At 61.3% G+C, this 56882-nt stretch carries 50 protein-coding genes, 4 tRNA genes and 1 pseudogene (1 of these 55 running past the window's edge); 30 read left to right on the forward strand and 25 right to left on the reverse strand.

Going from position 1 to position 56882, the window contains the following annotated elements:
- A pseudogene (locus DNK59_RS32005) lies at nt 1-282 on the forward strand (hypothetical protein); the annotation flags it as partial.
- Here DNK59_RS32005 and msrQ read toward each other — a convergent pair.
- From msrQ to mrcB, 9 genes are all read right to left on the reverse strand, one after another.
- Entirely contained in the window at nt 283-903 is a 621-nt protein-coding gene (msrQ, locus tag DNK59_RS29530; protein WP_110725600.1) for a protein-methionine-sulfoxide reductase heme-binding subunit MsrQ, read from the reverse strand. It abuts the pseudogene before it with no gap.
- Nucleotides 903-1916: a protein-methionine-sulfoxide reductase catalytic subunit MsrP gene (gene msrP / locus DNK59_RS29535; RefSeq protein ID WP_110725601.1), complete on the reverse strand. Its 1014-nt coding sequence runs from the start codon at nt 1914-1916 to the stop codon at nt 903-905. Before msrP ends, msrQ begins: the two co-directional genes overlap by 1 nt.
- 63 nt (nt 1917-1979) lie before the next feature.
- A complete protein-coding gene (pssA, locus tag DNK59_RS29540) occupies nt 1980-2837 on the reverse strand; it encodes a CDP-diacylglycerol--serine O-phosphatidyltransferase (RefSeq protein WP_092310075.1) in 858 nt (285 codons plus the stop codon).
- Between the two features lie 146 nt (nt 2838-2983).
- Complete coding sequence (gene ilvC, locus DNK59_RS29545; RefSeq protein ID WP_007959661.1) at nt 2984-4000, reverse strand: ketol-acid reductoisomerase; 1017 nt, start codon at nt 3998-4000, stop codon at nt 2984-2986.
- A gap of 45 nt (nt 4001-4045) precedes the next feature.
- A complete protein-coding gene (gene ilvN, locus DNK59_RS29550; RefSeq protein ID WP_016964842.1) occupies nt 4046-4537 on the reverse strand; it encodes an acetolactate synthase small subunit in 492 nt (163 codons plus the stop codon).
- A 2-nt stretch (nt 4538-4539) separates the two neighbouring features.
- Nucleotides 4540-6264 carry an acetolactate synthase 3 large subunit gene (locus DNK59_RS29555; protein ID WP_042940970.1) on the reverse strand — a complete coding sequence of 575 codons (1725 nt, stop codon included), beginning with the start codon at nt 6262-6264 and terminating at the stop codon, nt 4540-4542.
- A 582-nt stretch (nt 6265-6846) separates the two neighbouring features.
- Nucleotides 6847-7182 carry a YqcC family protein gene (locus DNK59_RS29560; protein WP_092310072.1) on the reverse strand — a complete coding sequence of 112 codons (336 nt, stop codon included), beginning with the start codon at nt 7180-7182 and terminating at the stop codon, nt 6847-6849.
- Nucleotides 7182-7928 (reverse strand): M48 family metallopeptidase, encoded by a 747-nt coding sequence (locus DNK59_RS29565; RefSeq protein WP_092310069.1) that lies wholly within the window; start codon nt 7926-7928, stop codon nt 7182-7184. Before DNK59_RS29565 ends, DNK59_RS29560 begins: the two co-directional genes overlap by 1 nt.
- A 16-nt stretch (nt 7929-7944) precedes the next feature.
- Nucleotides 7945-10269, reverse strand: coding sequence for a penicillin-binding protein 1B (gene mrcB, locus DNK59_RS29570; protein WP_110725602.1), 2325 nt, complete (start codon nt 10267-10269; stop codon nt 7945-7947).
- A gap of 115 nt (nt 10270-10384) precedes the next feature.
- Between mrcB and DNK59_RS29575 the strand changes: the two genes are divergently transcribed.
- The 4 genes from DNK59_RS29575 to DNK59_RS29590 all read left to right on the forward strand — a co-directional run bounded on the left by DNK59_RS29575 (nt 10385) and on the right by DNK59_RS29590 (nt 13702).
- A complete protein-coding gene (locus DNK59_RS29575) occupies nt 10385-11941 on the forward strand; it encodes a bifunctional aminoglycoside phosphotransferase/ATP-binding protein (protein WP_110725603.1) in 1557 nt (518 codons plus the stop codon).
- 92 nt (nt 11942-12033) lie between these two features.
- Nucleotides 12034-12378, forward strand: coding sequence for a pentapeptide repeat-containing protein (locus DNK59_RS29580; protein ID WP_092310060.1), 345 nt, complete (start codon nt 12034-12036; stop codon nt 12376-12378).
- Nucleotides 12379-12609: 231 nt separating this feature from the next.
- Complete coding sequence (locus DNK59_RS29585; protein ID WP_016964849.1) at nt 12610-12882, forward strand: TfoX/Sxy family protein; 273 nt, start codon at nt 12610-12612, stop codon at nt 12880-12882.
- Between the two features lie 13 nt (nt 12883-12895).
- Nucleotides 12896-13702, forward strand: a complete 807-nt coding sequence (locus DNK59_RS29590; RefSeq protein ID WP_110725604.1) for a Crp/Fnr family transcriptional regulator — start codon at nt 12896-12898, stop codon at nt 13700-13702.
- 229 nt (nt 13703-13931) lie between these two features.
- Here the strand turns inward: DNK59_RS29590 and DNK59_RS29595 are convergent, their stop codons facing one another.
- Genes DNK59_RS29595 through DNK59_RS29610 form a run of 4 tightly spaced genes read right to left on the reverse strand, consistent with a single transcriptional unit; the run spans nt 13932 to nt 17496 of the window.
- Nucleotides 13932-14798: a ChaN family lipoprotein gene (locus DNK59_RS29595; RefSeq protein WP_110725605.1), complete on the reverse strand. Its 867-nt coding sequence runs from the start codon at nt 14796-14798 to the stop codon at nt 13932-13934.
- A gap of 21 nt (nt 14799-14819) precedes the next feature.
- Nucleotides 14820-15587 (reverse strand): heme ABC transporter ATP-binding protein, encoded by a 768-nt coding sequence (locus tag DNK59_RS29600; protein WP_110725606.1) that lies wholly within the window; start codon nt 15585-15587, stop codon nt 14820-14822.
- A complete protein-coding gene (locus tag DNK59_RS29605) occupies nt 15587-16624 on the reverse strand; it encodes an iron ABC transporter permease (protein WP_110725607.1) in 1038 nt (345 codons plus the stop codon). Before DNK59_RS29605 ends, DNK59_RS29600 begins: the two co-directional genes overlap by 1 nt.
- Entirely contained in the window at nt 16621-17496 is an 876-nt protein-coding gene (locus tag DNK59_RS29610; RefSeq protein ID WP_092310045.1) for a hemin ABC transporter substrate-binding protein, read from the reverse strand. Before DNK59_RS29610 ends, DNK59_RS29605 begins: the two co-directional genes overlap by 4 nt.
- Before the next feature lie 219 nt (nt 17497-17715).
- On the opposite strand from DNK59_RS29610, the gene DNK59_RS29615 reads away from it, so the two are divergent.
- On the forward strand, nt 17716-18033 hold the full coding sequence (locus DNK59_RS29615) for a Rieske (2Fe-2S) protein (protein WP_110725608.1): 318 nt from the start codon (nt 17716-17718) through the stop codon (nt 18031-18033).
- On the opposite strand, the gene sfsA is transcribed toward DNK59_RS29615, so the two are convergent.
- Together sfsA and DNK59_RS29625 are read right to left on the reverse strand one after the other, a co-directional pair.
- Nucleotides 18030-18743, reverse strand: coding sequence for a DNA/RNA nuclease SfsA (sfsA, locus tag DNK59_RS29620; RefSeq protein WP_092310039.1), 714 nt, complete (start codon nt 18741-18743; stop codon nt 18030-18032). The genes DNK59_RS29615 and sfsA overlap by 4 nt on opposite strands.
- Nucleotides 18743-19915 (reverse strand): pyridoxal phosphate-dependent aminotransferase, encoded by a 1173-nt coding sequence (locus tag DNK59_RS29625; RefSeq protein ID WP_110725609.1) that lies wholly within the window; start codon nt 19913-19915, stop codon nt 18743-18745. The genes sfsA and DNK59_RS29625 overlap by 1 nt, the downstream gene beginning before the upstream one ends.
- A 342-nt stretch (nt 19916-20257) precedes the next feature.
- On the opposite strand from DNK59_RS29625, the gene dksA reads away from it, so the two are divergent.
- From dksA to DNK59_RS29695, 14 genes are all read left to right on the forward strand, one after another.
- Nucleotides 20258-20698, forward strand: a complete 441-nt coding sequence (dksA, locus tag DNK59_RS29630) for an RNA polymerase-binding protein DksA (RefSeq protein WP_011063504.1) — start codon at nt 20258-20260, stop codon at nt 20696-20698.
- Between the two features lie 110 nt (nt 20699-20808).
- A complete protein-coding gene (gluQRS, locus tag DNK59_RS29635) occupies nt 20809-21705 on the forward strand; it encodes a tRNA glutamyl-Q(34) synthetase GluQRS (protein ID WP_110725610.1) in 897 nt (298 codons plus the stop codon).
- Nucleotides 21706-21782: 77 nt separating this feature from the next.
- Nucleotides 21783-21959 (forward strand): hypothetical protein, encoded by a 177-nt coding sequence (locus DNK59_RS29640; protein ID WP_003176118.1) that lies wholly within the window; start codon nt 21783-21785, stop codon nt 21957-21959.
- Nucleotides 21943-24897 carry a sensor histidine kinase gene (locus tag DNK59_RS29645; protein WP_161799193.1) on the forward strand — a complete coding sequence of 985 codons (2955 nt, stop codon included), beginning with the start codon at nt 21943-21945 and terminating at the stop codon, nt 24895-24897. Before DNK59_RS29640 ends, DNK59_RS29645 begins: the two co-directional genes overlap by 17 nt.
- A 22-nt stretch (nt 24898-24919) precedes the next feature.
- Complete coding sequence (locus DNK59_RS29650; RefSeq protein ID WP_092310030.1) at nt 24920-26347, forward strand: sigma-54 dependent transcriptional regulator; 1428 nt, start codon at nt 24920-24922, stop codon at nt 26345-26347.
- Between the two features lie 744 nt (nt 26348-27091).
- Entirely contained in the window at nt 27092-28489 is a 1398-nt protein-coding gene (locus tag DNK59_RS29655) for a polynucleotide adenylyltransferase PcnB (RefSeq protein ID WP_092310027.1), read from the forward strand.
- A 3-nt stretch (nt 28490-28492) separates the two neighbouring features.
- Nucleotides 28493-28972, forward strand: a complete 480-nt coding sequence (gene folK / locus DNK59_RS29660; RefSeq protein WP_110725611.1) for a 2-amino-4-hydroxy-6-hydroxymethyldihydropteridine diphosphokinase — start codon at nt 28493-28495, stop codon at nt 28970-28972.
- Nucleotides 28973-29367: 395 nt separating this feature from the next.
- Entirely contained in the window at nt 29368-30168 is an 801-nt protein-coding gene (gene panB, locus DNK59_RS29665) for a 3-methyl-2-oxobutanoate hydroxymethyltransferase (RefSeq protein WP_060841129.1), read from the forward strand.
- On the forward strand, nt 30165-31025 hold the full coding sequence (gene panC, locus DNK59_RS29670) for a pantoate--beta-alanine ligase (protein ID WP_110725612.1): 861 nt from the start codon (nt 30165-30167) through the stop codon (nt 31023-31025). Before panB ends, panC begins: the two co-directional genes overlap by 4 nt.
- A 470-nt stretch (nt 31026-31495) precedes the next feature.
- Nucleotides 31496-33160: a glucose-6-phosphate isomerase gene (gene pgi / locus DNK59_RS29675; RefSeq protein WP_092310018.1), complete on the forward strand. Its 1665-nt coding sequence runs from the start codon at nt 31496-31498 to the stop codon at nt 33158-33160.
- A 127-nt stretch (nt 33161-33287) separates the two neighbouring features.
- Entirely contained in the window at nt 33288-35225 is a 1938-nt protein-coding gene (gene acs, locus DNK59_RS29680; protein ID WP_110725613.1) for an acetate--CoA ligase, read from the forward strand.
- A gap of 51 nt (nt 35226-35276) precedes the next feature.
- Nucleotides 35277-36143: an oxygenase MpaB family protein gene (locus tag DNK59_RS29685; RefSeq protein ID WP_092310012.1), complete on the forward strand. Its 867-nt coding sequence runs from the start codon at nt 35277-35279 to the stop codon at nt 36141-36143.
- 200 nt (nt 36144-36343) lie between these two features.
- Nucleotides 36344-37360: a class I SAM-dependent rRNA methyltransferase gene (locus tag DNK59_RS29690; protein ID WP_110725614.1), complete on the forward strand. Its 1017-nt coding sequence runs from the start codon at nt 36344-36346 to the stop codon at nt 37358-37360.
- Between the two features lie 105 nt (nt 37361-37465).
- Nucleotides 37466-40384: a DUF748 domain-containing protein gene (locus DNK59_RS29695; RefSeq protein WP_110725615.1), complete on the forward strand. Its 2919-nt coding sequence runs from the start codon at nt 37466-37468 to the stop codon at nt 40382-40384.
- A gap of 184 nt (nt 40385-40568) precedes the next feature.
- On the opposite strand, the gene DNK59_RS29700 is transcribed toward DNK59_RS29695, so the two are convergent.
- Entirely contained in the window at nt 40569-40925 is a 357-nt protein-coding gene (locus tag DNK59_RS29700) for a BON domain-containing protein (RefSeq protein WP_092310002.1), read from the reverse strand.
- Between the two features lie 241 nt (nt 40926-41166).
- The gene (locus DNK59_RS29705; RefSeq protein WP_110725616.1) at nt 41167-41583 is read right to left on the reverse strand and encodes a pilin; all 417 of its coding nucleotides are present in this window, start codon (nt 41581-41583) and stop codon (nt 41167-41169) included.
- A gap of 249 nt (nt 41584-41832) precedes the next feature.
- Between DNK59_RS29705 and DNK59_RS29710 the strand changes: the two genes are divergently transcribed.
- From DNK59_RS29710 to yacG, 4 genes are read left to right on the forward strand one after another with little or no spacing between them, the layout of a single operon-like run.
- Nucleotides 41833-43050, forward strand: coding sequence for a type II secretion system F family protein (locus DNK59_RS29710; RefSeq protein ID WP_110725617.1), 1218 nt, complete (start codon nt 41833-41835; stop codon nt 43048-43050).
- A gap of 2 nt (nt 43051-43052) precedes the next feature.
- Nucleotides 43053-43925: an A24 family peptidase gene (locus tag DNK59_RS29715; RefSeq protein ID WP_110725618.1), complete on the forward strand. Its 873-nt coding sequence runs from the start codon at nt 43053-43055 to the stop codon at nt 43923-43925.
- Nucleotides 43922-44545 carry a dephospho-CoA kinase gene (gene coaE / locus DNK59_RS29720; protein ID WP_092309990.1) on the forward strand — a complete coding sequence of 208 codons (624 nt, stop codon included), beginning with the start codon at nt 43922-43924 and terminating at the stop codon, nt 44543-44545. Before DNK59_RS29715 ends, coaE begins: the two co-directional genes overlap by 4 nt.
- Nucleotides 44542-44745, forward strand: coding sequence for a DNA gyrase inhibitor YacG (gene yacG / locus DNK59_RS29725; protein ID WP_092309987.1), 204 nt, complete (start codon nt 44542-44544; stop codon nt 44743-44745). The genes coaE and yacG overlap by 4 nt, the downstream gene beginning before the upstream one ends.
- A 19-nt stretch (nt 44746-44764) precedes the next feature.
- Here yacG and DNK59_RS29730 read toward each other — a convergent pair whose 3' ends face one another.
- From DNK59_RS29730 to DNK59_RS29740, 3 genes are all read right to left on the reverse strand, one after another.
- Nucleotides 44765-44980 carry a hypothetical protein gene (locus tag DNK59_RS29730; protein WP_016968161.1) on the reverse strand — a complete coding sequence of 72 codons (216 nt, stop codon included), beginning with the start codon at nt 44978-44980 and terminating at the stop codon, nt 44765-44767.
- A gap of 63 nt (nt 44981-45043) precedes the next feature.
- Nucleotides 45044-45733 (reverse strand): energy-coupling factor ABC transporter permease, encoded by a 690-nt coding sequence (locus tag DNK59_RS29735; RefSeq protein ID WP_110725619.1) that lies wholly within the window; start codon nt 45731-45733, stop codon nt 45044-45046.
- Nucleotides 45730-46197: an FAD/FMN-containing dehydrogenase gene (locus DNK59_RS29740; RefSeq protein ID WP_110725620.1), complete on the reverse strand. Its 468-nt coding sequence runs from the start codon at nt 46195-46197 to the stop codon at nt 45730-45732. Before DNK59_RS29740 ends, DNK59_RS29735 begins: the two co-directional genes overlap by 4 nt.
- 146 nt (nt 46198-46343) lie before the next feature.
- Here DNK59_RS29740 and DNK59_RS29745 point away from each other — a divergent pair, with 146 nt between their 5' ends.
- From DNK59_RS29745 to DNK59_RS29760, 4 genes are all read left to right on the forward strand, one after another.
- A complete protein-coding gene (locus DNK59_RS29745) occupies nt 46344-46973 on the forward strand; it encodes a DUF1780 domain-containing protein (protein WP_092309981.1) in 630 nt (209 codons plus the stop codon).
- 187 nt (nt 46974-47160) lie between these two features.
- Nucleotides 47161-47334: a DUF3094 family protein gene (locus DNK59_RS29750; protein WP_092309978.1), complete on the forward strand. Its 174-nt coding sequence runs from the start codon at nt 47161-47163 to the stop codon at nt 47332-47334.
- 60 nt (nt 47335-47394) lie between these two features.
- Nucleotides 47395-48693 (forward strand): NAD(P)/FAD-dependent oxidoreductase, encoded by a 1299-nt coding sequence (locus DNK59_RS29755; protein WP_110725621.1) that lies wholly within the window; start codon nt 47395-47397, stop codon nt 48691-48693.
- A gap of 240 nt (nt 48694-48933) precedes the next feature.
- Nucleotides 48934-50145, forward strand: coding sequence for a M24 family metallopeptidase (locus tag DNK59_RS29760; RefSeq protein ID WP_110725622.1), 1212 nt, complete (start codon nt 48934-48936; stop codon nt 50143-50145).
- 340 nt (nt 50146-50485) lie between these two features.
- Here DNK59_RS29760 and DNK59_RS29765 read toward each other — a convergent pair whose 3' ends face one another.
- Nucleotides 50486-51115: a response regulator transcription factor gene (locus DNK59_RS29765; RefSeq protein WP_092309971.1), complete on the reverse strand. Its 630-nt coding sequence runs from the start codon at nt 51113-51115 to the stop codon at nt 50486-50488.
- Between the two features lie 329 nt (nt 51116-51444).
- Between DNK59_RS29765 and DNK59_RS29770 the strand changes: the two genes are divergently transcribed.
- On the forward strand, nt 51445-52620 hold the full coding sequence (locus DNK59_RS29770; protein WP_092309968.1) for an EAL domain-containing protein: 1176 nt from the start codon (nt 51445-51447) through the stop codon (nt 52618-52620).
- Nucleotides 52621-52742: 122 nt separating this feature from the next.
- Nucleotides 52743-56393 carry a transporter substrate-binding domain-containing protein gene (locus tag DNK59_RS29775; RefSeq protein ID WP_110725623.1) on the forward strand — a complete coding sequence of 1217 codons (3651 nt, stop codon included), beginning with the start codon at nt 52743-52745 and terminating at the stop codon, nt 56391-56393.
- A 96-nt stretch (nt 56394-56489) separates the two neighbouring features.
- On the opposite strand, the gene DNK59_RS29780 is transcribed toward DNK59_RS29775, so the two are convergent.
- The 4 genes from DNK59_RS29780 to DNK59_RS29795 form a co-directional block, all read right to left on the reverse strand.
- Nucleotides 56490-56566, reverse strand: a tRNA-Pro gene (locus DNK59_RS29780).
- A gap of 93 nt (nt 56567-56659) precedes the next feature.
- Nucleotides 56660-56735: transfer RNA gene (locus DNK59_RS29785), tRNA-Lys, on the reverse strand.
- 5 nt (nt 56736-56740) lie between these two features.
- Nucleotides 56741-56817, reverse strand: a tRNA-Pro gene (locus tag DNK59_RS29790).
- 9 nt (nt 56818-56826) lie between these two features.
- Nucleotides 56827-56882 (reverse strand) — tRNA-Asn (locus tag DNK59_RS29795) (it continues 20 nt past the right edge of the window).

Genomic DNA, 56882 nt, shown 5'->3' on the forward strand with positions numbered 1-56882 from the left:
ACTTCAACCACTTGCGCTTTCGATCTCTCGTTAGCGGGAGGCGAATTCTACAGCGTTACACGCTGCTGTCAACACCTCTTTTCAACCGCTTTCGACCGAGAGGATCGAATCGTTAACAAGGCGAAAAACACTGCCTTGCCAACTGCTTCTGGCTTCGATGAACTGAAGCGTAACCGCTGTCGAAAACCGCGTAACTCGTTGAATCTCAAGGAATTTTCCGTTTCGACTGCGCCGGAAGTGGGGGCGAATTATAGACCTGTAGAATCTGCCGTCAACCTTTAATTACGTTTTTGTTGCGGACGGTTGTTTTTTAGCGGCCAGGCGGGGAATACGACGCACCACCGCCGGCACACGCAGCACCAACAGCAGCGCACCTACAGAAGCGTAAACCACCCATTCCTTCAGATCAGCCCGAACGATCCAGAGCATATGCAACAACCCAAGCCCCAGGATGAGATAAACCAGGCGATGCAGCTTTTTCCAACGCGCTCCCAGACGACGCTGACTGTAGCGATTGGACGTCAGCGCCAATACCAAAAGAAGCACGAACCCTAGGCTTCCGACAAAGATATAGGGCCGCTTGCGCAACTCCACGCCCAACTGGGACAAGTCCAACCCCAGAATGAATACCCCATAGGCACTCAAGTGCAGCACTACATAGGCAAAGCACCACAACCCCAGTTGTCGGCGCACAGCTATCCAGCCCGGCCAGCCAGTAAGCTTCTGCATGGGAGTCATGGCCAAGGTAATCAGCAGCAGCACCAACGTCCCCAATCCCAGGCGATCAACCAGCACCTTGCCAGGATCAGGCCCGAGAACCGAGCCCCAAGCCTCATACAGCCAATACAGTGGCCAGATAGCCGCAGCGATAAAGACGCCAATACGCCAGAACGAATAACGCATCAGTAGTTCTTCCGCAGATCCATGCCGCTATATAAGGAAGCGACCTCATCCGAGTAGCCATTGAACATCTGCGTTTCCCGCACATTTGGACTGAACAGGCTGCTGGGCAAACGCCGCTCACGCGCTTGAGTCCATCGAGGATGATCAACTGTCGGATTCACATTCGCGTAAAACCCATATTCATTGACAGCAATACTCTGCCAGGTAGTCTTTGGCTGCTCGTCCACCAAGCTGATACGCACAATAGACTTCACACTTTTGAAGCCATACTTCCAGGGAACCACCAGGCGCAATGGCGCACCATTCTGATTGGGCAACTCACGCCCATACATTCCTACCGCAAGAATCGCCAATGGATTCATCGCCTCATCAAGACGCAAACCCTCAACATAGGGCCAGTCGATCAAGGCAAAACCCGAACGCTGTCCCGGCATGCTCTTAGGATCCTGCAGCGTTTCAAAACGAATGAACTTGGCCTTGCTGGTTGGCTCCACTTGCTTGAGCAGCGCCGAGATAGGAAAGCCTATCCAGGGAATCACCATCGACCACGCCTCGACGCAGCGAAGTCGATAAATACGCTCCTCCAACGAGTAAGGCTTCATGAAATCTTCAAGGGCATAGCGCCCAGGCTTGGCGACCTCGCCGTCAACAACCACACTCCAAGGCTCGGTCTTGAGCGCACCCGCGTTAGCTGCCGGATCACCCTTGTCAGTACCGAACTCATAGAAGTTGTTGTAGTGGGTCGCGTCTTTGAACGGCGTGATCGCCTCATCCTTGACGGTTACGGCTTGCCAGTGAGTGCTCACCAATTTGTCGGAGAACCACGCCGGCGCACGGCCCGGCTCCACATCGGCATAACGCGTCGCATCTTGCGCAGCCGCCCAACGGGGCAAACCGGCGAATGCCAGGCCTGCTACCGCACCGCCCAGCAAACTGCGTCGAGAGAGATAAAGAGATTCTGGCGTGACATCCGACTCATGGCAGTCAGACGCTTTGGGGAATTTGAATAACATGGCAACTCCGCAGCATTGGAGGACAGATGTACCAATAGACTGCGGAGTATGGAGGAAATTACATCACTCGACGCTTTTGCGACGACGCAGGTGCAACAGGTACTGGATCGGACCCGAAGCCGCATAGGCGAGGAACACCAACAGCAGGATGCGGGGTGGATCGCTGAACACCACGGCAAACACCAGCACTACCGCCAGAATCGCCACAAAAGGCACCCGCCCCTTCAGGTCCAGGTCCTTGAAGCTGTTGTACTTGATGTTGCTGACCATCAGCATGCCCGCCGCCGCGACCATCAACGCCACCAGGAACGACATCTTCGATCCCTGAATGCCGTAATCGCTGAAAGCCCAGACAATACCCGCCACCACACCCGCCGCCGCAGGACTGGCCAGACCGATGAAGTATCGCTTGTCGGCGGTTCCCACCTGAGTATTGAAACGCGCCAGACGCAATGCCGCGCCCGCCACATAGATGAAGGCAACCATCCAGCCAACCTTGCCCATATCGCCCAAGGCCCAGCCAAAGGCCAGCAATGCCGGGGCAACGCCAAACGCCACCATATCCGACAGCGAATCGTACTCGGCGCCAAAGGCACTTTGTGTATTGGTCATACGGGCTACGCGCCCATCCAGGCCATCAAGGACCATGGCGACAAAGATCGCAATGGCGGCAAAGGCAAAGTACTTGCTTGCCCCCGCCGCGTCCCCGGCACTCAAGGCGCTCTGGGCACTCATGGAACTGATGATGGAATAGAACCCCGCGAACAGGTTCGCAGTGGTGAACAGATTCGGCAGAAGATAGATACCACGATGCCGGACTTTACGGCCTTCAGCGTCATGCCCTTCTTCGACATGCTCATCGATCGGTAGCAGGCTTTCGGCGTCAGAGGCCTGGTTTGGCTCTTCGGGACGTTCGCTCATGGACAATACCTTGCAACGGTGTGAAAAGTTTCGACAGATACCCAGGGCCGCGATTCGGCCACAAAGGATCCAGCTTTATACCAGAACCTACCCGTCCAAACGAAAAAACGCGGCCTAGGCCGCGTTTTCCCTGACAAGACTCGAACTTAGTTCTTGGCTTTGTCGACGATTTTGTTGGCACCGATCCACGGCATCATCGAACGCAGTTGCTCACCGATGATCTCGATACCGTGAGCGGCGTTGTTACGACGCTTGGCGGTCATCGATGGGTAGCCAGTAGCACCTTCGCTGATGAACATCTTGGCGTACTCGCCGTCCTGGATGCGCTTCAGAGCGTTGCGCATGGCCTGACGGGATTCGGCGTTGATGACTTCAGGGCCGGTCACGTACTCGCCGTACTCGGCGTTGTTGGAGATCGAGTAGTTCATGTTGGCGATACCGCCTTCGTACATGAGGTCAACGATCAGTTTCAGTTCGTGCAGGCACTCGAAATAGGCCATTTCCGGCGCGTAGCCAGCTTCAACCAGGGTTTCGAAACCGGCCTTGACCAGTTCAACGGTGCCGCCGCACAGAACAGCCTGCTCACCGAACAGGTCGGTTTCAGTCTCGTCCTTGAAGGTGGTTTCGATGATGCCGGTACGACCGCCACCCACGCCAGCCGCGTAGGACAGGGCTACGTTCTTGGCGTTGCCGGATGCGTCCTGGTAGATCGCGATCAGGTCAGGAATACCGCCGCCCTTGACGAACTCGGAACGCACGGTGTGACCTGGAGCCTTCGGCGCGATCATGATCACGTCGAGGTCGGCACGCGGAACAACCTGGTTGTAGTGGATAGCGAAGCCGTGGGAGAAGGCCAGGGTGGCGCCTTTCTTGATGTTCGGCTCGATCTCGTTCTTGTACAGCTGGGACTGGAATTCGTCCGGGGTGAGGATCATGACCAGGTCGGCGCCGGCAACGGCAGCAGCAACGTCGGTCACTTTCAGGCCATGGGCCTCAGCCTTGGCAACAGTGGCCGAGCCTTTGCGCAGGCCGACAGTCACGTCAACACCGGAGTCTTTCAGGTTGCAAGCTTGAGCGTGGCCCTGGGAACCGTAACCGATGATGGCAACTTTCTTGCCCTGGATGATCGACAGGTCGCAGTCTTTATCGTAGAAAACTTTCATGAATTTCCCCTATATCAGGCCGTTCCGGCCATTCGCTAATTTGAGTTAGATGCTCAGTACTTTGTCGCCACGGGCAATCCCGGTGACACCACTGCGTACGGTTTCCAGAATCGACGCGGTGCCGATCGATTGAATGAAGCTGTCGAGCTTGTCGCTGGTACCGGTCAGTTGAACGGTATACACGCTAGCGCTGACATCAACGATCTGCCCACGGTAAATATCGGTAGTGCGCTTGACCTCGGCGCGCTGGGCGCCGGTGGCCTTGATCTTGACCAACATCAGCTCGCGCTCGATGTGAGCACTTTCCGAAAGGTCCACCAGCTTCACCACCTCGATCAACTTGTTCAGGTTCTTGGTGATCTGCTCGATGATCTCATCATGACCAACCGTGGTGAGGGTCAGACGCGACAGGGTCGGGTCTTCGGTCGGTGCCACGGTCAAGCTTTCAATGTTGTAGTTACGCTGCGAGAACAGACCGACTACACGAGACAAAGCGCCCGGTTCGTTTTCCAGAAGCAAGGAAATGATGTGCCGCATGATTAAGTACGCTCCGTCTTGCTCAGCCACATATCGCGCATAGAGCCGTCTTTGATCTGCATCGGATAGACGTGCTCGCTGGTATCGACCTGGATATCGAGGAATACCAGGCGATCCTTCATGGCGAACGCTTCTTCCATCTTCGGCTTCAAATCCTTCAGGTCCGTGATACGCATGCCCACGTGACCGTAGGCCTCGACCAGCTTGACGAAGTCAGGCAGCGATTCCATGTAAGAGTGCGAGTGGCGGCTGCCGTAGCTCATGTCCTGCCATTGGCGCACCATACCCAGCACGCCGTTGTTCAGGTTGACGATCTTGACCGGCAGACCGTACTGCAGGCAGGTGGACAGTTCCTGGATATTCATCTGGATACTGCCTTCGCCGGTGACACAGGCGACATCATTATCAGGGAAGCTCAACTTGACCCCCATGGCCGCCGGAAAGCCGAAGCCCATGGTGCCCAGGCCGCCGGAGTTGATCCAGCGATTGGGCTTGTTGAACTTGTAATACTGCGCCGCGAACATCTGGTGCTGGCCCACGTCAGAGGTGACAAAGGCATCGCCCTTGGTCACTTCGCACAGAGTCTCGATCACCGTTTGCGGCTTGATGATGCTGCCGTCGCCCTTGTCGTAAGGGAACAGGCCACGATCACCGCGCCACTCGTCGATCTGCTTCCACCAGCTGGCGACCGTGTCTTTATTCGGGGTCTCGCCGATTTCCTTGAGTGCCGCGACCATTTCAGTCAGGACACTTTCCACAGGACCGACGATAGGCACATCGGCCTTGATGGTCTTGGAGATGGAAGCCGGGTCGATATCCACATGGATGATCTTGGCGTTCGGGCAGAACTTCGGAGCACCGTTGATAACCCGGTCGTCGAAGCGCGCACCAACGGCCAGGATCACGTCAGCGTGGTGCATGGTCAGGTTGGCGGTGTAGCTGCCGTGCATGCCAAGCATGCCGACGAACTGCCGATCGGTACCAGGGTATGCACCCAGCCCCATCAAGGTATTGGTCACTGGCAGATTGAGCATCTTGGCCAGTTCGGTCAGCGGTGCGGAACCGCCACCCAGGATCACACCGCCGCCTGCATAAAGAACAGGACGCTTGGCCGCCAGGAGCATTTCTGCCGCCTTGCGGATTTGCCCGGAGTGACCGCGAACAGCTGGGCTGTAGGAGCGCAGCTTGGCTTTCTTGGGAAAAACGTATTCGAACTTTTCAGCCGGGTTAGTCATGTCCTTGGGGATATCAACCACCACCGGACCTGGACGACCTGATTGCGCCAGGTAGAACGCCTTCTTCATGACTTCCGGGATTTCCGAAGCGTGCTTGATCATGAAGCTGTGCTTCACGATCGGCCGGGAGATACCGATCATGTCGGTTTCCTGGAACGCGTCGGTACCGACCATGGTGCTAGGCACCTGACCGGAAATGATCACCATTGGAATCGAGTCCATGTAGGCGGTGGCAATACCGGTAATGGCATTGGTCGCGCCCGGGCCAGAAGTCACCAGTACCACACCGGCTTTACCGGTGGCACGGGCATAACCGTCAGCCATATGGGTTGCCGCTTGTTCGTGACGAACCAGGATGTGGGTCACTTCCGGCTCTTTGAACAGGGCATCGTAAACATGAAGGAGAGCACCACCCGGGTACCCGTAGATATATTTGACGCCTTCGTCACGCAAAAAGCGGACGAGCATCTCACCGCCAGATAAAAGCTCCACGTTGTTCACCTCTAAAACGCCAGAATACCGCCCTCAAAAGGGAGCGGGTCTTAATAGGTTTACTTCTCAGCAGAGCATGAGCGACGGTGGTCGCCGACTACGTCAGCACTGACTGAGCAAGTATTGGGAGCGCCCCAAAGTGTTGCGGGGTTTTCCCACCCAGCGCGAGGTAACGCGTTGCGGGTGTAGCACTTCGGCGCGGATGTGCGCCTCATGATCTGCTGAGTGGGTCTGCTTCTGGCAGTCCCTCTACAGCGGACTTTGGATTCTTCTGTTTCGTCCTCTTCAAGTCAAGTCGTCTATGTAGTTAATTCGAACTAAGCGCATGAGAACGCAAGAAAAAACTCAAAACCGGCAACTCTCTGCGCTTCAATTGCGCAAACTTCAGCAAGCTTCTCAGAAATACGAAGCCGGACTTTCGCCTGTGCCCTATTGCCAGATTGCCACGCACCGTATTGAACGACATCGCGAGAGCAGCGCGCAGGAAAGAACACGCCTGTTGAAGGGGCGGCCTATGACGTCAGGAACGGGGGTGCAAGAGAGGAAAAGCAGCGACTGCCAGGCATACCTGGCAGTCGTGATTCAGCGGGTAGCGACGATGAGTTGATCAAACTCTTTGAGCAGAACTCGCAACTGCTGGTCGCGCCCCTGCATCGGGCGAGTGGAGAACACCATCTCAGCCATTTCCTGGATACCGGAGGCGTTGGGCAACGGCAAATCCTGCTCCAGGATCACCTTCATGCGCGGCAGGAAGATCCACTGCAGCCATTGCTCGAACTCCAGGGTGTCCACGGCAAAAGGCTGAGTGCTGGCCAGCGCTTCAGCGCTGGGCACAGCCTCGTCCCACAGGCCCTGAACACGCAATTCACGCTCAATCAGCAGCAACTGCTCGGCGATCTTCGGAAAGCGCTCATCCATCACAGCGAGACTCGGGCTTTCTGCCGCGCCTGGGCAGCACCGGCGGCATCACCTTGCTTCTCCCGCGCCTGGGCAATCAGCTCCCACAAGCTAGCCTGCAGATCGGGGCGGCCATTGGCGAAGCTCAGGCCACGGCGGGCGAACTGTTCAGCCTGGGGAGCATCGCCCTGGGCCATGCGCACCTGTGCCAGACGGTAGAGCACCTGGGGCTCGCGCGGCGCGACACGCTGTGCACGCTCCAGACTGGAGGAAGCACCATTCAGATCGCCACTGGATTGCTGTTGCTGAGCCGTGGTCAGCAGCGCCAGCACGGGCCCGTCCAATTGCTCATCAGCCGACAGACCACCAGCCCGGGCCGACGGAATCCCGCTCGGCGTCGAAGGCATGTTGTAGGTGCCCTGATTGATCGGTGCCGACTGATAACCGCCACCCTCCACCGGCCCCGGCGTAATAGGCCCGGAAGTCACAGGCCCCGGAGTGATCGGCGAGCTGCTGATCGGCGCCGACGCGGTTGCGCCGCCACCTGGGACCATCACCACCACCCCGGAATCTTCCGGAATGGCCCGAGCCTGAGCCTGCGCCGGACGCTTGATGGTCGTCTGGCGAAAGCCGCCGGTGGCGGAAATCCGCTCGCTGTTGGACACGGTAGTACCGGAGTCCACGACGGGAATGGAGCCGCGCTGCACACTGGCGCAACCGTTGAGCAACGCCAGAGCTGTAATAGCTGGAACCCACCACTTGTTCACGTCAAACCCTCATCGCTTAGTTCATCCAGCCCTTGACCCAATCCATCACCGAATCGCTACCTGCCGGGGTTTCACCACCGCAAGAAGCACCGGGAGGCGGTTCGCTGCCGCGAATATACGGCATCTGCACAGCACCCGGACAGTTGGCATCGGAGCCCTGCCCGGTACGCGAATCGACCCAGGCCTGCACCACGTTGTCCGGCTGCGGCATGTCCAGCGGCAGCGGATCGGCCTTGCGCATGAAACTGGTCCAGACCTGCAGGGCGCCCGTGGCACCGGTGAACGGTGTCTTGCCGTTATCGTCACGGCCCAGCCAGACCACCGCCAGCAGATCCTGGCTGAAACCAGCGAACCAACTGTCACGCGAGTCATTACTGGTACCGGTCTTGCCCGCCAGCGCCAGGGTCTTGGGCAACACGTTGTACACCGAGCTGCCCGTGCCTTCGCGCATCACGCGTTGCATCGCGCTCTGAATCAGATAGATCGAACCGGCATCGAAGCGCTGCTGGATCTGGAACGGATAACGCTTGAGCGGCTCGCCCTCGGCTGTCAGCACGCTGCGGATCCCGCGCATGGGCGTATTGAAGCCACCGTTGGCCAGGGTCTGGTACATGGTCGCCACTTCCATCGGACTCAGGCCACCGGCGCCGAGCAGCATCGACGGAAACGCCGGGAATTCACGGGTCACACCCAAGCGTCCAAGGGTCTTCAGAACGTTCGGCACACCGACTTCCAGCCCGAGTCGAGCGGTGGACAAGTTGTAGGAATGAGCCAGCCCCTGGTACAGGAAAATCGTGCCATGGGAGCGTCGATCATAGTTCTGCGGCTTCCATACCTGGCCATCAGCGCCCTTCACCGAAAACGCCTCATCGGAGAGCCAACTGGTCAGGGTGTACTGGCTGGGTTTCTCCAGGGCCGTCAGGTAAACCGCCGGCTTGATCAACGAGCCGATCGGTCGCACTGCGTCCAATGCCCGGTTGAAGCCGGCGAAACTGGCTTGTCGACTGCCGATCATGGCCTGGACCTCACCGGTTTCCGGATTGGTCACCACCATGGCGGCCTCGACATCCTCCGCCCCCTTGCGCCCGGCCAGACGCTTGAAGGTGTCGTTGACCGAGGCTTCGGCCTTCATCTGCAGGATCGGATCGAAACTGGTGAAGATTCGCAGGCCTTCCTCGGTCAAGTCTTCGTCGCGGTAGTCTTCACGCAACTGACGCTTGACCAGATCAAGGAAACCGGGGAACGAGCTGTCCGCCAGGCTGCCGCGCTTGGTCACGCCAAGCGGCATCTTCTTCGCTGCTTCCACCTGTTCGGGTGTAGCCACGCCCTGCTGCGCCAGCAAATCGAGCACCAGATTGCGTCGCTCCAAGGCACGTTCCGGGTAACGCCGCGGGTTGTAGTAGGAAGGCCCTTTGACCATCCCTACCAACAGCGCCACCTGATGCAACTTGAGCTCGGACAACGGCTGGCTGAAGAAGAACTGGCTGGCCAGACCGAAACCGTGCACCGCACGCTGACCGTCCTGACCGACAAACACCTCGTTGAGATAGGCCTCGAGAATCTCCCGCTTGTCGTAATGCAGCTCCAGCAACAGCGCCATCATCGCTTCGTTGAGCTTGCGCGACAGGCTGCGTTCGTTGGTCAGGAAGAAGTTCTTCACCAACTGCTGAGTCAGAGTACTACCGCCCTGACGCATCTGCCCCGACGAGGTGTTGACCCAGATCGCGCGGGCAATCGACTTCGGCGATACGCCAAAGTGCGAATAGAAATCACGGTCTTCCACCGCCACCAGGGTTTCCAGCAAATAGGGCGGGACCTGATCGATCTTGATCAGGATTCGATCTTCAAGGTTTTTCGGATACAGGCCACCGATCAGCAACGGCTCCAGACGGACCACCGCCAACTTGGCTCCCTTGCTGCCGGAAAGCTCCGCCACATAGTCGCCCGAGAAACGCACACGGACCGCTTGCGCCTGCTCCAGTCCCTCGTAGAACTGGAAGCCACGGGTGTTCAAGTCGACGGTATTGCCACTGACCGCCGCAGCGCCGGGACCGTTGGCCACACTCTCGCGACGGTAGCCCAAGGCATCGAGCTCCGTCAGGAAGTCTTCCTTGCTGAGCTTTTGTCCGACGAACAGCTCAAGCGGCCGGGCATAGACCTTGGCCGGAATGGTCCAGCGCTTGCCGGAGAACTTTTCCTGGACCACGGCATCGAGGTAAACCGCAAAGCCGGCGAGCACCACCAGACCAACCAGGCTGAGCTTGAGCGCCCAGCCCAGCCAGCGGCGCAGGCCACCAGAGGGAGTTTTTTTAGCGGAACGGGGGGATCGGGTACGAGTCATGGCGGCGGATTATACGCACTTTATTCATCCTCAACATGCGCCACCCGAGGTTTGCGTTACCCCTGCCAACCGCCATAATGACGCCCTCGATTTTCCCGACTCTGAAGGATCGCCTGTGAGCCAGTCACTGATCGCCGCCCTGCAAAACCCCGCTCTGTATCCTCATCCCGTTGAAGGGTTTCAGGTCATCGAAACCCACATCTCCTGGGTACTGCTCACCGGCCCCTTTGCCTACAAAGTGAAAAAGCCGGTCAATTTCGGTTTCCTCGACTTCACCAGCCTCGAGTCCCGCGAGCATTTCTGTGGCGAAGAGCTGCGCCTGAACCAGCGTCTGACCCAGGACCTGTACCTGGAAGTCCTGCCGATCACCGGCAGCGCCGAAACCCCTGAGCTGGGTGGCAGCGGCCCGGTCATCGAATACGCGCTGAAAATGCGCCAGTTTCCACAAAGCCAACTGCTCAGCACCTTGCAGGCCAATAGCGAACTGACCACCGCGCACATTGACGAGATGGCGCAACAGATCGCTCAATTCCATCTCAGCGCCCCGCAAGTCCCGGCAGCACACGAAGCCGGTACACCAGAAAGCGTGATGGCCCCCGTGCGCCAGAATTTCGAACAGATCCGTCCGTTTCTCAGCGACAAGGCCGACCTGCTGCAACTGGAAGCCCTGGAAGCCTGGGCAGAAACCAGCTTCGAACGCCTCAAGCCGCTGCTGGCGCAACGCAAGAGCGAAGGTTTCATCCGTGAGTGCCACGGTGATATCCACCTGGGCAACGCGACCCTGATCGACGGCAAGGTGGTGATCTTCGACTGCATCGAATTCAACGAGCCCTTCCGCTTCACCGATGTCTATGCCGACACCGCTTTCCTCGCCATGGACCTGGAAGACCGTGGCCTGAAAAGCCTGGCACGGCGCTTCATCAGCCAGTACCTGGAACTGACCGGCGACTACCAAGGCCTGGAACTGCTCAATTTCTACAAAGCCTATCGCGCCCTGGTACGCGCCAAGGTCAGCCTGTTCAGCCTGCCTGCCGAGGCCACTCCCGTGCAGCGCGCCACCACCCTGCGTCAATACCGCAACTACGCCAATCTGGCGGAAAGCTACAGCACCATCCCTTCGCGCTTCCTGGCCATCACCTCGGGCGTCTCGGCGGTGGGCAAAAGCCGTGTGGCCATGCGTCTGGTGGAAGCCCTGGGCGCCATCCGCCTGCGCTCCGACGTCGAGCGCAAGCGTCTGTTCGGCGAGCAGCAGGTACCCAACGATCCCCACGCCGGCATCTACAGCACTGAGGCCAGCAGCGCCACCTATGCGCGCCTGCATGAAATCGCCGAGACCATCCTGCGCGCCGGCTTCCCGGTCGTGATCGATGCAACCTACCTCAAGCGCGCCCAGCGGGATGCAGCGGCCAAGGTCGCCGAAGCCACCGGCACGCCGTGCCTGATCATCGACTGCAATGCGCCAGAAGCGGTGATTGCGAGCTGGCTGGCGCAACGCCAGGCCGATCAGAACGATCCGTCCGATGCGACCCTGGAAGTGATTGCGACCCAGCAAGCCACTCGCGAGGCCCTGACCGACGAAGAACTGCTGCGCAGCAAGCGCATTGAAACCAACGAAAGCGGCAGCCTGGATGCCCTGGTTGCCAACATCCGCCAGCGTCTGCCTGGCCTGTAAGCGCTAATTTCAGCCGTGAAGTGCAAAGACTTCACGGCTGAAAAACAGTGGCACTATACTGGCGTCATAAATCCAACACTGGTGACGTCGCCATGAGCCAACCGAAACTTCTGGATACTCCGCTTTACGCCCTGCTGCATAAGGACGATATCGTCGGCTTCAACCGCGAGCGTCCAAAGGATCGCCCCATCGACATGCGTGGTGGCGACTTTCGCGGCCTCGACCTGCGACAGTTGAACGCCCAGGGCATCGATTTCACTGACGCCTACTTCCGTTCCGCCGATCTGCGCGGCCTGGACCTGCGCAATGCCACCATGGAAGGCGCCAGCCTGGCCCATGCACAGATCTCCGGTGCCTACTTCCCGGTCGAACTGACGGCCGATGAAATCCTCATGTCGGTCAACTTCGGCACCCGACTGCGCTACAACACCCGCTAAAGTCCCCTGCAATCGTTCTGTCCGGCGCCTTGCTGTGCGCCGGACTGTGGACCATCCCCGCTCTTCCCCTCCCCCCGGCACAATGCCCGCATACACCCGCCCATCGCGCCTTGACCGCACTGCCTTAGAAGCATTTGCGCCAAACCCGACCAACGAACAGCGCATTTTCTACTGAGCGCTACACTCCTGAGAGGCTGCCCACTCACCATTCGGCCATCGCCAGGAGGCTTAATGAATGATGAACTGCAACACCTGAAGAACCTTGGCAAGACATCGGCACAGTGGCTGCATGCAGTGGGCATCCACAGCGCATCGGACCTGCGCCGCCTGGGCGCGGTGGACGCATACAGGGCTGTACGCACCCGGGGTTTTCGGGCCTCGAAAGTGCTGCTGTACGCCATCGAAGGCGCGTTGATGGACATGCACTGGAACGAGCTTCCCGCCGAACGCAAAGAGGCGCTGAACAAGCAATTGGACGCCATATCCTCTCGTCACAAGAACTGACTGGCAGAACCTTATGTATCTGATGGGGGAGCAACCGGCCTACGCCGATGCGTTGATCAACCGACTGCAAAGTATCCCGGCCCAGTTGCTGGAGGGCCTTTCGCCCTGCGGTGCCACGCTGGACGTTGAACCTGTGGCGGATCTGTCGGGCCTCTTGCCCGAGCATCAGTTGTTCCTGCTGGCCAGTGGCGTGATCCAGGCCAGCGTTGAAGAGCGTCCGCTGTTCTACCTGCATGAAGGCGATCTGGTAGGACTGCGGCGGGGTGTCGAACACCCTCAGTACCGACTGGGCTGCGATGTACCACTGAGCCTGACGCCCTATTTGCGGACCGAGGTGTTCCGCCATATCTACGCTGACGAACAGCGCTCGGAATGGCTGCTGCAGTACCTGATCGGCCAGACCGCCCTGCTCTGCGATGCGATAGCCCGCCTGAAGCCGCCCGAGTTGCGCAGCAACAACGGCTTCAAGCGGGTGGAGCCGGGAGAAGTACTGATTACCCAGGGGGATGAAGCCGATCACGTGTTCGTAATTCTCGAAGGCCATGCCGAGGCCTTTGTCGACGGGCACAAAGTGGGCGACGTGCCCAAGGATGAGATCTTTGGCGCCATGGCGGTCTTCACCGGAGAAAAGCGCAGTGCCAGCGTCATTGCCAATGAACCGAGCACAATCATGCTGATCCCCAAGGAGCACTTTCTCAGCCTGACGCAGAGCAATCCGCGCATCGCTCACAGCCTGATCGAAAGCATGGCCCGCCGCATTGACCTGCTGAACAAGGAAGTGACCCGCCTGATGGCCTTGAACAGCCATGCCCGGGAATAGACTCACCGAGAATCCAAACGGGCGTTTGACAAAAATGCGCAGGAACTGAAAAAGCCCGGTTGACTTCGAAATGAGAATCGTTATGATTATCACAACTGGTCGCGAGATCAGTCGATAAGCTGAAAGACCAGTGGTTCGGACTCTCAGATTATCTCCTCATCAGGCTAATCACGGTTATTTGACCCGGCTCTTGCCGGGTCTTTTTTCGCCCGTGAAACAGCACCGCCGATCAGGGTTTCAGTTGCGCGCAATAATCCTTGGCTGGCTGAGGCGGCGTGTACCAGACATAGTCCGCCGCGGCAGCGGGCACACTGCTCCCGCGCTCCGCCAGGAGCAACACCACGACTGGCCGGCGCAGGTCCAGATCAGCCATGTGCAGAGGCACCCCAAGGTCACGGCGCCCATGAAAGGCCCCCGCCAGCAACATGGCCGGTACCGGCGCCGCCAGCAATCGCTCGGCCATGCGCCGATCCCGTTGCTGCTGCACCGCCAACATCGCCGGCACCTGGGCCTCAGGCAGCAAGCCACAGTGGGATTCACGAATCTGCGCCGACAACGCCTGGGTCACGGACGAGGCATTGCTCTGCATGCCACCAAGAACCGGCACCTGGGTATAGATCCGGCGTATTTCCTGTCGATCCAGATTGGCTGCCAACAAGGGATAAGGCTGCTTCAGGGCATAGCTCACCACCGGCCCGTAGAGCCCCCAATCCCAACCCGGCTGCCAGGCCAACGCCTTGATCAGGTCATCAGGCAAGCGCTGCCCGGCCGCCTCACGCTTGACCTTGTCGACGCCGGGCTGCTGATCGGGATTGAGCATCTCCAGCAACAGGCTGCCCTGAGGGCGCTCCTGGGCCAGCGAGCGCAGTAGCCAAAGCTGCAAAACGTGATGATCGGCATTGTCGTGCTGCTCGCCGACGATCAGCCGGGGCGCTCGCGCCAGGCGCTCGACCAATTCCCCCGGACTCAGCGCCTGCCCCGTGCGCAGATCAAGAATGCTGCCCGGGTCCGGCACCACGGGCGGCGGCGCAGGCTCGCGGCTAACGTGACAAGCCGCGAGCAACAGGGCTGACAGCACAAGCGGCAGGGTACGCATCAAGGCTCTCCGTGTTACGGGTCAACGGGCAATGATCAGCGGGTGCCCACGCTCAGGGTGTTTCTGTACCAGGACCTCCAGGCCAAAGACCGCCTTCAGCGGCTCGGGTCGCAGCACTTCGGCCGGCACGCCCAGGGAATGGGGGTGCCCGCCCTCCAGCAGCAGCACCCGATCACAGTAACGCGCCGCCAGATTCAGGTCATGGAGAATGATCAGCACCGCGACACCCCGATCGGCGAATGCCCGGACGGCCTGCAAGGTCACGTGCTGGTGCAACGGATCGAGGGCCGAAGTCGGTTCGTCCAACAGCAAATGATGCCCGGCCTGGCCTGGCCACAATTGCGCCAGGACCCGCGCCAGATGCACCCGCTGACGCTCGCCCCCCGACAACGCCAGGTAGCTGCGCCCTCGCAGATGAGCCACATCGGCGGCCTCCAGGGCAGCGTCGACTATCTGTGCATCCCGCTCACGGCCGCTGTGATGAGGCAGGCGCCCCAGCGCCACCACTTCCTCGACCCTAAAAGCAAAATCCAGACTCGACGCCTGGGGCAATACCGCCAGACGTTGCGCCCGTGCCGCCCCCGGCCATTGCGCCATCTCCTGCTCATCCAGCAACACCCGTCCCTGATGCGCCGTCAGCTCGCCGCTCAGGGCCCCAAGCAGGCTGCTTTTACCGGCACCATTGGGGCCCAGCACCCCCAGCACTTGCCCGGGCAGAAGTTGCAGATCGATCCCCACCAGCACCTCTTTATCCCCGCGCCGCACATGCAGGTTCTCGACTCGCAACATCAGGCACGCCCTCGCAGCAAGAGGTAGAGAAAGAACGGAGCGCCGATAAAGGCGGTGACAATGCCAATGGGCAACTCGGCCGGCGCCAGCGCCAGGCGCGCCACCAGATCGGCCAGCAGCAACAGACTGGCCCCCGCCAGGATCGATGCCGGAAGCAGGGTTCGGTGATCCGGCCCTGACAACAGACGCACCAGATGGGGCACCACCAGGCCCACGAAACCGATCATGCCTGCCGCGGCTACCGCGGCGCCCACGCCCAGGGCGGTGCAGAACACCAGCTCCCGCTTGAGCCCTTCGACATCAATGCCCAGGTACCTGGCCTCTGATTCGCCCAGCAGCAGTGCATTCAACGCCTTGGCCCTGCGGGGCAGCCACAGGGCCACCAGCACCGTCACCAGCAACAACGGCCACAGGCGCTGATAACTGGCACCGTTAAGACTGCCCAGGTTCCAGAAGGTAAGGGTACGCAAGGTCGCGTCATCGGCCAGGTAGGTGAACAAGCCCACCGCCGAACTGGCCAGGGCGGTCAGGGCGATCCCCGCCAGCAGCATGGTCGCCACGTGAGTCTGGCCATTGCGCCGGCCCAGGCGATAGACCAATGCCGTGACCCCAAGCCCGCCGAGAAAGGCACAGAGCGAAAGCAGGTAAGGCGCGATAGATTCCGCCACGCCGCCGAACATCGAGCCGCCAACAATGGCGATTGCCGCCCCTAATGCCGCCCCACTGGATACGCCCACCAACCCGGGATCAGCCAAGGGGTTGCGAAACAGCCCCTGCATGGCCACGCCGGACAGCGCCAGCACCCCGCCCACCGCCAGACCGAGCAGGGTCCGTGGCAAGCGGATCTGTCCAAGGATCAACTCTGCCTGCTCCAGCCCCTGCCCATCGATGGGTAACCCGATCAGGCGCAAGGCGGCACGCAAGGTATCGATCAAGGGCAGGCTGACCGGCCCCAGCGCCAGGGACAGCCAGATAGCCAATACACACAGGGCGCCAAGCCCGAGAAACAGCGTTCGAGGTTTGACCAGGCGGCTCATGGGGCAGGCTTGGCCTGAGGATAGAAGGCCGCCGCCAGGCGTTTCAGACTATCTGGCAGACGCGGCCCCAAGCCGCCCACCAGCAAGGTCGGATCCAGCTCCACCACCCGCCCAGCCTTGGCCGCGGCAGTGGAGGCCAACACCGGACTTTCCTTGAACAGCGCAACGCGGGCCGCATCGCCACTCAGGCTGCGGTCGGAGAACACCAGCACCTGAGGATTCAGTCCCGCCAGGGATTCCGCCGAAAACGGCTTGTAACCGCTATGGGTCGCCAGGTTGCGCGCGCCGGCCTGTTGCAACAGCCAGTCGGCGGCCGTGTCCTTGCCGGCGATCAGCGGCTTGCCTCCCGCGTGCCCCAGTAGCAACAGCACTCCAGGCGCCGCCTGCTGTTCCTGCACTTGTGCAATCCAGGCCCGCTGTTGCTCAAGACGCTGTTGATAGGCGCTGAACAATTGCCCGGCCTGGTCCTCGCGCCCCAGGAGTCGCCCCAACTGGCGCAGGGTGCGTTGCAGGGTCGGCAGGTCGGCTTGAGCAGAAAACAGCTCGACCTTGACCCCGGCACTGCGAATCTGCGCAAGCACCGGCGGCGGGCCCATTTCTTCAGTCCCCAGCAGAATATCCGGGCGCAGACTGAGAATGCCTTCCGCCGACAGCTGCCTTTGATAGCCGATGCTCGGCAAGGCCTTGAGCGACTCCGGGTGCTGACTGGTGGTATCGACCCCCACCAGCTTGGGCTCCGCCCCCAGGGCCACCACCCACTCGGACAAGGCGCCCCCGGCACTGACCCAACGCTGCGGCAACTCCTCGGCGGCGGCCCACGGGCTCACCAGCAGTGCGACCCAGAACGCGAGGGCGCTGGCACTCAGGCGCATAAGTAGATTTCCTTTGATAGCAGTGAGGCCCGCGAAGCGACTGTCCGTGTGACATGCCAGACTGAGCTGGCATCGAAAGGAGCAAGCACGCCGTGCCGGGCGAGGCGGCCATTTGATAATTGTTTTCATTTAGCCGTCAAGCGCCGACATGTTTCATCCTGCCGTCAGCCAAGAGCTGTGACAGCCAGGACCCAGAGCCTTAGGACCAAGAGGATAGCCATGAAATTTCTTTGCGCCGGGAGTGAACTGGCCGAGGCCGGCAGCCGCGGTTTCCAGTTGGAAGGCTTAAAGCTGTTTGCCGTGCGTCGAGCAGGCCAGGCTTACGTTTATGCCAACCGCTGCCCGCACCGTGGCGTTCCCCTGGAGTGGCAGCCCGAGCAGTTTCTCGACCCCAGCGCCAGCCTGATCCAGTGCGCCACCCACGGCGCACTGTTTCTGATTGAAAGCGGCGAGTGCGTGGCCGGCCCTTGCGCCGGCCAGTTTCTGCAGGTCATCGACTGCCGGGAAGACAGCCGGGGGATCTGGATCGATATCTAGCCCTGCAACCGCACGTCGAGGCGCCGGTCGATACAGACTTCCTGCGCGGTCAGGCGCACGCCGTATGCCAGTACCTCAACCCCGGCGGCCACCGCTTCGCGCAATGCGGCGGCATAACCCGGATCAATCTCCTCGGCCGGACGCACGGCTTCGATGCCCGACAGATTGACGCAGTACAGCAACACGGCCCGTACCCCCTCCCGGGCCAGGCTCGCCAGCTCACGCAAGTGCTTGGCACCGCGCTGGGTCACCGCATCGGGAAACGCCGCCACTGGCGAACCATCGAATCCCAGGGTGACACTCTTGACCTCGACATAGGCCGGGCCATGAGGGTAATCCAGGCGAAAGTCGATGCGGCTGTTCTCCTGCCCATAGGGCACCTCGCGCTTGAGGCCGGTAAAGCCTTCCAACTCGCTGATCAGCCCGGCGCGCAGCGCCTCCTCGACCAGCCCATTGGCCCGTCCGGTGTTGACGCAGGCCAGTCGCCCCTGCGGGGTTTCACTGATTTCCCAGGTGCCCGGCAGCTTGCGCTTGGGATCATTGGAGCGGCTGAACCACACCTGCCCGCCCTCGACCATGCAATTGAACATCGAGCCGGTATTGGGACAGTGGATGGTCAGCAACTCGCCCGTAGCGGTTTCGATGTCCGCCAGAAAACGCTTGTAACGCCGCAGCAGACGCCCTTGCTCCAGGGCTGGATCGAAGCGCATCAGCCTTGCCAGCTCTGCAGGCCACGGGCAATGCGCGCCACGGCCTCTTGCAGGCGCGCCAGGTTCTGGGTGTAGGCAAAGCGCACATGATGACCGGCCTGATGACGTCCAAAATCCAGACCCGGAGTGAAGGCCAGGTGCTCGGTTTCCAGGAAGTGTCGACAGAAGGCAAAGGCATCCCCGCCAAAGGCGCTGATGTCGGCATACAGGTAGAACGCCCCTTCCGGCTCCACGGCGATACCGAAGCCCAGTTCGCGCAAGGCCGGAAGCAGAAAGTCCCGGCGGCGTCCGAACTCGGCGCGACGCTCCTCCAGCAAGCTGATGGTTTGCGGCTCGAAACAGGCCAGGGCCGCGTACTGGGCCATGCTGGGCGCACTGATGTAGAGGTTCTGCGCCAGCTTCTCCAGCTCGCCCACAGCCGCCGGCGGTGCCACCAGCCACCCCAGGCGCCAGCCGGTCATGCCGAAATACTTGGAAAAACTGTTCAGGACAAACGCACTGTCATCGACTTCCAGAACACTGTCAGCGTCCGTGCCGTAGGTCAGGCCGTGATAGATCTCATCCACCACCAGATGCCCATTGCGCGCCTTGACCGCCGCGGACAGGCCCGCCAGCTCATCACGACTGAGAACGGTCCCGGTGGGGTTCGCCGGAGACGCCACCAGGGCTCCGACACTGTCCTGATCCCAATAGCGTTCCACCAGATCCGGAGTCAGTTGATAACGCACATCCGGACCTACCGGCACCAGTTGCGCGGCGCCTTCCACCAGGCGCAAAAAATGCCGGTTGCACGGATAACCCGGGTCTGCCAGCAGCCAGTGCTTGCCCGGGTCGACCAACAGGCTGCTGGCCAACAACAGGGCACCGGAGCCTCCGGGGGTAATCATGATCCGCTCGGGGTCGATGTCCAGGCCATAGCGCTGCTGGTAGAACCCGGAGATGGCTCCGCGCAGCTCGGGAATGCCCCGGGCCGCGGTGTAGCGGGTCTTGCCGGCACTCAGCGCGGCCTGCCCGGCCTTGATGATCGGTTCGGCGGTGGTGAAGTCCGGCTCGCCGATCTCCAGGTGAATCACATCGTGTCCCGCCGCTTGCAGTTCATTGGCGCGAGCCAGCAGGGCCATGACATGGAAAGGTTCGATAGCGCGACTGCGCGCACTGTAGGGCAGAGCCATTAGCCTTCCTTCATTACAAGGTGGGGAAGCAAAAAGTCCGATTCTACCCATCCATAGAAGCCAGGGAGAACCCGGAGCCGTTCACGCGGTCTGCTACCTTAGCCAACCGGCGCCAACAGAACCCGCAGATTTGACTAAAATCAATGATTGAACGAACCGTTCAACGGGCCGTGTCAGACTTTTCCCGTATCCATGGGCGATACACGACATAGGCTCGACAACCGGGAGTAGCGCGCTCTGGTTTGATCTGGTAAGTTCGCCCGCTTGCAGCCGCAGGGCCGGCAAGTGTCGGAGATGGAGCAATCCTGCGCAATGGATTACAAGAGTAGAGGCGGTCCATTCATGCCCACCCAAGCAAAGCAACAGATTCAATCGATCAGCGGTTTTGAACCTTATGTTGAAACTGCGGGCGAAGAGTACATGGGCAAGCCCATGCGCGAACACTTCACCAAGATCCTGAACAAGTGGAAACAGGACTTGATGCAGGAAGTCGACCGCACTGTTGATCACATGAAAGACGAAGCGGCCAACTTCCCCGATCCGGCTGACCGTGCCAGCCAGGAAGAAGAGTTCAGCCTTGAACTGCGTGCCCGTGATCGCGAGCGCAAGTTGATCAAGAAGATCGACAAGACCCTGCAACTGATCGAAGACGAAGAATACGGCTGGTGTGAATCCTGTGGCGTCGAGATTGGCATTCGCCGTCTGGAAGCCCGCCCAACCGCCGACATGTGCGTCGACTGCAAGACCCTGGCGGAAATCAAGGAAAAGCAGGTCGGCAAATAATCGCCGACTGAGCCTGAAACGGAGCGTACCTACGCTCCGTTTTCGTTTCCGCCGCCCTGCAGGAGCGAGCTCGCTCGCGAAAGCGATCCCCCGGAACATCGTCGCCCTTCATGACTGCCTCCACATCCTCCGCGTACATCGGGCGCTTCGCCCCCACCCCCAGCGGCTATCTGCATTTCGGCTCTCTGGTTGCCGCGCTTGCCTCCTATCTTGATGCCCGCGCCGCCGGCGGCCGCTGGCTGGTGCGCATGGAAGACCTCGACCCGCCCCGGGAAGAGCCCGGCGCCCAGGCGGCGATCCTCAAGGCCCTGGAAAGCTACGGCTTCGAATGGGACGGTGACATGATCCGTCAAAGCGACCGCCACGCGGCCTATGCCGAGGTGCTCAACCGCTTGTTCAACCAGGGCCTGGCTTATGCCTGCACCTGTTCACGCAAACAACTGGAGCCCTACCACGGCATCTACCCGGGCCTGTGTCGCAACCTCGGCCATGCCCGAGAGCATGCAGCGATCCGCCTGCGCGTGCCGGAGCTGGAGTACCGTTTCACCGACCGGGTCCAGGGCGAGTACCGCCAGCACCTGGGCCGGGATGTGGGGGACTTCGTGATCCAGCGCCGGGATGGCCTCTATGCTTATCAACTGGCCGTGGTGCTGGATGATGCGTGGCAAGGCATCACCGATATCGTCCGCGGTTCGGACCTGCTGGACTCCACACCGCGTCAGTTGTACTTGCAGGAATTGCTGGGGCTGCACCAGCCGCGTTACCTGCATGTGCCGCTGATCACTCAGCCGGACGGCCACAAACTGGGCAAGTCCTACCGCTCGCCGCCACTGCCCGAGGACCAGGCGCCGCCCTTGCTGTTGCGGGCGCTGCGGGCCCTGGGGCAGAAACCGCCAAGCGAACTGGCCTATGCCAGCGTGGCAGAGATCATGCGCTGGGGCATCGTGCACTGGGATGCCGGCTTGATTCCCCGCACGCCAAGCGTGCCGGAAGCGCAATTGAGCTGACGCCCCTTGCAGCTTGGCGCCCATCCGTTACCATCGCCGCACGTTTTCGGGCACGCAGACAATAAAGAGAGGCCGAGATGTACATCTATCGCTTGGTCCTGCTCCTGGTAGTGGGGATCTATCTGTTTTCCCCCGCCATCATGGATTGGTGGATCGATGCTACTGGCGCCTGGTATCGCCCGTATCTGCTCTGGCTGATTCTGATCGTCGTGACCTTCATCCTGCAGAGCCAAAAAGATGCCGATGAGCTTTAGCCTGACCCAGATGATCCTGATCAGCGCCGCCTACTTGCTGGTGCTGTTCGGGGTGGCCTGGATCAGTGAGCGCGGCATGATCCCGCGTTCGATCATTCGCCACCCACTGACCTACACCCTGTCGCTTGGAGTCTATGCCAGTGCCTGGGCCTTCTACGGCACAGTGGGCCTGGCCTATCAATACGGCTACGGCTTTCTCTCCAGTTACCTGGGGGTGTCCGGGGCCTTCCTGCTGGCGCCGGTGCTGCTCTATCCGATCCTCAAGATCACCCGTACCTACCAGCTGTCATCCCTGGCGGATCTGTTCGCCTTCCGATTTCGCAGTACCTGGGCCGGCGCCCTGACCACCATTTTCATGCTGGTGGGGGTCCTGCCCCTACTGGCCCTGCAGATCCAGGCGGTGGCCGACTCCATCGGCATCCTCACCCATGAGCCGGTGCAGCATCGCGTAGCACTGAGCTTCTGCGCGCTGATCACCCTGTTCACGATTTTCTTCGGTTCCAGGCACATTGCGACCCGGGAAAAACATGAAGGCCTGGTGTTCGCCATTGCCTTCGAATCGGTGATCAAGCTGATCGCCATCGGCGGCGTCGGCCTCTATGCGCTGTACGGGGTTTTCGATGGGCCGCAACAGCTGGAGCTCTGGCTGCTGCAGAACCAGACCGCCCTGGCCGCGCTGCATACGCCCCTGCAAGAGGGGCCGTGGCGCACTCTGCTGCTGGTGTTCTTCGCCTCGGCCATCGTCATGCCGCACATGTACCACATGACCTTTACCGAAAACCTCAACCCCCGCGCCCTGGTCAGCGCCAGCTGGGGCCTGCCGCTGTTCCTGCTGCTGATGAGCCTGGCGGTACCGCTGATTCTCTGGGCCGGACTCAAGCTCGGCGCCACCACCAATCCGGAATACTTCACCCTGGGCATCGGCATTGCCGCCAACAGCCCGGCCCTGGCCCTGCTGGCCTATGTCGGCGGCCTTTCCGCCGCCAGTGGCCTGATCATCGTCACCACCCTGGCCTTGTCGGGGATGGCCCTGAACCATCTGGTGCTGCCGCTCTATCAGCCACCGGCGGAAGGCAACATCTATCGCTGGCTGAAATGGACCCGCCGCGCCCTGATCGTCGCCATCATCATGGCCGGCTACGCCTTCTATCTGCTGCTGGGGGCCGAGCAGGACCTGGCCAACCTGGGAATCGTCGCCTTCGTCGCCACCCTGCAATTTCTGCCGGGCGTACTGTCGGTGCTGTACTGGCCGACCGCCAACCGGCGTGGTTTCATCGCCGGGCTGCTGGCCGGGATCCTGGTGTGGCTGGTGACCATGCTGCTGCCGTTGATCGGCAACCTGCAGGGTTTCTATATCCCGCTGCTGAACATGATCTACGTCCTCGACGACACCAGCTGGCACATGGCGGCCATCGCCTCGCTGGCCGCCAACGTGCTGATGTTCACTCTGATCTCGCTGTTCACCAACGCCAGCAGCGAGGAAGCCAGCGCCGCCGAAGCCTGTGCCGTGGACAACGTGCGTCGCCCGCAACGACGGGAACTGCATGCCGCCTCGCCCCAGGAATTCGCCACTCAACTGGCCAAGCCGCTGGGAGCGAAGGCCGCGCAAAAGGAAGTGGAGCAGGCCCTGCGCGACCTCTATCTGCCCTTCGACGAGCGTCGGCCTTACGCCTTGCGGCGCCTGCGTGACCGCATCGAGGCCAACCTCTCGGGCCTGATGGGCCCCAGTGTTGCCCAGGACATGGTAGAAACCTTCCTGCCCTACAAGGCCGGCGGAGAAAACTACGTCACCGAGGATATCCACTTCATCGAAAGCCGGCTGGAGGACTACCACTCGCGCCTGACCGGCCTGGCCGCCGAACTCGATGCCCTGCGTCGCTACCACCGGCAAACCCTGCAGGAACTGCCGATGGGCGTCTGCTCCCTGGCCAAGGACCAGGAAATCCTGATGTGGAACAAGGCCATGGAGGAGCTGACCGGCATTCCCGCGCAGCATGTGGTGGGCTCGCGCCTGAGCACCATCGCCAACCCATGGAAGGATTTGCTGCAAGGCTTCATCAATCTGCCGGACGAACACTTGCACAAGCAGCACCTGGCCCTCGATGGCCAGACCCGCTGGCTGAACCTGCACAAGGCGGCCATCGACGAGCCTCTGGCACCGGGCAACAGCGGCCTGGTGCTGCTGGTGGAGGATCTGACCGAAACCCAGACCCTGGAAGACAAACTGGTGCACTCCGAACGCCTGGCCAGCATCGGGCGCCTGGCCGCCGGGGTCGCTCACGAGATCGGCAACCCGATCACCGGTATTGCCTGCCTGGCGCAGAACCTGCGGGAAGAGCGCGAGGAGGACGGCGAACTGACGGAAATCAGCGAGCAGATTCTCGAACAGACCAAACGCATCTCGCGCATCGTGCAGTCGTTGATGAGCTTTGCCCACGCCGGCAGCCACCAGCACAACGACGAAGCCGTGTGCCTGGCCGAAGTCGCTCAGGACGCCATTGGCCTGCTGGCCCTGAATCGACGCAATTTCGAAGTGCAGTTCTTCAATCTGTGCGATCCCGACCACTGGGTCGATGGCGATCCTCAGCGCCTCGCCCAGGTGTTGATCAACCTGCTTTCCAACGCCCGCGACGCCTCCCCACCCGGCAGCGCGGTACGCGTCAAGAGCGAGGCTTTCGAGCACACGGTCGACCTGATCGTGGAGGACGAAGGCAGCGGCATTCCCAAGAACATCATGGACCGGCTGTTCGAACCGTTTTTCACCACCAAGGACCCTGGAGAAGGCACCGGACTGGGCCTTGCACTGGTCTATTCCATCGTTGAAGAGCATTATGGACAAATCACCATCGACAGCCCGGCCGATCTACAAAGCCAGCGCGGCACCCGTATTCGGGTAACCTTGCCGCGCCATGTCGAAGCGACGTCCGCTGTGAACTGAGACCGTCGAGAGAATTGAATCAATGCCGCATATTCTGATCGTCGAAGACGAAACCATTATCCGCTCCGCCCTGCGCCGCCTGTTGGAACGCAACCAGTATCAGGTCAGCGAAGCCGGCTCAGTGCAGGAAGCCCAGGAACGCTTCAGCATCCCCACGTTCGATCTGATCGTCAGTGACCTGCGCCTGCCAGGCGCCCCGGGTACCGAACTGATCAAGCTCGGCCAGGGCACTCCGGTGCTGATCATGACCAGCTACGCCAGCCTGCGCTCGGCCGTGGACTCGATGAAGATGGGCGCGGTGGACTACATCGCCAAGCCTTTCGACCACGATGAAATGCTCCAAGCCGTGGCGCGAATCCTTCGCGATCGGCAAAGCGCCGAGAACGCCGCGCCAGATCGCCCAGCGAGCAAGGCCGGGGCCGCGGCGGACAAGGCCATTGCCGGTAACAGCAACGGAGAAATCGGCATCATCGGCTCCTGTCCGCCCATGCAGGACATGTACAGCAAGATCCGCAAGGTCGCGCCGACGGACTCCAATGTCCTGATCCAGGGCGAATCCGGCACCGGCAAAGAGCTGGTGGCCCGGGCGCTGCACAATCTGTCCAAGCGCGCCAAGGCGCCGATGATCTCGGTGAACTGCGCCGCCATCCCGGAAACCCTGATCGAATCCGAACTGTTCGGCCACGAGAAAGGTGCATTCACCGGCGCCAGTGCCGGTCGTGCTGGCCTGGTGGAAGCGGCGGACGGCGGCACACTCTTCCTCGACGAAATCGGCGAACTGCCGCTGGAAGCCCAGGCCCGCCTGCTGCGCGTGCTGCAAGAAGGCGAAATCCGCCGGGTAGGTTCGGTGCAGTCGCAAAAAGTCGACGTGCGCCTGATAGCGGCGACTCACCGCGACCTGAAGAGCCTGTCGAAAATCGGCCAGTTCCGCGAAGACCTTTACTACCGCCTGCACGTGATCGCCTTGAAACTGCCTGCCCTGCGCGAGCGGGGTGCCGACGTCAATGAAATCGCCAACGCCTTCCTCGCTCGACAGAGTGCGCGCATCGGTCGTTCGGACCTGAGATTCGCCGCCGACGCCGAACAAGCGATCCGTCATTACTCCTGGCCGGGGAACGTGCGTGAACTGGAGAACGCGGTCGAGCGTGCAGTCATCCTGTGCGAAAGCCCGGAGATTTCAGCTGACTTGCTGGGTATCGATATCGAATTGAGCGACCTGGAAGACGACGACTTCGTCGGCCTGGCGCCACAGCCGGGTAACACCAGCCACGAACCCACCGAAGACCTGTCCCTGGAAGACTACTTCCAGCATTTCGTTCTGGAGCACCAGGACCACATGACCGAAACCGAGCTGGCACGCAAGCTTGGGGTCAGCCGCAAATGCCTGTGGGAGCGGCGCCAGCGCCTGGGCATCCCGCGGCGCAAGAGCGGGGTCGCCAGCGAAAGCTGAACCGAGGCTGTCGAATGTGCGGGTGACATTCGACAAAATGAAAAAAACTGTTACCCGCATCATTGGACGTAACAAAAGCCGGGGCTAAAGGTAACGAAGCCCCGGCTTTTTTTCGTCTGAATAATAGCGCCAGAGACCCCTAACCCCTTGTTTTACTGGGGCTCACAAAAGTTGGCACGGCAACTGCTACATGTTTGGTACAAGAACAATAACAAGCAATGCACAAGACAATAAAAATAAGACGAATCGACTCACGCACAATAAAAACAACACGGCGGAGGCGCAGCTAACTGATTCTTTTGGAGAGGCGTTGTATTTGGGGCTTGCCCCGCAACCAGGCCGAGAACAACAAAAACTGCCCTAAGGCAGAGCCTGAACTGGTTGGATCGAAAGGTCATTGCAACTCAGCGATCAAAGCAATCCGTTTGCTCTTGGCTCCCGATTGGGAGCGTCACACTGGGTAAACCAGGTGACCAAGGGCGATCAACAAAAACAAGAAGCCCAAAACCAATAATAAAAATAGAGCACGCAACTATTCTGGGGGAGCTTCGGCTCCCCTTGTGGTTTCTGCAATTCGTATTTCCCCCGACAAAACCCACACTGCCCTGGTAGCACGGAGCTTTGGTCAGACCTACACAAGTCGCGGCAGCTTCCTACACCATCCTTCGACTAAATGCTAGAATCCCGGCCCATCATGCGGTCATTCTTCGTTTTGGCCGAACATTCCTTCAAACAGTGCATCCCATGCTGAAGAAGCTGTTCCAGTCATTCCGTTCTCCCTTGCGTCGTACGCAACACCAACGCAGCACCCCTGAAGTGCTCAATAGCAGCCAACATTCGCTGCAACGTGCCCAATTCAGCCGGTATGCGGTGAATATCGTCGAGCGCCTGCAGAACGCCGGCTACCAGGCGTACCTGGTGGGTGGCTGCGTGCGCGACATGCTGCTCAACATCACCCCCAAGGATTTCGACGTCGCCACCAGCGCCACACCGGAACAGGTCAAGGCCGAGTTTCGTAACGCGCGGATCATTGGCCGTCGTTTCAAGCTGGTGCACATTCACTTCGGTCGCGAAATCATCGAGGTCGCGACCTTCCGCGCCAACCACCCGCAAAACGACGACGAGGAGGACAGCAACCAATCCTCCCGCAACGAAAGCGGGCGAATCCTGCGGGACAACGTCTACGGCACCCTGGAAGAAGACGCGCAACGCCGTGACTTCACCATCAACGCCCTGTACTACGATCCGGTCAGTGAGCGCATCCTCGACTACGCCAATGGCGTACATGACATTCGCAACAACCTGATCCGCCTGATCGGCGATCCTCGCCAGCGCTATCAGGAAGACCCGGTGCGGATGCTGCGGGCCGTGCGCTTCGCCGCAAAGCTGAACTTCGGTATCGAAAAGCACACCGCGACGCCGATCCGTGAGCTGGCGCCCATGCTGCGGGAGATCCCCTCGGCGCGCCTGTTCGAGGAAGTGCTCAAGCTGTTCCTCTCCGGCTACGCCGCCGACACCTTCGAAATGCTGGTGGACCTGCAACTGTTCGATCCGTTGTTCCCGGCCAGCGCCGAAGCCCTGGAATACAACCCGACCTACACCCACACGCTGATCAGCGAAGCGCTGATCAACACCGACTTGCGGATCAAGCAGAACAAACCGGTGACCCCGGCCTTCCTGTTCGCCGCCCTGCTCTGGCCCGCCCTGCCGGCACGGGTGCTGCGCCTGCAGGAACGTGGCATGCCGCCGATCCCGGCCATGCAGGAAGCGGCTCACGAGCTGATCGCCGAGCAGTGCCAGCGCATTGCCATTCCCAAGCGCTTCACCATGCCGATCCGCGAGATCTGGGACATGCAAGAGCGCTTGCCACGCCGCAGCGGCAAGCGCGCCGACCTGCTGCTGGATAACCCGCGTTTCCGTGCCGGCTACGACTTCCTGCTGCTGCGGGAAAGCGCCGGCGAGCAGACCGATGGCCTGGGTGAATGGTGGACCGATTACCAGGACGCCAACGATGCCGAACGCCGGGACATGATCCGCGAACTGAGCGGCAAGGAAGACGCCAGCGGCGCCCCTCGCAAACGTCGGCGCAGCAGCGGCGCCAAGCGCAAGCGTGTCGGCGGCTCCAACGCTTCGGGCGAATAGTGGATGGAACGAATCTACATTGGCCTGGGCAGCAACCTGGCGGCCCCCGAAGAGCAACTGCGCAGCGCCATCGAAGCCCTGGCGCAGTTGCCCGCCAGCCAACTGCGCGGCGTCTCGGCTTTCTATCAAAGCGACTCCCTGCTTCCCGGCCAACCGCGCTACACCAATGCTGTGGCGGCGCTGGACAGCAACCTCGAACCCCTGGTGCTGCTCGATGCCCTGCAAGCAATCGAAAACCAGCAGGGGCGCGAGCGCAATGAACGCTGGGGGCCGCGTACCCTGGACCTGGACATCCTCCTGTTCGGTGACCGCCTGCTCGACGAACCCCGTCTCAAGGTGCCTCATTACCACATGCACGCCCGCCCCTTTGTCCTCTATCCCCTGGCAGAACTGGCCCCTGCCGAGTTGCGGCTGGCCGATGGGCGCACCCTCAAGGCACTGCTCGATGCCTGCCCATTTGTCGGCCTGGAACGCCTGGCCTGAGCGCTGAAACGGATCAGTAACGGCGGTAACACTCGCGGCGTAACAAGGCGGTAACACATCTAATTGACTTCCCGAGTCCTCATCACGACTATAGGCGTCCCGTTGCCGCCATCCCGGCGTTAAAGGGCGCAATTCAAGCGAGGCTTGTTCGCGGCGACCCCAGGAAACGTCAGGCCAAGGCGCTTGTGCAACGGCGGTGGCACCCGCTGGTACAGAGCACCTTCTGGGCACAAAATGATGTGCCCGAGAGCGCCAAGACGAGTCCCGGCCGCACTTTCAAATCGCTTGGAACCAGGCTGTATAAGCACGACAAAAGACCGTGCGCCTGAAAAACGAAGAATCACGCGCGTTACTCGCAGTAGTTTCCAAAGCGCCTGAAATGAGGACCCCTTTTCATGCCAGACATCACTCTGACCACCCTGCAAAGCCTCAAGCAGAAAGGTGAAAAAATCACCATGCTGACCTGCTATGACGCGACCTTCGCCCACACCTGCTGTGAGGCCGGTGTCGAAGTCCTGCTGGTAGGCGACTCCCTGGGCATGGTGTTGCAAGGGCACGACAGCACCCTGCCCGTCAGCAACGCCGACATGGCCTATCACGTCGCAGCGGTCAAGCGCGGCAACAACGGGGCACTGATCCTCGCCGACCTGCCTTTCATGTCCTACGCCACCCCCGAACAAGCGCTGAGCAGTTCCGCCCAGCTGATGCAGGCCGGCGCGCACATGGTCAAGATCGAAGGCGCGGCCTGGCTGGCCGAATCGGTTCGCCTGCTGAACGAGCGCGGTGTTCCGGTGTGCGTGCACATGGGGCTGACGCCACAGACCGTGAATGTCCTGGGCGGCTACAAGGTCCAGGGGCGCAACGAGAGCCAGGCGCGGCAGATGCGTGCCGATGCCATTGCACTGGAGCAGGCCGGTGCTGCCATGTTGCTGCTGGAATGCGTGCCCAGTGAACTGGCCGCGGAAATCACCCAGGCGGTGAAGATCCCGGTGATCGGCATCGGCGCCGGCAGCGCCACCGACGGCCAGGTGCTGGTGCTCCACGACATGCTGGGCCTGTCCCTGAGCGGTCGCTCACCCAAGTTCGTGAAAAACTTCATGGCCGGCCAAGACAGCATCCAGGCGGCCTTGAGCGCCTACGTCGCAGAAGTCAAAGCCGTTACCTTTCCAGGCGCCGAACATGGGTTCTCTGCATGAATACAGTTAAAACCGTGCGCGAATTGCGCGCCGCGGTCGCTCGCGCCCGCAGCGACGGCAAGCGGATCGGCTTCGTGCCCACCATGGGCAACCTGCACAGCGGCCACGCCGCGCTGGTGGCCAAGGCAGCTCAGCGCGTGGATTTCGTGGTCGCGAGCATCTTCGTCAACCCGCTGCAATTCGGCGCCGGCGAAGACCTGGACAAGTACCCGCGGACCCTGGCCGCCGATCAGGAAAAGCTGCTCGAAGCCGGCTGCCATCTGCTGTTCGCCCCCAACGTCGAAGAAATGTACCCCGACGGCATGGCCGGACAGACCCGAGTCAGCGTGCCACAACTGTCCGAAGGCCTGTGCGGTGCCAGCCGTCCCGGTCATTTCGAGGGCGTGGCCACGGTGGTCAGCAAGCTGTTCAACATGGTCCAGCCCGATCTGGCGGTATTCGGCCAGAAGGACTACCAGCAACTGGCCGTCATTCGCGCCCTGGTGCATGACTTGAACATGCCGATCCAGATCATTGGCGAACCGACCGTACGCGCCGACGACGGCCTGGCGCTGTCCTCGCGCAACGGTTACCTGAGCCCGGAACAGCGTGCCATCGCCCCGGCGCTGTACCGCAGCCTGAAGCAGATTGCCCAGGCCATCCGCAGTGGCGAACGCGATTATCCGAAGCTGCTGGCCGAGCAACAGCAGCAACTGGAAGCCGCCGGCCTGCGCCGGGACTACCTGGAAATCCGTCACGGGAAAAACCTGCGTCCCGCCACCGCCGAAGACCGCGACCTGGTGATTCTGGTCGCGGCGTATCTGGGCTCCACCCGTCTGATCGACAACTTGCATCTGGACCTCGATACACCGGCATAAGCACCCGATTGCCCGAACCCCAACCTTCGGGCAAACTGCCGCCGGCTGGGGCCTGCAGCCAATACTGCAAGCCCCGTTCGAGGACCCGAGCGAGGAACGTCCATGCATGCCGTCTTGCCCAAGGTGCAACCAAGTGGCTCAAGCTTCTGCCGCACAGGTTGCAGAGACTTCCCCGGTGATGCACGGGACCTTGCCAGAACCGGGTTCCCGGCCCAGGCCAGCCGATTCACCCCCTATTATTCCCACTGAAAACCTCTTTGCCGCCCTGATTGGCTGCGCTAGTACAAAATAGTACCGGCCACAAGTCGGACAAAGCCAAGACAGAACAGCACGCCGGGGTTACTGTTATCGCCCTGGGTGATTAATCGAATCAGCACAGGGCTGAGCGAACGAGGTCCTTGGGACCATGCACGACGTTCCAGGCTTTTCAGTGTCCAAAAGGCAGTTCAAGCAAAAGGAAAACCGCAGCGATGGCGTACTACCGCACTCCTCACGACGTTACCGCTCTGCCCGCCTGGCAAGCGTTGAAAGACCACCGCCAAGCCATGCAGGATTTCAGCATGCGCGAGGCGTTCAATGCCGATCCACAGCGCTTCAGCCAATTCACCCTGAGCAGCTGCGGACTGTTTCTCGATTACTCGAAGAACCTGATCACCAGCCAGACCCGCGACCTGCTGGTGAACCTGGCCAAGGAAGTCGGCCTGGCCGATGCCATCAAGTCCATGCTCACCGGCGAGCCGGTCAACGCCTCTGAAGGCCGCCCGGCCCTGCACACCGCGCTGCGCCGTCCGGTTGGCGACAAGCTGTCGGTGAACGGCGTCAACGTGATGCCCGAAGTGCACAAGGTCCTGAACCAGATCACCGAACTGGTCGGGCGCATCCACGACGGCCTGTGGCGCGGCTACACCGAAAAACCCATCACCGACGTGGTGAACATCGGCATCGGCGGCTCCTTCCTTGGTCCGGAGCTGGTCTCCGAAGCCCTGCTGTCCTACGCCCAGAAAGGCGTGCGCTGCCACTACCTGGCGAACATCGACGGCAGTGAGTTCCACGAGCTTTCGGCGAAGATCCGCGCGGAAACAACGCTGTTCATCGTGTCCTCCAAGTCCTTCAATACCCTCGAAACCCTGAAGAACGCCCAAGCCGCGCGGGCCTGGTATCTGGCACAAGGCGGCTCCGAAGCCGAACTGCATCGCCACTTCATTGCCGTATCGAGCAACAACGCCGCCGCGGTAGCCTTCGGGATTCGCGAAGAAAACATCTTCCCGATGTGGGACTGGGTGGGTGGCCGCTACTCGCTGTGGTCCGCCATCGGCCTGCCGATCGCCCTGGCCATCGGCATGTCCAACTTCAAGGAACTGCTGTCCGGTGCCTATACCATGGACCAGCATTTCCAGAGCGCGCCGTTCGAACAGAACATGCCGGTGCTGCTGGCCCTGCTGGGGGTGTGGTACGGCAACTTCTGGGGCGCGCAAAGCCACGCGATCCTGCCGTACGACCACTACCTGCGCAACATCACCAAGCACCTGCAGCAGTTGGACATGGAATCCAACGGCAAGAGCGTGCGCCAGGACGGCACGCCGGTGGCCACCGACACTGGCCCGGTGATCTGGGGCGGCGTCGGTTGCAACGGCCAGCACGCCTATCACCAGTTGCTGCACCAGGGCACCCAGCTGATTCCGGCCGACTTCATCGTGCCGATCGTCAGCTTCAACCCGGTCGCCGACCATCATCAATGGCTGTACGCCAACTGCCTGTCCCAGAGCCAGGCGCTGATGCTGGGCAAGACCCGCGCCGAAGCCGAGAGCGAACTGCGCGAGAAAGGCCTGAGCGAAGCCGACGTGGCGAAACTGGCGCCGCACAAGGTGATTCCCGGCAACCGTCCGAGCAACACCCTGGTGGTGGAACGCATCAGCCCACGGCGCCTGGGCGCCCTGGTAGCGCTGTACGAGCACAAGGTCTTCGTGCAAAGCGTGGTCTGGGGCATCAACGCTTTCGACCAGTGGGGCGTAGAGCTCGGCAAGGAGCTGGGCAAAGGTGTCTACAACCGCCTGGTTGGCAGCGATGAAACCCTGGCCGACGACGCATCGACCCAAGGCCTGATCAACTACTTCCGCGGCCGTCACCGCGGCTGATCGACCTTGCCTTCCCAGGAGCCGGCCCAGCCGGCTCCTGTCCGGGCCCCGGCCCTGCCCCCTTGAACCTTCCTGACACTTGTGCGCAACCTTATGACTTGTCGCAAAACAAGAATAAGGAACCGTCATGTTCGATATCAGCACTTTTCCCAAAGCCGATGCCGTCCGCCGGGCGGCGCAAATGAGTCAGGACGACTACCAGCACCTCTACCGTCAATCCATAGAACAGCCGGACCAGTTCTGGGCCGAGCAGGCCAAGCGCTTCCTGCACTGGAGCAGCCCCTGGGACAGCGTGCACAGCCACGACATGCGCACCGGCGAGGCCAGCTGGTTCAGCGGCGGCCAGCTCAACGTCAGCTACAACTGCATCGATCGTCATCTGGAAAAACGCGGCGATCAGCCAGCCATCATCTGGGAAGGCGACAACCCCGCCGACTCCAAGCGCATCACCTACAAAGAACTTCACGGGCATGTCTGCCGCCTGGCCAACGTGCTGAAAAGCCGCGGCGTGAAGAAAGGCGACCGGGTGTGCATCTACATGCCGATGATTCCCGAAGTGGCCTACGCCATGCTTGCCTGCACCCGGATCGGTGCCGTGCATTCGGTGGTGTTCGGCGGCTTCTCGCCGGAAGCCCTGCGTGATCGAATCCTCAATGCCGACTGCCACACCGTGATCACCGCCGATGAAGGCGTGCGCGGCGGCAAATTGATTCCGCTGAAGAACAACGTCGACAAGGCCCTGCTCAGTTGCCCCGATGTCAGCAGCGTGGTGGTGGTCGAACGCACCGGCAGCCCGGTGAACTGGGTGGAAGGCCGCGACATCCACTACGAGCAGGCTGTAGCCACGGCCAGCGACCAGTGCCCCGCCGAACCGATGGACGCCGAAGACCCGTTGTTCATCCTCTACACCTCCGGCAGCACCGGCAAACCCAAGGGCGTGCTGCACACCACGGGCGGCTATCTGCTGCAGGCGGCGATGACCTTCAAGTACGTGCTGGACTACCGCGACAGCGAGGTTTTCTGGTGCACCGCCGACGTCGGTTGGGTCACTGGCCACAGCTACATCCTCTACGGCCCACTGGCCAACGGCGCGACCACGCTGATCTTCGAAGGCGTGCCCAACTACCCGAGCACCTCGCGCTTCTGGGAAGTGGTGGACAAGCACCAGGTCAATATCTTCTACACCGCGCCCACCGCCCTACGTGCCCTGATGCGCGAAGGCAGCGCCCCCGTGCAACGCACTTCCCGCAGCAGCCTGCGGCTCTTGGGCAGTGTCGGCGAACCGATCAACCCGGAAGCCTGGGAGTGGTACTTCAATGTCGTGGGCGAGCAGCGCTGCCCGATTGTCGATACCTGGTGGCAGACCGAGACCGGCGGCATCATGCTCAGCCCCCTGGTCAGCGCCCGGCAGGTCAAACCCGGCTGCGCCTCGACCCCGATGTTCGGCGTACAACCGGTACTGCTGGACGACCAAGGCAAGGAAATCCAGGGCGTCGGCAGCGGCATCCTGGCAATCAAGGCCAGCTGGCCGGCCCAGATCCGCAGCGTCTATGGCGATCCCAAGCGCATGGTCGAAACCTACTTCGCGCCTTACCCCGGCTACTACTTCACCGGCGACGGTGCCCGACGCGACGAGGATGGCAGCTACTGGATCACCGGACGCATCGATGACGTGATCAACGTTTCCGGGCACCGCATCGGCACCGCCGAAGTGGAAAGCGCGCTGGTGCTCCACGACAGCATCGCCGAGGCCGCCGTGGTCGGTTACCCCCACGACCTCAAGGGCCAGGGGATCTATGCCTTCGTCACGCCCATGCAAGGTGTCGAACCCAGCGAGGAACTGAAGAAGGAACTGCTGGCGCTGGTCAGCCGCGAGATCGGCAGCTTTGCCAAACCGGAGCCGATCCAGTGGGCACCGGCCCTGCCGAAAACTCGCTCGGGCAAGATCATGCGGCGTATCCTGCGCAAGATCGCCTGCAACGAGCTGGATACCCTGGGAGACACGTCGACCCTGGCGGACCCCAGCGTGGTGGAAGGCCTGATCGACAAGCGCCTGAACGCTTGAAACCGGCGCGGCCACGGCCGCGCCTTTTTTCACTCTCCACACCGAGCTGTCATGGAATTCATTCGCAGCCGTATCGAAAGCCAGGTCATGAGTCTGTCCGGCCTCTCGCTGGGCCAACTCGACCTGGAAAACCCCAAGGGCGACCCCGGCCTGTTCGGGCCGGGATCGGTCAGTTGGCAGGTGCACGCCGACTTCAGCAGCATGCTGATTGGCGGCATCAGTGCCCTGCTGATGCAAGCCCTGCATCCCCTGGCCCTGGCTGGCGTCTGGGACCACTCGAATTTCCGCCAGGACATGATCGGTCGCCTGCGCCGCACCGGGCAGTTCATTTCCGGCACCACCTTCGGCTCCCGTCAGGACGCCGAGTGGCTGATCGACAAAGTACGCGGCATTCACTTGCACATCGTCGGCACCGCCCCGGATGGCCGCCCTTATGCCGCCAGCGATCCGGATCTGCTGACCTGGGTGCATGTGGCGGAAGTCAGCAGTTTTCTCGCCGCGCACCTGCGCTACCTCAACCCTCGCCTGTCCGGGGCCGACCAGGATCGCTACTACGACGAGATCGCCCTGATTGCCGAACGCCTGGGAGCCCGGGACGTACCCCGCTCACGGCGGGCCGTCGCCGATTACCTGCAAGCCATGCGTCCACAGCTGCTGTGCGACGAGCGCAGCCACGAAGTGCTGCGCCTGCTCCTGGCCGCTCCCGCCCCCAGCCGACTGGCCAAGCCCTTTGGCTCCCTGATGATGCAGGCCGGTATCGACCTGCTGCCGGATTGGGCAAGCGCCATGCTCGACGTCAACCAGAACCCACTGCAACGCCAACTGATTCGCGCCAGCGTCAAACGCAGTACGCCGATGCTGCGCTGGGCGGTACGCGACAGCTCGGTGCACCGGGCGAAGCGACGCATGGGCCTTTAAAACACCAGTGCTCAAACACAACCCGACTGGCCGGTTTGCGATTGATCGGTCCCCCCGGCTTGTACGCGGCAGACGGGTGTAGGAGCTGGCTTGCAAGCGGAGGCGTCCATGAGATCGCCTTCGCCAGCAAGCTGGCTCCTACAAGGGGCGGGACGCTGGTAAACTGCCGCGCCTCACTCCTCAGCTCCAAGGCGCCCCGCATGTCCTCCTTGAATCAGGCGCTGCGCGCCGCCCTCGTTCACCGCCAGGAACTGCTCGCCGAGCTGCATCAGCAAGGCACTGACTGCTACCGTCTGTTCCATGGCAGCCAGGAAGGCGCGGGAGGCTTGGCCATCGACCGCTACGGCCCCCAACTGCTGGTGCAGAGTTTTCACCAGACGCTGGAGCGCGATGAGCTGCTGCAATTGCACGACATCGTCAATCAGCAGCTGAACCTGTCGACCCTGCTGGTCTACAACGACCGCTCCCGAGGCAACTCGCGCATCGATCGCGAAGACAGCGTGTACCGCGCCGAAGAGCAAGCCCTGGAAGACCTGATCGGACACGAGTGGGGGCTGAATTACCGGGTCCGGGGCCGTCATGCCGGACAAGACCCGTTGCTGTTCCTCGATCTGCGCAACGCCCGCGGTTGGGTCAAGCAGCACAGCGCCGGAAAGAGCGTACTCAATCTGTTTGCCTATACCTGCGGCGTCGGCCTCTGTGCCGCAGCCGGTGGTGCCCGGGAGGTATGCAATCTGGACTTCGCCGAAGGCAACCTGGCGGTAGGTCGGGAGAACGGCAGGCTCAACCCGCACCTGCCCGAGATGCAGTTCGTGCAGTCGGATTACTTCCCGGCGATCCGCCAGTTGGCGGGCCTGCCCATCAGCCAGCGACGCGGCCAGAAACTGCCTGGCTACCCACGCCTTGAGCAACGCCAATATGACCTGGTGCTGCTGGACCCTCCGGCCTGGGCCAAGAGTGCGTTCGGCACCGTCGACCTGCTGCGCGACTACCAGAGCCTACTGAAGCCGGCGCTGCTGGCCACGGCCGAAGACGGTGTGTTGATCTGCTGTAACAATCTGGCCAAGGTGCCGATGTCGCAGTGGCGCGAACAAGTGTTGCGCTGTGCCGAAAAAGCCGGGCGCCCGGTGCGCGATTGCCAGGTCCTGACACCTGCCGCGGACTTCCCTTCCCATGACGGCCAGCCGCCGTTGAAAACCCTGGTCCTGCAACTTTGATCGAGCGCAGGAAATCTGAATATTCCTGAAGACTGGATTGGTTTCGGAACCGTAAACGCGTGCCATACTCCAAGGCACTTCCGAGTCAGATAGATGAAGCCTCGCATGACCAAAGGATTGATTCGCGCTCTTTGCGCCTTGTTGACCGCTCTCGCCCTTTACAGTCTGCTGGGCTTTCTGATTCTGCCGGGCATTGCCTTGCGGGTGGCCAATCAGCAACTGGCCAATTACGCCACGACCCCAGCCCATATCCAACGCATCGAACTCAACCCCTTCAGCCTGGAGCTGACCGTCTGGGGCCTGAGCATCGGCGAGCCGGGCAAGGAGCAGGTGGCCTTCGAGCGCCTCTACGCCAACCTGCAACTGGACAGTCTGTGGACCCGCGCCCTGCACCTGGCAGATGTCGAACTGGACCAGCCCAAGACCGAAATCCTCTTTGACAAGGACGGCAAGCTCAACCTCCTGGCGCTGTTCAAGCTGCCCGCCAGCGAGCCGACCCCGAGCGATCCCAACGCCAAACCGTTTCCGGTACGCATCGAGCGCATCAAGCTGGCCGGCGGCTACCTGCACTTTCAGGATCTGCGCCCCAGCGAGCCCATCGAGTTCATCTACAACAAGCTCGATTTCGAACTGAAGAACCTCAGCACCCTGCCGGACGACAGCGCCGACATGACCCTGGTCGCTACTGGGCCAGAAGGCGGACAGATCGACTGGAGCGGCAACTTCAGCGTCATCCCGCTGACTTCCGAAGGCACTCTGAAAGTCAGCGACGGCAAGATGAAAGCCTGGTGGCCCTACGTGCGCGACGCAGTGCCACTGGTACTGGAAGACGGGGTGGTCAACCTCAGCACCCACTACAAATTCAGCCTGGCCAAGGAAACCGAGCTGCTGCTGGACAACACCTCCATCAGCGTCGCGCCCTTCGCCATCAAGGCTCCGGATGGACGGCCACTGGCGCGCCTGGAGCGCCTGGAGGTGAGCGAAACCAGCGTGGACCTGGCCAAGCAGCAGGTGATCGTTGGCAAGATCCGCAGCCAGAAGCTGGAAACCTGGGCCGCCCTTGAAGCCGATGGCCAGCTCGACTGGCAAAACCTCTTTGCCAGCCAACCCGCCAAGCCAGCCCCCAAGCCACAACCGGCCGCCGCCGATTCCCCCAAGGTGGCTGCAACACCCAGCAAGCCCTGGCAGGTGCTGCTCAAGGATGTAGAGCTGCGCAATTACCAGGTGCACCTGGCCGATCGCAAGGCCAAGCCGGCCGTGGCCCTGGATGTGGGCCCGCTGAACCTCGACCTGAAGAACTTCGACAGCCTCAACCAGTCGCCTTTTACCCTCAAGCTCGATACCGGCCTGGGCAAGCAAGGCAAGGTCAGCGCCAGTGGCGAGGTCAATCTCAACCCCATCACCGCCAAGCTCAAGGTGCAGACCAAGGACATCGACCTGCGGATCGCCCAGTCCTACATCAGCCCCTTCATTCGTCTGGAATTGCGTAGTGGCATGCTCGGCAGCGACCTGGCCGTAGACCTGAAGAAAGTCGAGCCGCTGACGTTCAGCATCACCGGCCGTGCCGAAGTGGATCAGTTGCACACCCTGGACACCCTCAAGACCCGCGACTTCGTCAAATGGAAGCAGGTGGTGGTCGAAGGTCTGAACTATCAGCACGGTGACAGCCTGAGCATCAGCCGGGTCAACCTGATGCAGCCCTATGCGCGCTTCATCATCAACGATGACCGCACCACCAACATCGACGACCTGCTGATTCCACAACCGGCAGGCGCGGGCGGAAAACCCTCGGGCAAGTCCGCCCCCGGCTCCAGCAAGCCACTGGGTATTCACATTGGTGAAATCGCCATCAATGATGGTTCGGCCAACTTCGCCGACCTGAGCCTGACACCCAACTTCGCCACTGCCATCCAGCAGCTAAACGGCCATGTCGGCACCATCGACAGCCGCCAGGCCAAGCCAGCGGACGTGGACGTCAAGGGCAAGGTCGACCGCTACGCGCCGGTGACCATCAAGGGCAGCGTCAACCCGTTTGATCCAATGGCCGCCCTGGATATCGCCACCAGCTTCAAACGGGTGGAGTTGACCACCCTGACCCCCTACTCCGGCAAGTTCGCGGGCTTCCGCATTCGCAAGGGTCGGCTCAACCTCGACCTGCACTACATGATCACCAAGGGCCAACTCAAGGCCGAGAACAAGCTGGTGGTCGAGCAGTTGCAGTTGGGCGAGAAGGTCGACAGCCCGGATGCCGTGGACCTGCCGATCCGTCTAGCCGTGGCGTTGCTCAAGGACACCGACGGCAAGATTTCCATCGAATTGCCGATCTCCGGCGACTTGAACAACCCGCAGTTCAGCGTCATGCCTATCGTCTGGCAGACCTTGCGCAATCTGGTACTGCGCGCGGCCGAAGCACCCTTCAAGTTCATCGGCGGCCTGATCTCCGGCGGCGGCTCGGAAGACTTGAGCAACGTCTCCTTCGCTCCCGGTTCCAGCGAACTGAGCAAGGAGTCGGAATCGACCTTGACCACCCTGGCCAAGGCCCTCAAGGAACGTCCGACCCTGCGCCTGGAAATCGAAGGCACCAGCGCCCAGAGCAGCGACGGTCCATTGATCGCCGAACAGCGCCTGGAGCGGGAATACCAGTACAACTACTACAAGATCCTCCAGCGACGCGGCGACAAGGTTCCGGCCCAGGCGTCCCTGCTGCAAGTTCCCGAAGGCGAGAAGACGCCGTTGCTGGAAGGCATCTACCGTACCCGCCTGAAACAACAGCCTCCGGCAGAATGGGAGCAGCTCAGCCGCGACGAACGCAGCGCCAAGCTGCGTGAAGGTCTGATCAAGTTCTGGAGCGGCAGCGAGGTGTTGCTGCGCCAACTGGGCCAGGAACGGGCCAGCAGCATCAAGGACTTCCTGGTGGACAAGGGCCAGTTGGCCGACGACCGCGTTTATTTCATCGATGCCAACCTGGGCCAGGCCGAGAGCGACGGCAAGGTGGTCACGCCGCTGCATCTGGACAGCGAATAAGCTGCGCCCCACCATCGGGTCCGCAACAAGCCCCCCACAATAGAACAGGCCCCGACACGCAGTGCCGGGGCCTGTAATGATCACATCCTTGTGATCTTCCGCATGAACCCATGAAAGAAGCGGCAGACCTGTAACTGGGTCCGTCTACCGCTTCCTCTCCCTGTCCAGGCGAGAAGCTGGAGTCTTACTCGGCTTTCAGGCCGTCAGCGGAGACTGCCTTGACGCCTTTGATTTTCTTGGTGATTGCCACTGCAGTGGCCTTCTGCGATTCGGTGATCGCGACGGTGGACGACAGCGACACCACGCCCTTGTTGGTTTCGACCTTGATGTCGGTGCCAGGAATGCCTTTCTCGGTAACCAGATCACTTTTCACTTTGGTGGTGATCCAGGTATCGGAGGTCACCTCTTTGGCCTTGGTCACTTCACCGGCAGCCACAACCATGGGCGACTGGGTGCTTTGAGTAGTCTGCGCAAAAGCTGCGTTAGCCATGGTCAGGGTCAGAGCGGTAGCAGTTGCGGCAGCGATAGCAAACTTCTTCATACGAATAACTCCTGTTCTTTGAGAAAGCCTGCTCCAGGTCCTGGCAGCAGGGTTACCGGGGATATTGCAGGTGCTATGCCAAGTTCAGTCGACAAAAATATTTGTTATAAAACAATGACTTATATAAAAACCAAAAAAGCGACAGCATGCAAAATGCACGACCGCTCAAAAGTCTGCATGCAAGTTGCGGTTTTTTCCCTGAGCGATCCGGGTGGCCCGCGCCCAAACGCCAGGTCAGGCTTCAAGCGTCCTCCGCCATGCAGCCCTTGGGCGCATAATCGGCCTCCACCGTGGTGCTGCAGGTCCATCCGGAAGCCGCCGTGCGGGTCAGCAGCAGGGTCTTGTTCAGCACCGCTCCGGGGGCATTGAGGAGGGTGCAACCAATGCTCCCTTCACCTGAGGCCGCGCTACCAGCGGCGCTCATCCGGCAGTTGGCGGTCTGGGCCGTGCCTCCAATCAGGGCCAGGGTCGGGTCGGTCCCCTGGTTCAGCAGGTCCTCGACATTCACCCTGAGCGCCGAGATCTCGGCCAACGCGGCAATCACCTTGGCCCGGGCCTGATACTGGGCGTACAGCGGCATCGCCACCATGGCGAGAACGCCAATGATGGCCACCACCACGAGTAATTCGATCAGGGTAAAAGCGGATTGATGTTTCATGGATTTGCCTCCTGGCAACAATGCTCTGTGGATCGTCAGCAAGACCTGAAGCATTCCCTGTGCCAGGGCCCGCCCCTCGGAATACGTGGGCTGTAGAGGTGATAGCCCTTGGCCTTGAGCGCAAGAAGTCGCACAAACTGACAAATTTCGTCACCTCATGACCCTGCTCGGCAGTTGCCCCGCAGCTAGGCTTCAACAGGTGCGGCCGGCCCGCGCGACCAAAATCCTCCCCTGCCCAAGGATCCAAGCATGGCGGCAAAAGCTCACACGACCAGTGTCTATGTCTGGCATGGCATCGACGGCCAGGGCCAGGTGATGCGCGGCGAACTGAGCGCTGCCAATCCGCTACTGATCAGGGCCCTGCTGCGCAAGCAGGGCATCACCCCGACCCGGGTGCGCCGCAAGCCAAGGGCCTGGCCCCGACTGGGCCAAGGGATCAGCCCCCGGGAGATCGCCCTGTTCACTCGCCAACTGGCCACGTTGATGCAGGCAGGTGTACCGCTGCTGCAGGCCTTCGACATCATTGCCGACAGCTTTGAACAGCCCCTGATGCGCCAGCTGCTGGCCAGCCTCAAGCGCGAAATCGAGGCCGGTTCCAGCCTGGCGACCGCACTGCGCCAGCATCCACGCCACTTCGATGCGCTGTACTGCAATCTGGTGGACGCCGGCGAGCAGGCCGGGGCCCTGGACACGCTGCTGGAGCGTGTCGCGACCCACAAGGAAAAGAGCGAAAGCCTCAAGGCCCGGGTCAAGCAAGCCATGGTCTATCCGCTGGCGGTGATCGGAGTGGCAGTCATCGTCAGCAGCATCCTGTTGCTCAAAGTGGTGCCCCAGTTCCAGAGCCTGTTCGCCGGGTTCGACGCCGAGCTGCCGCCGCTCACTCAATGGGTGATCAACCTCTCGCACCTGCTCCAGCGCCACGGTGGACTCTTGCTCGCCGCCAGCCTGCTGGTCGGCGTCGGTCTGATCCAGGCCTATCGACGCTCGGCGCGCCTGCGGGACAGAGTGGATTCGGGGCTGCTGAGCTTGCCCCTGGCCGGCCCACTGATGCAAAAATCCGCCGTGGCGCGCTATGCCCGGACCCTGGCTACCACCTTCGCTTCCGGGGTGCCGCTGGTGCAGGCTCTGGATTCGGTGGCCAGAGCCAGCGGCAATGGGGTGTTCCAGCAAGCGGTGGAGCGCATTCGCCAGCAGGTGGCCAGCGGCATGCAACTGCACTTTGCCATGCGCGCCAGCGGCGTCTTCCCTGGCATGGCGGTGCAGATGACCGCCATCGGGGAAGAGTCGGGAACCCTGGACCACTTGCTGGAAAAGGTCGCGAGCCACTATGAAGTCGAGGTGGACCACCTGGTGGACAGCCTGACCCGTCTCATGGAGCCGTTGATCATGGTGCTTCTGGGCAGTATCGTCGGCGCCCTGGTGGTGGCCATGTACCTGCCTGTCTTTCAACTCGGTACAGCGATCTGAACATGTCCTTGACTGAAGTCCTGACCCTCTACCCCCTGGCTTTCGTATCGGCCGCCCTGATCCTGGGGCTGCTGGTCGGCAGCTTTCTCAATGTGCTGGTGTGGCGCCTGCCGAAGATGCTCGAACGCGACTGGCGAGCACAGGCCCACGAAGTGCTGGGGTTGCCCCCGGAGCCTGCGGGTGCGCCCTATAACCTGCTGCTGCCCCACTCCCAGTGCCCGCATTGCGCACAGCCAATCCGCCCCTGGGAGAACATTCCCCTGCTCAGTTACCTGTGTCTGCGGGGCCGTTGCCGCCATTGCAAGGCCGCCATCAGCCCCCGCTACCCGCTGACCGAGCTGGCCTGCGGGTTGATCTCGGCCTTCGTTGCCTGGCACTTCGGCTTCGGCTGGCAGGCGGGCCTGCTGCTGATCTTCAGCTGGGGGCTGATCGCCATGAGCCTGATCGATGCCGACCACCAGCTACTGCCCGACGTGCTGGTATTGCCGTTGCTGTGGCTGGGACTGATCGCCAACAGCTTCGGGCTGCTGGTCAGCCTGGGCGATGCCCTGTGGGGGGCGGTGCTGGGTTACCTGAGCCTGTGGTCGGTGTTCTGGCTGTTCAAGCTGCTGACCGGCAAGGACGGTATGGGGCACGGCGACTTCAAGCTGCTGGCGATGCTGGGAGCCTGGGGCGGCTGGCAGGTGCTGCCGCTGACCCTGCTCCTCTCCTCACTGGTGGGCGCCATCGTCGGCACCCTCATGCTGCGCCTGAACCGGGACAAAATCTCGACGCCGATCCCCTTTGGCCCCTTTCTGGCCATTGCCGGCTGGATTGCCTTGCTCTGGAGTGGTCAAATGACCGACTTCTATCTGCAGGCTGTCGGCTTACAATGACTCGCTCCCCTCACACACCCTGGACCCTTGGCCTGACCGGCGGCATCGGCAGTGGCAAAAGCGCTGCCGCCCAGCATTTCATCGACCTGGGCGTGCATGTGATCGATGCCGATCACGCCGCACGCTGGGTGGTGGAACCCGGGCGCCCGGCCCTGGAACAGATTGCCCGCCACTTCGGCCAGGGCGTGCTACAGGCCGATGGCCAACTGGATCGCGCCGCGTTGCGCAAGTTGATCTTCGAGATCCCCGAGCAACGGCGCTGGCTGGAAGCGCTGCTGCATCCGCTGATCGCCGAGGAGATCGCCACGCATCTGGCCCGCGCCGAATCGCCCTACGCGATCCTGGTGTCACCGCTGTTGATCGAGTCGGGCCAGTCACGGATGACCCAGCGGATCCTGGTGATCGATGTGCCGCAACAGTTGCAGATTGAACGCACCCTGCAACGGGACCGGACCAGCGAACAGCAGGTCCGGGCGATTCTCCAGGCCCAGGCCAGCCGGGAGGAGCGTCTGCGTCACGCCGACGATGTGCTGGTCAACGACCGCGACCAGGCCTGGTTGCGCAGCGAAGTCGAGCGCCTGCATCACTTTTACTTAACTTTGCGTGGAGGCCAGTCATGAGCCAACCCCTGACCGTCGAATGCCCTACTTGTGGCGCCCCCGTGGAATGGACCGCGGCCAGCACCCATCGGCCGTTCTGTTCCGACCGTTGCAAACTGATTGATCTGGGGGCCTGGGCCGCCGAGGAACACAAGATCCCGGTGAGCCCGGATGCCGAGGACGAACTGTTCTCGGAAGAACTGCCGCCCCGCGCGCACTGAGTGCTCAAACCGTCGCCGGTCAGGGCCGCATGAAACTGTAGTCCTGATCGTCGTCGAGGTTCTCCGCGAGGAACTGCAACTCGTCTGCCAGATCCTCGATGCTGCGCACGCTCTTGCTCTGCTGTACCACCGCACTGAGCAACGCCCGCAGGCTCAAGCCTGGTTCAAACCCTTCCTGCTGGGCACTGTGCAGGCTGTCGCGCACTTCCTGCCGGGCCCACTGATAGACACTCATGACCGCACTCCTGGGATTTTTGCCGAGCATGCAGCGGCCCCCCAGGCTTGGCGTTGATATGGATCAAGAGCGCGGATCCTCGTCTTTCCAGGGTGCCGAGAGGTAACGGGTGCGATTGAAGGTTTCCAGCCATTCCGGGCAAAACACCACCAGGGCACTGATCACCATGCCGTTGATGAACGCCTCGGGAAAGATGATCAGCCACAGGTAACCGACGAAGTCCTCCAGCCACTCGGGCATGGCGAAACGCTCGTCGAACCACAACAGGCCCAGCGCGCAGAGCAGGCACAGAAGCGCCGACAAGGCTGCGGCGAAGAAGCCCGAACAAAAGATATAGACGAAGGGATTGCGCGGCTGGGCGCGCTCCACCAGCAAGGCGCAGGCTTCGGTAACCGCCACCGGCAGCAGGATCAGCAAGACCCCGTTGACCCCCAATGCCGCCAGATCCTGCCGGCCCAGGGCCAGCAGCCCCAGTTGCGCGATCAAGCCCCCCACGATCGCCAATGGCCAATCCAGCAGCAGGGTCACCGCGGTCATGCCAATGAAGTGATAGGACACGCCAGTGTCGAAGTCCCGACGCACCAGCCACAGCAGAAACAGGGCAAACACCGTACCGAACAGCAGATGCTGGCGGCGGCTGTCGGTGAACAGCTCGACCCACGGCGCCCGCAATACCGCCCAGGCCAGCACCGGGACATACAGGAGCCAGCCGATGCTCAGGCTTTCCGGCGACAGCAGCGCCGCGCTGATCATGGCCGGACGTACTCCAGCGCCGCCTTCAACTGCTCAACCGTGGCGAACTCTTGCCGAGACACCAGTTGGCCATCCTGCAATTGCAACCACAGGACCTTGTCCTCGGCAGCGGGGTAACGCGAGGCCACGCGCCCTTCCCGATCGAGCATCACCCGGTAGGGATAGTCACGCATGGCAGGCACCGCGAACATCTTGGCGATCAGCGCCGGCATGCGCTGGATGTCCGCGACAAAGACCCCATGACGCGCCTGCAGATAATCCTTGGGCTTGTCCTTGAGCGCACCGTTCACCACCTTGGCCGCATCCATACCGCGAGCCACCAGCAGGAACCGCGCCTGGGAGTCGAGGCTGTAGGCCTGATCGAATTGATCCAGCAAGGTCCAGGGGGCCAGACGCTCACCGATTTCCTGGGCCTGGGCCCACAAAGGCAACAGGCTCAGCAACAGAATTGACCAGAGTTTCACTGCAGGCTCCTAAATCGAGGGGGAGGACGGCAAACAGTCTACACCGCCCTTGGCCGTGCTCCAGCAAGCGCGCCTCCGGCCCCGGGGCCAAGGTTTTTCCGCAAGCTTGCTGCTAAAGGTCATATTTGGGCGCTAAGCTTGAAGCTATGGATGACTCAGATTTTTTGCGCCTGCTTACCATCCAGGCCGAACAAGCCAACGCGTTCCTGTCCAATGCCCGCAAATGGGAGCGTGAGCGTTGGGTCTGCCAGCGCCTGCTGCAAGGCCTGAACATTCCCTATCGCAATGACGAATTCACTGCCGCCGGACAAGAGCCGCCAGATGTGCTGTTTCGCGAAGCCAGCTTCGAGGTGTTCTTCGTCCTCGATGAGGGCCGCCGTCTCAACGACGAATGGCGCGACGAACTGCAGCGGCGGCGCAGTGCGTTTTCCCTGAGCCAGCTGGTGCGCCGCGAAGCCAAGCCCAAGCGTATCCCGGCCAACGAACTGCTGCTGCGCCTGGCACCGACCCTGCGCAAGAAGGCTCACAACTACAAGGAACGCGGGATGAACCTCGGCGAGCTGGACATCATTGCCTTCGCCGCGCTGAAACGTGAGGTGCTGGATCTGAACAGCCACTTCCCGCCGCCCACCGAATACCTGCGCCAGGGCTGGCGCTCACTGTCGCTGGTGGGGCCGACCTTCGCCCGGGTGCTGTTTGCCCATCCCGATGCACCGGAGTTCCTGCGCAGCAATCTGGGGCGCAGCATCCTCTTCGACGTCGGCATCAGTTTGTAGCGGTCGTCAATCCGCCCTGCGTGGGCATGGCGCATTACCCCTCGGCAATGGTAAAAAAGCGTCCTGCCTGCCAACGCAGGGACCTCGTCATCGCCCCCGCATGGCAGCGGCTATGCTCGACTCATGCCCAATTGCATTGCGCTGTAACATTCCCCTGTGTTGCGACGTCTACCTGACGAGGCCCTTTATGAGCAGCCGCCTGAACCCCGACGACCAACGCCATGTCGAAGAATATCTGCAACTGCCCCAGCACCGAGTCGAGCGCCGGCCCTTCCGGCCGTGGATGCTCCTCGTGGTGGTGGTTGCGGTGACCGTCGCCCTCGGCCTGTTGAGCCGTTTCATCAGTTACCTGACGCTATGAGCTGCCTTGCGCTCGCTCGGTTGACTGCACCGATTTCTTTTAGCCTTGCGAGATATCCCCATGACTCATCGTATTGTCATCGTTGGCGGCGGCGCCGGCGGCCTGGAGTTGGCGACCCGCCTGGGTAAGACTCTGGGCAAGCGCGGCACCGCCAGTGTGATGCTGGTGGACGCCAACCTGACCCATATCTGGAAGCCCCTGCTGCATGAAGTGGCCGCCGGTTCGCTGAACTCCTCCGAAGACGAACTCAACTACGTCGCCCAAGCCAAATGGAACCACTTCGAGTTCCAGCTGGGGCGCATGAGCGGGCTCGATCGCCAACGCAAGCGAATCCAGCTGGCGGCGACCTATGACGAAGCCGGCGTGGAGCTGCTGCCGGCCCGGGAGCTGGGCTACGACACCCTGGTGATTGCCGTGGGCAGTACCACCAACGACTTCGGCACCCAGGGCGCGGCCCAGCACTGCCTGTTCCTCGACACGCGCAAGCAGGCCGAACGTTTCCACCAGCAGTTGCTCAACCACTACCTGCGGGCCCACGCCGGGCAGACCGATGCCGTGGAACAGATCAGCGTGGCCATCGTCGGCGCCGGAGCCACCGGCGTGGAACTGGCCGCCGAACTGCATAACGCGGCCCATGAGCTGGCGGCCTATGGCCTGGATCGTATCCAGCCGGAAAACATGCACATCACCCTGATCGAAGCCGGACCACGGGTGCTCCCGGCCCTGCCCGAGCGCATCAGCGGCCCGGTGCACAAGACCCTGGAGAAGCTCGGAGTGAAGGTGCTGACCAATGCCGCGGTCAGCGAAGTGACTGCCGAGAGCCTGATCACCGCCGATGGCCAGACCATTCCCGCCAGCCTCAAGGTATGGGCGGCAGGCATTCGCGCACCGGGTTTTCTCAAGGACATCGACGGCCTGGAAACCAACCGCATCAATCAGCTTCAGGTGCTGCCCACCTTGCAGACCACCCGCGACGAAAACATCTTCGCCTTCGGTGACTGCGCCGCCTGCCCGCAACCGGGCAGCGACCGCAACGTGCCGCCCAGGGCCCAGGCCGCGCACCAGCAAGCCTCCTTGCTGGCCAAGTCGCTGAAGCTGCGCATCGAAGGAAAAGACCTGCCGACCTACAAATACACCGACTACGGCTCGCTGATCTCGCTGTCACGTTTCTCGGCGGTGGGCAACCTGATGGGCAACCTCACCGGCAGCGTAATGCTCGAAGGCTGGCTGGCGCGGATGTTCTACATCTCGCTGTACCGCATGCACCAGATGGCGCTGTATGGCGTCTTCCGCACGGCGATGCTGATGCTCGGCAGCCGGATCGGACGGGGCACCGACCCACGCCTGAAGCTGCACTGAGTCCCTGACTGTCCATGTGCCCCCGCTGCGCAATGTAGCGGGGTGCCAGCCTTCGATGCTGCTCGTCCGGCTCGCCAGCGCCCTGGCCTCCAGGGGCGGCGCTCGGGCAAAACAGCGCTTGCAGTCAACCCGGGGTCGGTCCTGCACATGCTTGCCACTGGGCGATCTGCTGCAATGCAGTGTCCCGGCCCACCCGAGTGTGGCGCTACGCATCCTTCATAGCAGACAAGGACCCATGCCATGCAGATGCCCCAGACGCTTGAGTTGCACAATGGCGAAAAAGCCCCTTCCACCTTCTCTGCCGCGGAATACGCCCGGCGCCTGAGTGCCCTGCGCACTCACATGGCCCGGGAGGGACTGGACGCCGCGCTGTTCACCTCGTACCACAACATCAACTACTACGCCGATTACCTGTACTGCTCCTTTGGCCGTCAGTACGCACTGGCGGTGACCCAGGAACGCACGGTGCTGATCAGCGCCAATATCGACGACGGCCAGCCGGGTCGACGGGCGATCTGTGACGCTCAAGTGATCTATACCGACTGGCAACAAGGCAACTTCCTCGTCGCGGTCAAACAGGCCCTGCCCCGAGCTTCGCGTTTGGGACTGGAGTTCGATCAGTTGAGCCTGCCCCATTACCGCGCCCTGGCCGAACTTTATCCACAGGCGCAGTTGTTGGACATCGCCGGTCCGTGCATGAACCTGCGCATGCTCAAGTCCACCGAGGAACAAGCGCTGATCCGCCAGGGCGCGCGCATTGCCGACATAGGCGGCGCCGCCGCGATCGAGGCGCTGCATGATCAGGTGCAGGAGTACGAAGTCGCGCTGCACGCCACCCAGGCCATGGTGCGGGAAATCGCCCGCACCTTTCCCCACGCCGAATTGATGGACACCTGGACCTGGTTTCAATCCGCAATCAACACCGACGGCGCCCATAACCCGGTGACGTCGCGCCGGGTCAGTCCGGGGGAAATCCTCAGCCTCAATTGCTTCCCGATGATCGCCGGCTACTACACCGCGCTGGAGCGCACGCTGTTCCTCGGCCACTGTCCCGATGCCCACCTGCGGCTCTGGGAAATCAACGTCAAGGTGCACCAGGCCGGGTTGCAACTGATCAGGCCCGGCGCCCGCTGCAGCGAGATTGCCCGGCAGTTGAACCAGATCTACCTGGAGCATGACCTTCTGCAATACCGCACCTTCGGCTACGGCCACTCGTTCGGCATCCTCAACCACTACTACGGCCGGGAGACCGGCCTGGAGTTTCGCGAGGACGTGGACACTGTGCTGGAGCCGGACATGGTGGTGTCCATGGAGCCGATGATCCGGCTGCCCCAGGGCCTGCCTGGTGCAGGCGGCTATCGGGAGCACGACATCCTGATCGTCAATGCCCAGGGCGCGGAAAACATCACCGCTCTGCCCTTTGGACCACAGCACAATATTATCGGCGGTTGAACCAGCCTCCCTGGATCGGCACAGCCCGGATCACCACCATTGGCCCGATGTGCAATGCACGCAGGAAAAAACCGTCGCGCCTTCAGGCTTCACTGCCGGACTTGGCAGAGCGTGACGGCACTTGCCACGGCAACAAGAAGCCTCTCAAACGCCAAGAAGTATCAGTGGCCCATGCAAGATGGGCCACGAAGTTCGGTAGCACTTACGGTAAAACACCCGCAGAGCGGTTCCGGCAGATCTGAAGCCATGTACAAAGAGCGCGATAGTGTGTCGCCCATCTTCAAAGATCGAGACTCAGACAATCGAGTACAAGAATTACAACTGGCCGGCCAGATTCAATTCAGGGAATCAACGCATTGCGCTTGGCAAACTCCGCCAGACTTACTTGAGAACCCAAGCCCAGCTTCTGCAATAAACGGGTTTTATAAGTACTGACGGTCTTGTTGCTCAAGAACAGTTTTTCACCAATAGCCTTGTTCGAATAACCCTGGGCCAGATACTGCAGCACGATCATTTCCCGGTCGGTCAACAAACCTATCTGTTCGCTCTCGGACTGCTGTTGCGCGGTGGGAATGGATACATCCTGTGCCAGGGACGGGTAGAAGGTATAGCCGGCCAACACTGCATTGATGGCCACCACCAGATTGCTCAGGTCCTCCTCCTTGTTGACGAATCCACGCGCGCCCAACTGAATGCAGCGCCTGCAGAAACTCTCGACAGACTGCGAGGTCAACACCAGCACTTCGGTGGACATGCCCAGGGCCTTGATCCGTGACAGCACCTTGAGGCCGTCCAGTTTGGGAATGCCAATATCGAGGATCACCACCGCCGGTTCATGTTCACGCACCAGTTCCAGCGCATCCAGTCCATTGTCTGTTTCGGCCACAACCCGCATGTTGTTTTTTTCCAGCAAGACCTTAACGGCGAGCCGGACAACAGGATGATCGTCAACTATCAATACGCTGTGCATGTTGTCACTTCACCTTAGAAACCTGCCTGAGGGCAGGCCTTGTCGCTCGGAAGATAAACGCAATCGCACCTCGATCAGATGCAACTTTCGTATCTGCATAAACACTATTGCCACGGAGGCATTGCTTGCGCGATGCCCTGTTGATTCCCGGGAAATTTCAGATTCCTGGCAAATAAGCAACGATACAAGAGGTTAATCACTTCTCCCAAAGGAATCAGACAGTCTGATTTTTCACTAGGAAATTTCCCACCATACATGGGGATTTGCCTTATGGCTCCCGATCCAGATTGTTAAGCAAGATGGCCGGCAAATAATGAAGCGAGCCGGAAATGCAACATTTGAATGTTCTGGTTCTGGAAGATGAACCGCTGCAACGCCTGGTCACCGTGACGGCCTTGAAAAAAGTGATGTCGGGGCCGGTGCATCAGGCCGCCAGCGGCAGCGAAGCCCTGGCGCTGCTGGAGAACAGCGAGAAAATGGACATCGCCATCTGCGACTTGAAGATGTCCGGCATGGATGGTCTGGCCTTCCTGCGTAAAGCCAGCCAAAGCGGCAAGTTGCACTCGGTCATCCTCTGCAGCCAGATCGATTCGATCTTGCGCCACACCACCGTGTCCATGATCAAGCGCCTGGGTTTCAACTTCCTCGGTGACCTGGGCAAGCCCTTCGATCTGGAGCGGCTGACCACGCTACTGAAACGCCACCAGGCCCAGCGCCCCGGACTGAGCGAGGCCCCGGAACAATCCAGGCTACCGGCCCTGAAGGATGTCCTTCGAGGCCTGGACAACGGCGAGTTCGAACCTTATTACCAACCCAAGGTCGCCCTCGAAGACGCGTCGCTGCTGGGGGTGGAAGTACTGGCTCGCTGGAATCACCCCCAACTGGGCGTCCTGCCGCCCTCGCACTTTCTGTGCCTCATGGAACACCACCACCTGCTGGACCGCCTGTTCTGGCAGTTATTCGATCAGGGTCTGGCTCTGCGCCGCAAATTGGCGGAGAAAGGCACCGCCCTGGGGTTTTCCTTCAACCTGCACCCATCGCAACTGGTGTCCCAGACCCTGACCGAATCCATTGCCTCGTTGCTCACGCTGTTTCAGGTGCCGAGCGCCAGCATCACTTTCGAGATCACCGAAACCAGCCTGATCAGCGCTCCCGCCATCAGCCTGGAAAACCTGGTGCGCCTGCGAGTGATGGGGTGCGGCCTGGCCATGGACGATTTCGGCGCCGGCTACGCCAGCCTGGATCGCCTGTGTGAACTGCCCTTCAGCCAGATCAAGCTCGATGGCGCCTTCGTGCGCAAGATGGGGCATCAACCCAGGAGCAACGCGGTCATCAGCTACACCGTAGCGCTGGCTCGCTCGCTGGGCATGTCATTGATCATCGAAGGGGTGGAAACCCGCGAGCAGCAGGAGCGCCTGCTGACGCTGGGGTGCGAAACCGCCCAGGGTTTTCTGTTCGCGCGTCCCATGCCGGAAAATCACTTCATCGCCTATTGCACCCGCTAGCTCCCCACGACAGCCGTTCAAGGTGGCGACCCATGGCCCCACTTCATGTACCGTCCGCCCCGCGCGCATTGCGCTACGACTCCCGGCTCAAGCCCTCCTGCCCTCCTACTTTCGACGCGATCATGCATTCACGATTTATCTGGCTGTTTTTCTGCTTGGCGCTCACCGCTGTGCAACCGGCAGCGGCCGAGCCCGCGACAGTGCCCAATACCCTGCACAGCACGGTTCACCTCGACCACCACGATCTGGCCCTGGAGGATGAAGACTGGCATTGGCTGCGCCACAAGTCCGCGTTGAAAATCGGTGCCGTCGCCACCGAGTCGGCACCGTTCAATGTCAGTTACAACGACAACTACTACGAAGGCATTTCCGCCGACGTCAGTGCCTTGATCGGGCAGATGCTCGGGATACGCATCAAGGTCGTGCCCTTTGCCACCCGGGACGCCGCCTTGCAGGCCTTGCAGGCCGCCGACATCGATCTGCTGGGCAGCTACAGTTCGGAGCCAGCCAGTACCGATCCCCTCAGGTTCAGCCGCCCCTTCGCCGAGGGTCGCCTGGCGCTGTTCAGCCGCAACAACAACCTGAGGCCGGCACCCGCCGACCTGGCCGGGCTGCGGCTAGCCGTCCCCCAGGAGCACAGCGCCGAACTGCTGTCACGCTTCCCCCTCGCCCACCTGATGATCTACCCCACCCCTGACGAAGCCATCGCCGCGGCGGCCTTCGGCCATGCCGACATGTACCTGGACGATGTGCTCAGCGCCTATTTCCGTATCAATCGCTCCTACTACAGCTACCTCAAGTTCGAACGTTTCGCTGAGTTTTCCGAGGGTGGCTATGGCTTTGCACTCAAGGGGGACAACCAGCGCCTGCAGCGCATCGTCGACCAGTGCATCGAAGCCATTGGCCGGGAAAAACTCATCAGCCTCAGTCGCCGCTGGGTAGGCAGCGGCTTCATTCCAACGGACGAGAAGGTGGCCCTGACGCCAGAGGAATCGCGCTGGATCGCCCGCAATCCGGTGGTCCGCCTGGTGATCAACGACGACCTGGCACCTGTGGCCTTTTTTGACGCCAACGGCATTTTCTCCGGAGTCACCGCCGAACTGCTGGAGCTGATTGCCCAACGCACCGGCCTGCGTTTCCAGGTGACCGCCCGCAACGGTAGCTACCCGGAACAGGTTGAAGCCCTGCGTAAATCTGAAGCGGACCTGGCCATCATGACCGCCAGCGCGCAACGCGAGAACAATCTGCGCTTCACCCGGCCCTTTCTGAGCAGCCCCTTTGTCCTCGTCACCCAAACCGACAAGAACGGCAGGGCACTGCCTGCCGGAGAACTGGTCGGCAAGCGCCTGGCCATACCGAGCGGCCATGTCACGTTGCAACAGGTGCGCGAGCTGTATCCACGAACCCGGGTGATCGAAGCCGGTGCCTCGCTGGACGCCATGAACATGGTCTATGAAGGCAGCGCGGATGCTGCGGTGGTATCCCTACCGGCCTCGCGTTATTACATTGTCCGTCTGTTTCAGAACCGCCTGGCCGTCGCCGACCTGATTCATACCACCCAGGCCACCGCCAACTTTGCCGTGCGCCGCAGCGACTCGGAACTGCAATCCATCCTCGACAAGGCCCTGCTCAGCCTACCCGCGGACGACCTGAACGCCATCGCCAGCCACTGGCGCTCGCCCCCGGGGATGAGCAGCCAAACCTGGCGCGACTACGCCCTGATGATCGCCGAGATCATCGCCGGAGCCTCGCTGCTGCTCCTGCTGTCACTGGCCTGGGTCTTCTCCTTGCGTCGTCGGGTCAAGGCCGAGCAAACCCTCAACGACCAATTGCGCTTTATCGAAACGCTGGCGGAAAACATGCCGCCTGCGCTCTATATCCGCGATATGGACGGCAACATGCTGTCCTGCAACCGCAGTTACCTGGAGAGCGTCGGGCTGCGCGCCGAAGAGGTGCTGAACCGCACCGTGCAGCAACTGCCGCCCGAGCACTTTGCGGCGGAACCCGATCTGCATCAGAACTACCTGCAGGCAATCAACGACGGCCAGACCATCACCTCGGTCTATGCGGTGAAGCTGCAGGGCAAGGAGGTCTGGATCGAGCACTGGATTCAGCCGTTCAAGGATGCCAATGGCATTACCAAAGGCGTGATCTGTGGCTGGCTGGACATCACCAAGCATCGCCATCTGGTTCAGGAGCTGAAGGAAGCCAAGAACCTCGCGGACGAGGCCAGCCGGGCCAAGACCACATTCCTGGCCACCATGAGCCATGAAATCCGCACGCCGATGAACGCGATCATCGGCATTCTGGAACTGGCGCTCAAACGCGCCGACAGCGACAGGATCGAACGCTCCAGCATTGAAATTGCCTACAGCTCGGCGCACAGCCTGCTGGAGCTGATCGGCGACATTCTTGATATCGCCCGTATCGAGTCGGGGCGCCTGAGTCTCTCGCCCAAACGGGCCAACCTGCGTGAACTGGTGGAGTCGGTGGCGCGGGTGTTCGAGGGGTTGGCCCGACAGAAATGCCTGAGCCTGATCCTCGAAATCGACTCCAGCATCAACGGCGATGTACTGGTGGACGGCCTGCGTTTCAAGCAGATCCTGTCCAATCTGGTGAGCAACGCCATCAAATTCACCGAAGCCGGGTTTATCAAGGTGAGCATCGGCGGCGAACTGCTGGACAACGCGACGCTGCGAGTGCGGCTCTGTGTCGAGGACTCGGGGATCGGCATCTCGCCCTGCAGCCAGCAGCGTCTGTTCCAGCCTTTCGCCCAGGTTGAGCGCAACGTGCAGAACATCGAAGGCACGGGCCTGGGCCTGGTGATTTGCCGTTCCCTGTGCGAAATGATGGGGGGCCAGGTGTCGATGAGCAGCGCCGTGGGGCAAGGCACCCGCGTGGATGTGGAGTTGCGCCTGCAGACGCTGGAGCGCGTGGCCGCCGCCGAGCGCCTGCCTGCGGTCAACAAGCGTCACATGTACCGCTTGCAGATCCTGGTGGTGGACGATCATCCGGTGAACCGCCAGGTCCTGCAGCAGCAACTGTGCTTCCTCGGCCATGACGTGTTCGAGGCGCAAGACGGTCTGGAGGCTCTGCACATCTGGCGCGAGCAGGACTTCGACGTGATCATCACCGACTGCCACATGCCCATCATGAACGGGGCCGAGATGACCCGGGCGATTCGCCAGGATGAACGGGACAACGCCGCAGAGCCGATGATGATCATCGGCCTGACCGCTGACGCCCAGCAGGAGGAAGTGGAACGCTGCATCCAGGCGGGAATGAACGACTGCCTGATCAAGCCCATCAGCCTGGACGAGCTGGAGGAACGCCTGCTGGCCATGGGACAGGCCGATGAGGGCGAACACGAAAGCCTCGCCAGTCCGAAGTCCGCCAGCCCCCGCTCCTCCCGGGTATTCGATCTGGAGTCCTTGCATACCCTGGTGGGCAGCGAACCGACCATGCTGCAGCACATCCTGAGTGAGTTGCTGAGCAACAACCGCGTGGACATGCAAAGCCTCGATGCCTTGTTCCAGGAACAGGCGACCGTGGAACTGGCAGAGCTGGCGCACCGCATCAAGGGCGCTGCGCGAGTGGTCAAGGGTGAACAATTGGTCGAGAGCTGTCGCCAGCTGGAAGACGCATGCCTGAGTCCTGAGCTGTCTCTGGAGGCGGTCAGGGAGTGCATAGAGCAGGTGAAACAGGCGATCGTGACCCTGGAGGGGCGTCTGCTGGAACAGCGCAGGGTCTGGGAGGAGTTGCCCGTCGAATGAGGCAGGGGGCGCAGCTTCCTCCTGCCGCCCCGGGGCATTACGTTTTTGCAGACAAACGAAAAAGGGCACCTTGGAAGGTGCCCTTTATCGTGAATATGGTCGGGGTAAGGGGATTCGAACTCCTGACATCCTGCTCCCAAAGCAGGCGCGCTACCGGACTGCGCTATACCCCGGTAAAAAAAAGGCACCTTTAAAAGGCGCCTTCTGCGAACAGAGCTTTTGGCGTCTGATCTTAAGATTCGATTCCAGCGAACTGGTCTCAAAAATGGTGGGTCGTGTGGGATTCGAACCTACGACCAATTGGTTAAAAGCCAACTGCTCTACCAACTGAGCTAACGACCCAAAAATGGTCGGGGTAAGGGGATTCGAACTCCTGACATCCTGCTCCCAAAGCAGGCGCGCTACCGGACTGCGCTATACCCCGGTTTGAAATTGGCTCCGTGACCAGGACTCGAACCTGGGACCCAATGATTAACAGTCATTTGCTCT

Source organism: Pseudomonas sp. TKO26 (genome assembly GCF_003225665.1).
GTDB classification, from domain to species: Bacteria; Pseudomonadota; Gammaproteobacteria; order Pseudomonadales; family Pseudomonadaceae; genus Aquipseudomonas; species Aquipseudomonas saponiphila.

What these genes read in the sequence shown, in the direction of transcription:
- DNK59_RS29735 (WP_110725619.1), bottom strand. Translation starts at nt 45,733, where the DNA reads ATGATCAGCGCGGCGCTGCTGTCGCCGGAAAGCCTGAGCATCGGCTGG.
- DNK59_RS29600 (WP_110725606.1), bottom strand. Translation starts at nt 15,587, where the DNA reads ATGTTGCGAGTCGAGAACCTGCATGTGCGGCGCGGGGATAAAGAGGTG.
- panB (WP_060841129.1), top strand. Translation starts at nt 29,368, where the DNA reads ATGCCAGACATCACTCTGACCACCCTGCAAAGCCTCAAGCAGAAAGGT.
- acs (WP_110725613.1), top strand. Translation starts at nt 33,288, where the DNA reads ATGTTCGATATCAGCACTTTTCCCAAAGCCGATGCCGTCCGCCGGGCG.
- DNK59_RS29625 (WP_110725609.1), bottom strand. Translation starts at nt 19,915, where the DNA reads ATGGCTCTGCCCTACAGTGCGCGCAGTCGCGCTATCGAACCTTTCCAT.
- ilvN (WP_016964842.1), bottom strand. Translation starts at nt 4,537, where the DNA reads ATGCGGCACATCATTTCCTTGCTTCTGGAAAACGAACCGGGCGCTTTG.
- DNK59_RS29710 (WP_110725617.1), top strand. Translation starts at nt 41,833, where the DNA reads ATGGCGGCAAAAGCTCACACGACCAGTGTCTATGTCTGGCATGGCATC.
- DNK59_RS29650 (WP_092310030.1), top strand. Translation starts at nt 24,920, where the DNA reads ATGCCGCATATTCTGATCGTCGAAGACGAAACCATTATCCGCTCCGCC.
- DNK59_RS29770 (WP_092309968.1), top strand. Translation starts at nt 51,445, where the DNA reads ATGCAACATTTGAATGTTCTGGTTCTGGAAGATGAACCGCTGCAACGC.
- sfsA (WP_092310039.1), bottom strand. Translation starts at nt 18,743, where the DNA reads ATGCGCTTCGATCCAGCCCTGGAGCAAGGGCGTCTGCTGCGGCGTTAC.
- DNK59_RS29685 (WP_092310012.1), top strand. Translation starts at nt 35,277, where the DNA reads ATGGAATTCATTCGCAGCCGTATCGAAAGCCAGGTCATGAGTCTGTCC.
- DNK59_RS29775 (WP_110725623.1), top strand. Translation starts at nt 52,743, where the DNA reads ATGCATTCACGATTTATCTGGCTGTTTTTCTGCTTGGCGCTCACCGCT.
- DNK59_RS29745 (WP_092309981.1), top strand. Translation starts at nt 46,344, where the DNA reads ATGGATGACTCAGATTTTTTGCGCCTGCTTACCATCCAGGCCGAACAA.
- DNK59_RS29580 (WP_092310060.1), top strand. Translation starts at nt 12,034, where the DNA reads ATGAGCCAACCGAAACTTCTGGATACTCCGCTTTACGCCCTGCTGCAT.
- DNK59_RS29715 (WP_110725618.1), top strand. Translation starts at nt 43,053, where the DNA reads ATGTCCTTGACTGAAGTCCTGACCCTCTACCCCCTGGCTTTCGTATCG.
- folK (WP_110725611.1), top strand. Translation starts at nt 28,493, where the DNA reads ATGGAACGAATCTACATTGGCCTGGGCAGCAACCTGGCGGCCCCCGAA.
- DNK59_RS29700 (WP_092310002.1), bottom strand. Translation starts at nt 40,925, where the DNA reads ATGAAGAAGTTTGCTATCGCTGCCGCAACTGCTACCGCTCTGACCCTG.
- DNK59_RS29605 (WP_110725607.1), bottom strand. Translation starts at nt 16,624, where the DNA reads ATGAGCCGCCTGGTCAAACCTCGAACGCTGTTTCTCGGGCTTGGCGCC.
- DNK59_RS29765 (WP_092309971.1), bottom strand. Translation starts at nt 51,115, where the DNA reads ATGCACAGCGTATTGATAGTTGACGATCATCCTGTTGTCCGGCTCGCC.
- coaE (WP_092309990.1), top strand. Translation starts at nt 43,922, where the DNA reads ATGACTCGCTCCCCTCACACACCCTGGACCCTTGGCCTGACCGGCGGC.
- DNK59_RS29610 (WP_092310045.1), bottom strand. Translation starts at nt 17,496, where the DNA reads ATGCGCCTGAGTGCCAGCGCCCTCGCGTTCTGGGTCGCACTGCTGGTG.
- DNK59_RS29750 (WP_092309978.1), top strand. Translation starts at nt 47,161, where the DNA reads ATGAGCAGCCGCCTGAACCCCGACGACCAACGCCATGTCGAAGAATAT.
- DNK59_RS29560 (WP_092310072.1), bottom strand. Translation starts at nt 7,182, where the DNA reads ATGGATGAGCGCTTTCCGAAGATCGCCGAGCAGTTGCTGCTGATTGAG.
- DNK59_RS29755 (WP_110725621.1), top strand. Translation starts at nt 47,395, where the DNA reads ATGACTCATCGTATTGTCATCGTTGGCGGCGGCGCCGGCGGCCTGGAG.
- DNK59_RS29640 (WP_003176118.1), top strand. Translation starts at nt 21,783, where the DNA reads ATGTACATCTATCGCTTGGTCCTGCTCCTGGTAGTGGGGATCTATCTG.
- DNK59_RS29695 (WP_110725615.1), top strand. Translation starts at nt 37,466, where the DNA reads ATGACCAAAGGATTGATTCGCGCTCTTTGCGCCTTGTTGACCGCTCTC.
- DNK59_RS29760 (WP_110725622.1), top strand. Translation starts at nt 48,934, where the DNA reads ATGCAGATGCCCCAGACGCTTGAGTTGCACAATGGCGAAAAAGCCCCT.
- yacG (WP_092309987.1), top strand. Translation starts at nt 44,542, where the DNA reads ATGAGCCAACCCCTGACCGTCGAATGCCCTACTTGTGGCGCCCCCGTG.
- DNK59_RS29690 (WP_110725614.1), top strand. Translation starts at nt 36,344, where the DNA reads ATGTCCTCCTTGAATCAGGCGCTGCGCGCCGCCCTCGTTCACCGCCAG.
- DNK59_RS29645 (WP_161799193.1), top strand. Translation starts at nt 21,943, where the DNA reads ATGCCGATGAGCTTTAGCCTGACCCAGATGATCCTGATCAGCGCCGCC.
- DNK59_RS29590 (WP_110725604.1), top strand. Translation starts at nt 12,896, where the DNA reads ATGTATCTGATGGGGGAGCAACCGGCCTACGCCGATGCGTTGATCAAC.
- DNK59_RS29615 (WP_110725608.1), top strand. Translation starts at nt 17,716, where the DNA reads ATGAAATTTCTTTGCGCCGGGAGTGAACTGGCCGAGGCCGGCAGCCGC.
- mrcB (WP_110725602.1), bottom strand. Translation starts at nt 10,269, where the DNA reads ATGACTCGTACCCGATCCCCCCGTTCCGCTAAAAAAACTCCCTCTGGT.
- gluQRS (WP_110725610.1), top strand. Translation starts at nt 20,809, where the DNA reads ATGACTGCCTCCACATCCTCCGCGTACATCGGGCGCTTCGCCCCCACC.
- DNK59_RS29705 (WP_110725616.1), bottom strand. Translation starts at nt 41,583, where the DNA reads ATGAAACATCAATCCGCTTTTACCCTGATCGAATTACTCGTGGTGGTG.
- DNK59_RS29585 (WP_016964849.1), top strand. Translation starts at nt 12,610, where the DNA reads ATGAATGATGAACTGCAACACCTGAAGAACCTTGGCAAGACATCGGCA.
- dksA (WP_011063504.1), top strand. Translation starts at nt 20,258, where the DNA reads ATGCCCACCCAAGCAAAGCAACAGATTCAATCGATCAGCGGTTTTGAA.
- DNK59_RS29595 (WP_110725605.1), bottom strand. Translation starts at nt 14,798, where the DNA reads ATGCGTACCCTGCCGCTTGTGCTGTCAGCCCTGTTGCTCGCGGCTTGT.
- pssA (WP_092310075.1), bottom strand. Translation starts at nt 2,837, where the DNA reads ATGAGCGAACGTCCCGAAGAGCCAAACCAGGCCTCTGACGCCGAAAGC.
- msrQ (WP_110725600.1), bottom strand. Translation starts at nt 903, where the DNA reads ATGCGTTATTCGTTCTGGCGTATTGGCGTCTTTATCGCTGCGGCTATC.
- msrP (WP_110725601.1), bottom strand. Translation starts at nt 1,916, where the DNA reads ATGTTATTCAAATTCCCCAAAGCGTCTGACTGCCATGAGTCGGATGTC.
- ilvC (WP_007959661.1), bottom strand. Translation starts at nt 4,000, where the DNA reads ATGAAAGTTTTCTACGATAAAGACTGCGACCTGTCGATCATCCAGGGC.
- panC (WP_110725612.1), top strand. Translation starts at nt 30,165, where the DNA reads ATGAATACAGTTAAAACCGTGCGCGAATTGCGCGCCGCGGTCGCTCGC.
- DNK59_RS29730 (WP_016968161.1), bottom strand. Translation starts at nt 44,980, where the DNA reads ATGAGTGTCTATCAGTGGGCCCGGCAGGAAGTGCGCGACAGCCTGCAC.
- pgi (WP_092310018.1), top strand. Translation starts at nt 31,496, where the DNA reads ATGGCGTACTACCGCACTCCTCACGACGTTACCGCTCTGCCCGCCTGG.
- DNK59_RS29655 (WP_092310027.1), top strand. Translation starts at nt 27,092, where the DNA reads ATGCTGAAGAAGCTGTTCCAGTCATTCCGTTCTCCCTTGCGTCGTACG.